General features: G+C 71.5%; 53 protein-coding genes and 1 pseudogene (1 of these 54 running past the window's edge). 26 read left to right on the top strand and 28 right to left on the bottom strand.

Features of this window, described 5'->3' with window-relative positions:
• Together FPZ41_RS10590 and FPZ41_RS10585 are read left to right on the top strand one after the other, a co-directional pair.
• A protein-coding gene (locus FPZ41_RS10590; protein ID WP_152861359.1) for a SpoIIE family protein phosphatase crosses the window boundary here: on the top strand, positions 1-986 show its end. It extends 1,519 nt beyond the left edge of the window; the window shows 986 of its 2,505 coding nt (coding positions 1,520-2,505); its start codon lies off the left edge, out of view; it ends in the stop codon at positions 984-986.
• A 130-nt stretch (positions 987-1,116) separates the two neighbouring features.
• A complete protein-coding gene (locus tag FPZ41_RS10585; RefSeq protein ID WP_228022656.1) occupies positions 1,117-2,397 on the top strand; it encodes a DUF4032 domain-containing protein in 1,281 nt (426 codons plus the stop codon).
• On the opposite strand, the gene FPZ41_RS10580 is transcribed toward FPZ41_RS10585, so the two are convergent.
• Positions 2,358-3,230 (bottom strand): universal stress protein, encoded by an 873-nt coding sequence (locus FPZ41_RS10580; protein WP_152861357.1) that lies wholly within the window; start codon positions 3,228-3,230, stop codon positions 2,358-2,360. The two genes, FPZ41_RS10585 and FPZ41_RS10580, sit on opposite strands and share 40 nt — an antisense overlap.
• Before the next feature lie 156 nt (positions 3,231-3,386).
• On the opposite strand from FPZ41_RS10580, the gene FPZ41_RS10575 reads away from it, so the two are divergent.
• Genes FPZ41_RS10575 through FPZ41_RS10565 form a run of 3 tightly spaced genes read left to right on the top strand, consistent with a single transcriptional unit; the run spans position 3,387 to position 6,906 of the window.
• Positions 3,387-5,063, top strand: a complete 1,677-nt coding sequence (locus tag FPZ41_RS10575) for an FAD-dependent oxidoreductase (RefSeq protein ID WP_152861355.1) — start codon at positions 3,387-3,389, stop codon at positions 5,061-5,063.
• Positions 5,060-6,556 carry an ATP-binding protein gene (locus FPZ41_RS10570; RefSeq protein ID WP_152861353.1) on the top strand — a complete coding sequence of 499 codons (1,497 nt, stop codon included), beginning with the start codon at positions 5,060-5,062 and terminating at the stop codon, positions 6,554-6,556. The genes FPZ41_RS10575 and FPZ41_RS10570 overlap by 4 nt, the downstream gene beginning before the upstream one ends.
• Positions 6,553-6,906, top strand: coding sequence for a UBP-type zinc finger domain-containing protein (locus FPZ41_RS10565; RefSeq protein WP_131567818.1), 354 nt, complete (start codon positions 6,553-6,555; stop codon positions 6,904-6,906). The genes FPZ41_RS10570 and FPZ41_RS10565 overlap by 4 nt, the downstream gene beginning before the upstream one ends.
• A gap of 16 nt (positions 6,907-6,922) precedes the next feature.
• Here FPZ41_RS10565 and FPZ41_RS10560 read toward each other — a convergent pair whose 3' ends face one another.
• From FPZ41_RS10560 to FPZ41_RS10550, 3 genes are all read right to left on the bottom strand, one after another.
• Complete coding sequence (locus FPZ41_RS10560) at positions 6,923-7,759, bottom strand: ribonuclease BN (protein WP_152861350.1); 837 nt, start codon at positions 7,757-7,759, stop codon at positions 6,923-6,925.
• Positions 7,760-7,823: 64 nt separating this feature from the next.
• Positions 7,824-8,600, bottom strand: coding sequence for an aminoglycoside adenylyltransferase family protein (locus tag FPZ41_RS10555; protein WP_407698770.1), 777 nt, complete (start codon positions 8,598-8,600; stop codon positions 7,824-7,826).
• 87 nt (positions 8,601-8,687) lie between these two features.
• Positions 8,688-9,179: a VOC family protein gene (locus FPZ41_RS10550; RefSeq protein ID WP_131567825.1), complete on the bottom strand. Its 492-nt coding sequence runs from the start codon at positions 9,177-9,179 to the stop codon at positions 8,688-8,690.
• A gap of 200 nt (positions 9,180-9,379) precedes the next feature.
• Here FPZ41_RS10550 and FPZ41_RS10545 point away from each other — a divergent pair, with 200 nt between their 5' ends.
• Entirely contained in the window at positions 9,380-10,591 is a 1,212-nt protein-coding gene (locus FPZ41_RS10545; RefSeq protein ID WP_322620063.1) for a 4-hydroxybenzoate 3-monooxygenase, read from the top strand.
• Here the strand turns inward: FPZ41_RS10545 and FPZ41_RS10540 are convergent.
• On the bottom strand, positions 10,588-11,250 hold the full coding sequence (locus FPZ41_RS10540; RefSeq protein ID WP_152861346.1) for a maltokinase N-terminal cap-like domain-containing protein: 663 nt from the start codon (positions 11,248-11,250) through the stop codon (positions 10,588-10,590). The two genes, FPZ41_RS10545 and FPZ41_RS10540, sit on opposite strands and share 4 nt — an antisense overlap.
• Before the next feature lie 220 nt (positions 11,251-11,470).
• Between FPZ41_RS10540 and FPZ41_RS10535 the strand changes: the two genes are divergently transcribed.
• Positions 11,471-12,574 carry a TRM11 family SAM-dependent methyltransferase gene (locus tag FPZ41_RS10535; RefSeq protein WP_322620062.1) on the top strand — a complete coding sequence of 368 codons (1,104 nt, stop codon included), beginning with the start codon at positions 11,471-11,473 and terminating at the stop codon, positions 12,572-12,574.
• Between the two features lie 7 nt (positions 12,575-12,581).
• Here the strand turns inward: FPZ41_RS10535 and FPZ41_RS10530 are convergent, their stop codons facing one another.
• The gene (locus FPZ41_RS10530) at positions 12,582-15,767 is read right to left on the bottom strand and encodes an amidohydrolase family protein (RefSeq protein WP_152861342.1); all 3,186 of its coding nucleotides are present in this window, start codon (positions 15,765-15,767) and stop codon (positions 12,582-12,584) included.
• 67 nt (positions 15,768-15,834) lie between these two features.
• Entirely contained in the window at positions 15,835-16,344 is a 510-nt protein-coding gene (locus FPZ41_RS10525) for a DUF6328 family protein (RefSeq protein WP_152861375.1), read from the bottom strand.
• 160 nt (positions 16,345-16,504) lie between these two features.
• On the opposite strand from FPZ41_RS10525, the gene FPZ41_RS10520 reads away from it, so the two are divergent.
• Complete coding sequence (locus FPZ41_RS10520; RefSeq protein WP_152861340.1) at positions 16,505-16,768, top strand: cholesterol oxidase substrate-binding domain-containing protein; 264 nt, start codon at positions 16,505-16,507, stop codon at positions 16,766-16,768.
• On the opposite strand, the gene FPZ41_RS10515 is transcribed toward FPZ41_RS10520, so the two are convergent.
• Positions 16,749-17,171, bottom strand: a complete 423-nt coding sequence (locus FPZ41_RS10515; protein WP_322620061.1) for a hypothetical protein — start codon at positions 17,169-17,171, stop codon at positions 16,749-16,751. The genes FPZ41_RS10520 and FPZ41_RS10515 overlap by 20 nt on opposite strands.
• A gap of 188 nt (positions 17,172-17,359) precedes the next feature.
• Between FPZ41_RS10515 and FPZ41_RS10510 the strand changes: the two genes are divergently transcribed.
• From FPZ41_RS10510 to FPZ41_RS10495, 4 genes are all read left to right on the top strand, one after another.
• Entirely contained in the window at positions 17,360-18,286 is a 927-nt protein-coding gene (locus tag FPZ41_RS10510) for a MurR/RpiR family transcriptional regulator (protein WP_322620060.1), read from the top strand.
• Between the two features lie 292 nt (positions 18,287-18,578).
• Complete coding sequence (locus FPZ41_RS10505) at positions 18,579-18,962, top strand: hypothetical protein (RefSeq protein ID WP_152861338.1); 384 nt, start codon at positions 18,579-18,581, stop codon at positions 18,960-18,962.
• 175 nt (positions 18,963-19,137) lie between these two features.
• On the top strand, positions 19,138-19,440 hold the full coding sequence (locus FPZ41_RS10500) for a DUF1232 domain-containing protein (protein WP_152861336.1): 303 nt from the start codon (positions 19,138-19,140) through the stop codon (positions 19,438-19,440).
• 40 nt (positions 19,441-19,480) lie between these two features.
• Positions 19,481-20,971: a CAP domain-containing protein gene (locus FPZ41_RS10495; protein ID WP_152861334.1), complete on the top strand. Its 1,491-nt coding sequence runs from the start codon at positions 19,481-19,483 to the stop codon at positions 20,969-20,971.
• Between the two features lie 6 nt (positions 20,972-20,977).
• Here the strand turns inward: FPZ41_RS10495 and FPZ41_RS10490 are convergent, their stop codons facing one another.
• The 11 genes from FPZ41_RS10490 to FPZ41_RS10440 form a co-directional block, all read right to left on the bottom strand.
• A complete protein-coding gene (locus FPZ41_RS10490) occupies positions 20,978-21,640 on the bottom strand; it encodes a M15 family metallopeptidase (RefSeq protein ID WP_152861332.1) in 663 nt (220 codons plus the stop codon).
• Between the two features lie 192 nt (positions 21,641-21,832).
• Positions 21,833-23,281 carry an Nramp family divalent metal transporter gene (locus tag FPZ41_RS10485; protein WP_152861330.1) on the bottom strand — a complete coding sequence of 483 codons (1,449 nt, stop codon included), beginning with the start codon at positions 23,279-23,281 and terminating at the stop codon, positions 21,833-21,835.
• 87 nt (positions 23,282-23,368) lie between these two features.
• Positions 23,369-24,343: a phosphoglycerate dehydrogenase gene (locus FPZ41_RS10480; protein ID WP_228022655.1), complete on the bottom strand. Its 975-nt coding sequence runs from the start codon at positions 24,341-24,343 to the stop codon at positions 23,369-23,371.
• Entirely contained in the window at positions 24,340-25,608 is a 1,269-nt protein-coding gene (locus FPZ41_RS10475) for a sialidase family protein (protein WP_152861328.1), read from the bottom strand. Before FPZ41_RS10475 ends, FPZ41_RS10480 begins: the two co-directional genes overlap by 4 nt.
• Positions 25,605-26,414: an HpcH/HpaI aldolase family protein gene (locus FPZ41_RS10470; RefSeq protein ID WP_152861326.1), complete on the bottom strand. Its 810-nt coding sequence runs from the start codon at positions 26,412-26,414 to the stop codon at positions 25,605-25,607. Before FPZ41_RS10470 ends, FPZ41_RS10475 begins: the two co-directional genes overlap by 4 nt.
• 135 nt (positions 26,415-26,549) lie before the next feature.
• A complete protein-coding gene (locus FPZ41_RS10465; protein ID WP_322620059.1) occupies positions 26,550-27,542 on the bottom strand; it encodes an aldo/keto reductase in 993 nt (330 codons plus the stop codon).
• Positions 27,539-28,357, bottom strand: a complete 819-nt coding sequence (locus FPZ41_RS10460; RefSeq protein ID WP_152861324.1) for an ATP-binding cassette domain-containing protein — start codon at positions 28,355-28,357, stop codon at positions 27,539-27,541. Before FPZ41_RS10460 ends, FPZ41_RS10465 begins: the two co-directional genes overlap by 4 nt.
• Entirely contained in the window at positions 28,354-29,214 is an 861-nt protein-coding gene (locus FPZ41_RS10455; protein ID WP_152861322.1) for an ABC transporter ATP-binding protein, read from the bottom strand. Before FPZ41_RS10455 ends, FPZ41_RS10460 begins: the two co-directional genes overlap by 4 nt.
• The gene (locus FPZ41_RS10450; RefSeq protein ID WP_152861320.1) at positions 29,211-30,113 is read right to left on the bottom strand and encodes an ABC transporter permease; all 903 of its coding nucleotides are present in this window, start codon (positions 30,111-30,113) and stop codon (positions 29,211-29,213) included. The genes FPZ41_RS10455 and FPZ41_RS10450 overlap by 4 nt, the downstream gene beginning before the upstream one ends.
• A gap of 3 nt (positions 30,114-30,116) precedes the next feature.
• Positions 30,117-31,046, bottom strand: a complete 930-nt coding sequence (locus FPZ41_RS10445) for an ABC transporter permease (protein ID WP_322620058.1) — start codon at positions 31,044-31,046, stop codon at positions 30,117-30,119.
• 3 nt (positions 31,047-31,049) lie between these two features.
• Positions 31,050-32,639, bottom strand: a complete 1,590-nt coding sequence (locus tag FPZ41_RS10440; RefSeq protein WP_152861318.1) for an ABC transporter substrate-binding protein — start codon at positions 32,637-32,639, stop codon at positions 31,050-31,052.
• A 230-nt stretch (positions 32,640-32,869) separates the two neighbouring features.
• Here FPZ41_RS10440 and FPZ41_RS10435 point away from each other — a divergent pair, with 230 nt between their 5' ends.
• Genes FPZ41_RS10435 through FPZ41_RS10425 form a run of 3 tightly spaced genes read left to right on the top strand, consistent with a single transcriptional unit; the run spans position 32,870 to position 36,019 of the window.
• On the top strand, positions 32,870-34,114 hold the full coding sequence (locus tag FPZ41_RS10435; protein ID WP_322620057.1) for a four-carbon acid sugar kinase family protein: 1,245 nt from the start codon (positions 32,870-32,872) through the stop codon (positions 34,112-34,114).
• Complete coding sequence (gene pdxA / locus FPZ41_RS10430; RefSeq protein ID WP_322620056.1) at positions 34,111-35,163, top strand: 4-hydroxythreonine-4-phosphate dehydrogenase PdxA; 1,053 nt, start codon at positions 34,111-34,113, stop codon at positions 35,161-35,163. Before FPZ41_RS10435 ends, pdxA begins: the two co-directional genes overlap by 4 nt.
• A gap of 58 nt (positions 35,164-35,221) precedes the next feature.
• Positions 35,222-36,019 carry a DeoR/GlpR family DNA-binding transcription regulator gene (locus FPZ41_RS10425; protein WP_152861314.1) on the top strand — a complete coding sequence of 266 codons (798 nt, stop codon included), beginning with the start codon at positions 35,222-35,224 and terminating at the stop codon, positions 36,017-36,019.
• A gap of 291 nt (positions 36,020-36,310) precedes the next feature.
• On the opposite strand, the gene FPZ41_RS10420 is transcribed toward FPZ41_RS10425, so the two are convergent.
• The 7 genes from FPZ41_RS10420 to FPZ41_RS10390 form a co-directional block, all read right to left on the bottom strand.
• On the bottom strand, positions 36,311-37,585 hold the full coding sequence (locus tag FPZ41_RS10420) for a sulfite oxidase (protein WP_152861312.1): 1,275 nt from the start codon (positions 37,583-37,585) through the stop codon (positions 36,311-36,313).
• 147 nt (positions 37,586-37,732) lie between these two features.
• Positions 37,733-38,500: an ABC transporter ATP-binding protein gene (locus tag FPZ41_RS10415; RefSeq protein ID WP_407698769.1), complete on the bottom strand. Its 768-nt coding sequence runs from the start codon at positions 38,498-38,500 to the stop codon at positions 37,733-37,735.
• A gap of 41 nt (positions 38,501-38,541) precedes the next feature.
• On the bottom strand, positions 38,542-39,342 hold the full coding sequence (locus FPZ41_RS10410; protein ID WP_152861308.1) for an ATP-binding cassette domain-containing protein: 801 nt from the start codon (positions 39,340-39,342) through the stop codon (positions 38,542-38,544).
• The gene (locus FPZ41_RS10405) at positions 39,339-40,214 is read right to left on the bottom strand and encodes an ABC transporter permease (RefSeq protein ID WP_152861306.1); all 876 of its coding nucleotides are present in this window, start codon (positions 40,212-40,214) and stop codon (positions 39,339-39,341) included. Before FPZ41_RS10405 ends, FPZ41_RS10410 begins: the two co-directional genes overlap by 4 nt.
• Complete coding sequence (locus tag FPZ41_RS10400) at positions 40,211-41,176, bottom strand: ABC transporter permease (RefSeq protein ID WP_152861304.1); 966 nt, start codon at positions 41,174-41,176, stop codon at positions 40,211-40,213. The genes FPZ41_RS10405 and FPZ41_RS10400 overlap by 4 nt, the downstream gene beginning before the upstream one ends.
• Positions 41,176-42,696: an ABC transporter substrate-binding protein gene (locus tag FPZ41_RS10395; protein ID WP_152861302.1), complete on the bottom strand. Its 1,521-nt coding sequence runs from the start codon at positions 42,694-42,696 to the stop codon at positions 41,176-41,178. Before FPZ41_RS10395 ends, FPZ41_RS10400 begins: the two co-directional genes overlap by 1 nt.
• Before the next feature lie 106 nt (positions 42,697-42,802).
• Complete coding sequence (locus FPZ41_RS10390; RefSeq protein WP_152861300.1) at positions 42,803-43,549, bottom strand: DUF1684 domain-containing protein; 747 nt, start codon at positions 43,547-43,549, stop codon at positions 42,803-42,805.
• Between the two features lie 262 nt (positions 43,550-43,811).
• On the opposite strand from FPZ41_RS10390, the gene FPZ41_RS10385 reads away from it, so the two are divergent.
• The 9 genes and pseudogenes from FPZ41_RS10385 (at position 43,812) to FPZ41_RS10345 (ending at position 53,253) form a co-directional block, all read left to right on the top strand.
• A complete protein-coding gene (locus FPZ41_RS10385) occupies positions 43,812-44,714 on the top strand; it encodes an ABC transporter ATP-binding protein (RefSeq protein WP_152861298.1) in 903 nt (300 codons plus the stop codon).
• Positions 44,711-45,493, top strand: a complete 783-nt coding sequence (locus FPZ41_RS10380) for an ABC transporter permease (protein WP_152861295.1) — start codon at positions 44,711-44,713, stop codon at positions 45,491-45,493. The genes FPZ41_RS10385 and FPZ41_RS10380 overlap by 4 nt, the downstream gene beginning before the upstream one ends.
• Before the next feature lie 7 nt (positions 45,494-45,500).
• The gene (locus FPZ41_RS10375; RefSeq protein WP_152861293.1) at positions 45,501-46,811 is read left to right on the top strand and encodes a sensor histidine kinase; all 1,311 of its coding nucleotides are present in this window, start codon (positions 45,501-45,503) and stop codon (positions 46,809-46,811) included.
• Positions 46,804-47,445 carry a response regulator gene (locus FPZ41_RS10370; RefSeq protein WP_152861291.1) on the top strand — a complete coding sequence of 214 codons (642 nt, stop codon included), beginning with the start codon at positions 46,804-46,806 and terminating at the stop codon, positions 47,443-47,445. Before FPZ41_RS10375 ends, FPZ41_RS10370 begins: the two co-directional genes overlap by 8 nt.
• 264 nt (positions 47,446-47,709) lie before the next feature.
• Positions 47,710-48,828 carry a GNAT family N-acetyltransferase gene (locus FPZ41_RS10365; protein ID WP_322620054.1) on the top strand — a complete coding sequence of 373 codons (1,119 nt, stop codon included), beginning with the start codon at positions 47,710-47,712 and terminating at the stop codon, positions 48,826-48,828.
• A 139-nt stretch (positions 48,829-48,967) separates the two neighbouring features.
• Positions 48,968-49,543, top strand: a complete 576-nt coding sequence (locus FPZ41_RS10360) for an IS607 family transposase (protein ID WP_152861289.1) — start codon at positions 48,968-48,970, stop codon at positions 49,541-49,543.
• Positions 49,536-51,114, top strand: a pseudogene (locus FPZ41_RS10355) (IS200/IS605 family accessory protein TnpB-related protein). Before FPZ41_RS10360 ends, FPZ41_RS10355 begins: the two are co-directional and overlap by 8 nt.
• A gap of 30 nt (positions 51,115-51,144) precedes the next feature.
• On the top strand, positions 51,145-52,200 hold the full coding sequence (locus tag FPZ41_RS10350; protein WP_322620053.1) for a serine hydrolase domain-containing protein: 1,056 nt from the start codon (positions 51,145-51,147) through the stop codon (positions 52,198-52,200).
• A gap of 156 nt (positions 52,201-52,356) precedes the next feature.
• Positions 52,357-53,253 carry a DUF5134 domain-containing protein gene (locus tag FPZ41_RS10345; protein WP_228022654.1) on the top strand — a complete coding sequence of 299 codons (897 nt, stop codon included), beginning with the start codon at positions 52,357-52,359 and terminating at the stop codon, positions 53,251-53,253.
• Positions 53,254-53,436: 183 nt separating this feature from the next.
• Here FPZ41_RS10345 and FPZ41_RS10340 read toward each other — a convergent pair whose 3' ends face one another.
• Positions 53,437-54,345: a M56 family metallopeptidase gene (locus tag FPZ41_RS10340; protein ID WP_152861287.1), complete on the bottom strand. Its 909-nt coding sequence runs from the start codon at positions 54,343-54,345 to the stop codon at positions 53,437-53,439.
• Positions 54,342-54,710 (bottom strand): BlaI/MecI/CopY family transcriptional regulator, encoded by a 369-nt coding sequence (locus FPZ41_RS10335; protein WP_131557446.1) that lies wholly within the window; start codon positions 54,708-54,710, stop codon positions 54,342-54,344. The genes FPZ41_RS10340 and FPZ41_RS10335 overlap by 4 nt, the downstream gene beginning before the upstream one ends.
• A 155-nt stretch (positions 54,711-54,865) precedes the next feature.
• Here FPZ41_RS10335 and FPZ41_RS10330 point away from each other — a divergent pair, with 155 nt between their 5' ends.
• Both FPZ41_RS10330 and FPZ41_RS10325 read left to right on the top strand, forming a co-directional pair.
• Positions 54,866-55,363, top strand: coding sequence for a hypothetical protein (locus FPZ41_RS10330; protein ID WP_322620052.1), 498 nt, complete (start codon positions 54,866-54,868; stop codon positions 55,361-55,363).
• A gap of 96 nt (positions 55,364-55,459) precedes the next feature.
• Positions 55,460-56,107: a DUF305 domain-containing protein gene (locus tag FPZ41_RS10325; RefSeq protein ID WP_152861281.1), complete on the top strand. Its 648-nt coding sequence runs from the start codon at positions 55,460-55,462 to the stop codon at positions 56,105-56,107.
• Positions 56,108-56,324: the final 217 nt, after the last annotated feature.

Below are 56,324 nucleotides of genomic sequence, written 5' to 3'. Positions count from 1 at the left end.
AGCCCCTGTTCTTCGAGTCGCTGGGGCAGCTGGAGGCCGTCTATCCGGGCATCCCGCTGGACGGCACCGAGGGCGCCCGGGCGTTCCTGCCGCTGATCGCGTCCGGGCGGCCGGTGGGCTCCTGCATCCTCGGCTTCGACCGGCCGCGTGGCTTCAGCGGGCAGGAGCGCACGGTGCTCACGGCGCTGGCCGGGCTGATCGCCCAGGCGCTGGAGAGGGCGCGGCGCTACGACACCGAGGCCACGATCGCGCGAGCGCTGCAGGAGGCGCTGCTGCCGCGCCGGCTGTCGGCGCATCCGCGGTTGGAGACGGCCGGGTGCTATCTGCCGGGTACGCAGGGCATCGATGTCGGTGGTGACTGGTACGACGTGGTGGAGACCGGCAACGGGCTGGCCCTGGTCATCGGCGATGTGCAGGGCCGCGGGGTGCAGGCCGCGGCCACGATGGGCCAGCTGCGCAGTGCGGTAAGGGCCTTCGCAGTCGGAGACCATCCGCCGGACGAGGTGATGAGCGGGACGAACCGGCTGCTCATCGATCTCGATCCGGGTCAGTTCGCCAGCTGTTGCTACATCCGGCTCGATCCGGTCACCGGAGTCGTCCGGGCCGCGCGCGCCGGACACCCGCAGCCCCTCCTGCGGCACCCCGGTGGCCGTACCGACGTGCTGGACCTGCCCGGCGGTGTGGTGCTCGGCGTGGACCCGGAGGCCCGTTACCCGGTGACGGAGCTGTGTCTGGAACCGGGCGCCGTCCTGGCGCTGTACACCGACGGCCTCGTCGAGCGGCCGGGCGGGGACATCGACGAGGGCATCGAGGCGCTCCGTACGGCGCTGTCGCTCGCGGCCGTGCCCGCCGAGAAACCGGACGGTGCCTCCCTGGGCGGAGTCGCCGACGAGCTCACCGACGAGGCGCGCCACACCACCGACCGCCCCGACGACATCGCGCTCCTGCTCGCGACGCTCCATCAGGACGACGAGCGGCACCCCTAGGGGGCTTCTACGGCGGGTGAAGTCCACCCCCAGGTTGACGGGACGGCCGTCGAAGTGCGGAGATGCTCTGGGACACGGCACCGCGCCGTGCCCGGCCGGCACACGACCGTGAGGCGAGGGCAGGACACCGATGGCATTGCAGATCAGCGCCACGAACCCGGAGCACCCCGCGCTGCTGCTGGACCTGCCGTGGCACCTGCCCCTGGAGGAGTGGCCCGAGAACCGTCTCGTGCCGTTGCCGCGCGGTATCTCGCGGCACGTGGTGCGCTACGCCCGCGCCGGCTCGGAGGTCGTCGCCGTGAAGGAGCTCGCCGAGCGGCCCGCGGTGCGGGAGTTCGAGCTGCTGCGGGACCTGGACCGGCTGGGCATCCCCGCGGTGGACGCGCTGGCCGTCGTCACGGGCCGCACCGACGCGGACGGTGACTACCTGGAGCCCGTACTGATCACGCGTCACCTGCGCGGCTCGATGCCGTACCGGTCGCTGTTCGAGACGACGATGCGGCCCGCGACCATGCACCGCCTCATGGACGCGCTGGCCGTGCTGCTGGTGCGGCTGCACCTGGCCGGGTTCGCCTGGGGGGACTGTTCGCTGTCCAACACCCTGTTCCGGCGGGACGCCGGTGCCTACGCCGCGTACCTGGTCGACGCCGAGACCGGCGAGCTGCATCCGAGGCTGAGCGACGGGCAGCGCGACTACGACCTCGACCTGGCGCGGGTGAACATCAGCGGGGAACTGCTCGACCTGGAGGCGTCGGGGGCGCTGCACCCGTCCGTCGACCCCATCGAGTTCGGTACGGAGATCTGCGCGCGGTACCAGGGCCTGTGGGGTGAGCTGACCCGCACGACGGTGTACCCGGCGGGCAAGCACCACTACATCGAGCACCGCATACGCCGTCTCAACGAGCTCGGTTTCGACGTGGCCGAGATGCAGATCACCCACTCGTCCAACGGGGACAGCGTCACGTTCGTGCCGAAGGTCGTCGACGCCGGTCACCACCAGCGGCAGCTGCTGCGGCTGACCGGCCTCGACACCGAGGAGAACCAGGCGCGCAGACTGCTCACGGACCTGGAGAGCTGGATGGCCACCCAGGACGACTATGCGCCCGGCGATCCCCTCGCGGCCCGCCCGGAGGTGCTGGCCCACCGCTGGGTCCGCGACGTGTTCCGGCCGACCGTGCGGGTGATACCGCTGGAGCTGCGCGGTTCCATGGACCCGGCCGAGCTGTACCACGAGTTGCTGGAACACCGCTGGTACCTGTCGGAGCGGGCCCAGCACGACATAGGTCTGGACACGGCCGTGAAGGACTACATCGAGAACGTCCTCCCCAAGGTCCGTGCGACGCTCCCCGAGGCCGCCGTGGCCGGGGCGGTTCAGGAGGGCGGTACGACGGCCACCGGGCAGGGCGCGTGATGGACGAGGGCGTGGGCGACCGAACCGATGCGCGAGCCGACCGCGCGGCGGTGGGCACGCCGTCCGGCCACCATCAGCTGGGCCCGCCCGGCCACCGACAGCAGGACCTGGGCCGCGCTGCCGATCTCCACGTGCTCGGTCACGGGCACATCGGGGAACCGTTCACGCCAGGGCCGCAGTGCCTCGCCGAGCGCCTCCTTCTCGTACGGTTCCAGGCCCCCGGCCTGGTCCGCGAGTCTCAGCGAGCCGGGGCTGTAGGCGAACACCGGGGGCAGGTTCCAGGCCCGTACGGCGCGTAGTCCGGCGCCGCGGGCGGCGGCCGTCTCGAAGGCGAAGCCGAGGGCGGCGGAGCTGTCGTCGGGGCCGCCGTGCTGACCGACGACGATCTCCCGGCCGCCCGCCTCGGCCTCGGGGTGGTCGTCGGAGCGGACGAGGACGACGGGCCGCTCGGCCTCGGCGAGGACCTGCTGGCCGACGGACCCGAGCAGGAAGCCGACGATCGCGCCGTGCCCGCGCGTGCCCAGCACCAGCTTCTCGGCCTCCGCCGCCGCGGCCACGAGTGACTCGACCGCTCCCCCGTCGAGTATCTCGGCGGTCACGGTCAGGCCCGGGTGCCGTTCGGTGACGGTCCGCCCGGCCTCCCGCACCAGGTCGCGGGCCCAGCCCGCCTGGGTGTCCTGGTCCGCGGCGATGGCGACGTCGGTCGGCTGCCACTGCCAGGCGTGCACGATCCTCAGGGGCAGGCCGCGGCGGACGGCCTCCCGTCCCGCCCAGGCCGCGGCGGCCCTGCTCTCGGGTGTTCCGTCCACTCCCACGGTGATCGGGCGGATCATTCGGCTGTCTCTCCCTCGACGGGTCGCTTGTCGTGCGCCTTCCTACGGGGCGTTCCTTCCCCGGCACCCTGGGCGCATCCCCCTTCCGAAGCGAAAACGGGACGACCGACCTTACGATGGCGGAAGGGGAGCTTCAGCGCTCAGGGTGGGAGACAGATGGCACAGGCCGCAGGTCCGGCACGGAACGTCATTCTGACCGTGGACGACGATCCGGGGGTCTCGCGCGCCGTGGCCCGCGATCTGCGCCGCCGGTACGGCGAGTCGTACCGGGTCGTGCGGGCCGAGTCCGGCGAGAGTGCCCTGGAGGCGCTGCGGGAGCTGAAGCTGCGCGGTGACCAGGTGGCGGTGCTGCTGGCCGACTACCGGATGCCGGAGATGAACGGGATCGAGTTCCTTGAGCAGGCGCTCGACATCTATCCCCGGGCCCGGCGGGTGCTGCTGACGGCGTACGCCGACACGAGCGCGGCGATCGATGCGATCAATGTGATCGACCTCGACCACTATCTGCTCAAGCCGTGGGACCCGCCCGAGGAGAAGCTGTACCCGGTCCTGGACGACCTGCTGGAGGCCTGGCGGGCCGCCGACCGGGCGTGCGTGGGCGTGACGAAGGTGGTCGGGCACCGCTGGTCGGCGAGATCGTCGGGCGTACGCGAGTTCCTCGCCCGCAACCAGGTGCCGTACCGCTGGTTCTCGTCCGACGAGCCGGAGGGACGCCGGCTGCTGGCGGCGGCCGGAGCCGACGGTGAGCGGCTGCCGCTGGTGGTCACGCCGGACGGTACGCCGCTGGTGGCGCCCGAGGACGCGGAGCTCGCGGACCGGGTCGGGCTCGCGACGACGCCGGAGGCCGAGTTCTACGACCTGGTCGTCATCGGCGGTGGGCCGGCCGGGCTCGGGGCCGCTGTGTACGGGGCCTCGGAGGGGCTGAGGACCGTGCTCGTGGAGCGGTCCGCGACCGGTGGGCAGGCCGGGCAGAGCTCACGGATCGAGAACTACCTGGGGTTCCCCGACGGCGTGTCCGGCTCGCAGCTCACCGGGCGGGCGCGGCGGCAGGCCGCGAAGTTCGGTGCCGAGATCCTCACCGCGCGCGAGGTGACCGGTCTTGAGGTGGGCGGGGCGTCGCGCACGGTCCGGTTCTCCGACGGTTCCTCGATCGCCGCGCACAGCGTGATCCTGGCGACCGGCGTGTCGTACCGGCAGCTCGAGGCGCCGGGCTGTGGGGACCTGACGGGGTGCGGGGTGTTCTACGGGTCGGCGCTGACCGAGGCCGCCGCCTGCCAGGGGCACGACGTGTACATCGTGGGCGGAGCGAACTCGGCAGGTCAGGCCGCGGTGTATCTGGCGCGCCACGCCAAGTCGGTGACGCTGCTGGTGCGCGGGGAGTCGCTGGAGGCGTCCATGTCGCACTATCTGATCCAGCAGATCGAATCGATACCCAACATCTCCGTGCGCACGGGCACCGTCGTGGACTCCGCCCACGGCACGGAGCACCTGGAGCAGCTCACCCTGCGGGACCTGGCGAGCGGGCGCAGCGAACTCGCCGACGCGCAGTGGCTGTTCGTGTTCATCGGCGCCGCGCCGCTGACGGACTGGCTGGAGGGCACCCTGCTGCGGGACGAGCGCGGGTTCGTCCTGGCCGGGCCCGATCTGACCGATGACGGCGGGCCGCCCCCGGGCTGGGAGCTGGACCGGCCGCCGTACCACCTGGAGACCAATGTGCCCGGCGTGTTCGTCGCCGGGGACGCGCGGGCGGAGTCCGCCAAGCGGGTCGCGTCCGCGGTCGGAGAGGGAGCGATGGCCGTGATGCTCGTGCACCGGTATCTGGAGCAGTCATGACCGGGCAGCCGCTGCCGTGTGACGCGGCGGAGCTCGGCACACTCTTCCTGTTCGAGAAGCTGGACGAGGAGCAGCTCGCGCGGCTGTGCCGGGAGGGCCGCGTGGAGAGGTTCGCCCCCGGCTATGTCTATCGGGAGGGTGAGCCTGCCACCTGTTTCTACGTCCTCCTCGAAGGCACCCTCGTGATGTCGCGGCGCGTCGGGAACGACGACGTGGAGACCAACCGCACCTCTCAGCGCGGGGTGTACGCAGGTGCCATGCAGGCGTATGTGACCGGTCCGGGCAAGAGCACCCGCTACAAGGGGTCCGTGCGCGTCACCGAACCCTCACGGTTCTTCGTGCTGCCGGCCGAGACGTTCTCCGCGGTCCTGCGCGAGTGGTTCCCCATGGCCGTGCACCTGCTGGAAGGCCTCTTCTTCGGCACCCAGACCACGCAGCGGACGATCGGGGAGCGTGAACGGCTGCTGGCGCTCGGTTCGCTGTCGGCGGGACTCACGCACGAGCTGAACAACCCGGCCGCGGCGGCGGTCCGGGCCACCTCGGCGCTGCGGGAACGCGTGGCGGGGATGCGGAACAAGCTCGGGGTCATCGCCTCGGGGTCGTACCGGCGCGAGACGCTGGCGACGCTCGTCGAGATCCAGGAGCGTACGGCCGAGCAGGTGTCCAAGGCGACGCCGCTCAGCCCGCTGGAGGCGTCCGACCGGGAGGACGCGCTGGAGGAGTGGTTCGACGACCACGGCATCGCGGGCGGCTGGCAGCTCGCGCCGACGTTCGTGCAGGCCGGCCTCGACACCGACTGGCTGGACCGGGTCGCGGCGGCCGTGGACGAGCAGACCCTCGAAGGCGCCGTGCGGTGGCTCAACTACACGGTGGAGACCGAACTCCTGATGAACGAGATCGAGGACTCCACCACCCGGGTCTCCACCCTCGTCGACGCGGCCAAGCAGTACTCGCAGCTCGACCGGGCTCCGTACCAGGTCGCGGACGTGCACGAACTCCTCGACAGCACGCTGCTGATGCTGTCGGGGAAGATCGGCTCGCGGATCGAGGTGGTCAAGGACTACGACCGCTCCCTGCCGCGCGTCCCGGCCTACCCGGGCGAGCTGAACCAGGTGTGGACCAACCTGATCGACAACGCCGTCGGGGCCATCAACAACGCGGGCGGGGAGGGCAAGCTGACTGTGCGCACGGCGCTCGACCGGGACCAGTTGCTGGTCGAGTTCCGCGACACGGGGCCCGGGATTCCGCCGGACATCCGCGGTCGCATCTTCGACCCGTTCTTCACCACCAAGCCGGTCGGACAGGGGACGGGGCTCGGGCTGGACATCTCGTGGCGCATCGTCGTCAACAAGCACCACGGGAGCCTCGAGGTGCAGTCCGTGCCGGGCGACACGCGGTTCCAGGTGCGGCTTCCGCTGACGGCGACGGAGTCCGACACGCCCGGGACACCCGGAACACCCGAGCCATCCACGGCCCCCGAGGAGGCGTCATGACCCTGCCCGCCGGAATCGACCCGAGCGTCCCGCCGAGCGGACCGGGCTGTACGGAGTGCGACGCAGCAGGCGGATGGTGGTTCCATCTGCGGCGCTGTGCCCAGTGCGGGCACGTCGGCTGCTGCGACAGCTCGCCCGCCCAGCACGCGAGCGCCCATGCCCGCGACGCCCACCATCCGTTCATCCGCAGCTACGAGCCCGGCGAGGCCTGGTTCTGGAACTACGACACCTCACAGATGTACGAGTCCGGCCCCGACCTCGCTCCCCCGCTGGCCCACCCCGCCGACCAGCCGGTACCGGGACCGGAGGGGCGCGTGCCGCCGAACTGGCTGGAGTCGCTGAATCGGTGACCGGGGCGCCGGGAGGTCACCGCTCCCGCCGTTCCCAGGCATCGTGGACATGGCGCCCCAGCAAGGCGCCGCCGAACACCACGAACCCGACGCCGATGAGCCAGGACTGCACGACCAGAACGGTGCCGACGGCGCCGTAGGTGACCGCGTTGTTCACGATCAGCGGCGAGAACACCAGGTACGAGAACCAGCGCAAACCCACCAGGCCCACCACGGTCGCCAGGGCGCCCGGCAGCAGCGCCCACCACGACTTCCGCTCACCGAGAAGGAAATGCTGCCCCCACCAGAAGAACAGCAGGCCGAAGAACAAGGTGAGCGTGATACGGAGAGCGGACCCCACCAGTCCCGCTCGCAGCAACGCGCCGCTCTGCGCCTCGGCGAACAGGTATCCCGTCAGCGCGGCGAGCCACACCACCTGGCGCCACACGGCGTGCCACGGGCCGGCGGCGACTTCCCAGATCCTCTCGTAGCCGTTCTGGACGCTGGCCGCGAAGGCCACGCCGAACAGCGCCAGGACCAGCACACTGAACGCGCTGGTGGCGCTCAGGACGATCCGCGGAGCGGAGAACACCTCCCGCACGGCCTCCGCCGGGCGCCCCGACAGGCTCATGCCGTCGATCACCCACAGGGCGAATCCCCGTTCCTGGAAGGGGGCGGCCGCCGCGACGACGATCAGCAGCGGAGCCAGGGTGACCAGGCCGAGCGCCGCGAAACCCATGGACCGGTGCAGGAGTTCCAGGTCGCTGCCGTGCTGCCAGAGCCGTCCGGCGGCCGAGTCGTGCCAGCGGGCCCGCCGGCTTCGATGAGCCACCACACACGCACGGTAAGCAGACCCGGCGCCCGCCCCGGGCATGCCCGCACACCCGCCGCGACAGGCCACCCGACCGGAGTACCGCGGTACCGGGCCACTGGAACGTTCAGGGCATGGCCCCGTCAGCGCTGTCGCGGATCTCGGCGGCCAGGTGAGCGGCGAGCGCGTGGGCCCGGGGCATGAGGGCGTGCCAGTCGTCCGGCTGCTCACCGCGGTAGGCCGCCTGGGCGAGGATCAGAGCCGGGCGGTGTTCGGGCGGGAGGAGGCCGAGCGCCCAAGCGGCCGCCGCGTCCTTGGACTTGATGGTGCCGGTCTCGAGGGTCGTCCAGATTCGGGCGAGGGTCAGGAGGACGTTGCGGGTGTCGGACTCCAGGTCGGCCAGGAGGTCCGGGACGCCCGCGACGATCGCACGGCGCAGGTCCTCGTGCGGGACGGGCGCGAGGACCTCGGCCGCCGGCGGGCCGAGGAGTGCCGTGTCGCCGTTCAGCGTCATCGTGATGAGCGGCGCGAGATCGGGGGTGGCGGCGGGACCCGGCACCACGCCCCGCTCGAAGTCCTCGCGCAGCCATTCCCCGTACAGGAACTCACAGCGCGGTGGGTAGCGCCACGGGCTGATGTCGTCCCGGGCGACGACGCTCAGCTCCACGGGACGGGCCGGGCCGTTCACCGCCTGGGAGCCGGAGAGGCGCATGAGTCCGGCGGTCAGGGCCCGTCGCTCGTCCTCCGTCGTCCGGCGGCGCGCCACGACCAGCACGTCCAGGTCGCTGCTCGGGCGCAGACCGTCCAGCACGGCGGAACCGTGCAGATAGGCGCCGGTGAGGTCGTCGCCGAGTACGCGGCGCACCAGGTGCAGGACGTCGTCGAGCTGTGTCACGGGCGGGATGGTAGGCGGGCGGGGAGCGGACGGGCCACCGGATTTCCGCCGTGCCCGTACCGCCCTTCGGCCCTCCCGTGACCGCGACGTACGGGATCAGACCACCGACGTGCCGTACATCTCGCCGAGCGGGTCGGCGATCAGTTCGAGGCGGGCGCCGTCGGGGTCGCGGAAGTAGATCGACGTACCGCTCTCCTCCTGGTGGTCCACGCCCGCCGCGACGATCTTGTCGCGCAGGCGGTGCCAGGTGGCGGGTTCGACGGAGATGGCGACGTGGTGGAGTCCGCCGAGGACCTCCGCGTAGGGGCCGAGGTCGAGGCCGGGGAAGTCGAAGAAGGCGAGCAGGTTGCCGTTGCCGAGGTCGAAGAAGAAGTGCGTGGAGCCCTTGTAGTCGCGGTTCTCGATCATCTCGGTGAGGGGGAACTCCAGCAGGTCCTGGTAGAACCGCACCGTCCGCTCCACGTCGGAGGAGAGCAGCGCCACGTGGTGCACTCCGCGGGCGCTGCTCGCCGGCCGGTCCGCCGTCAGGTGGCGGTCCCGGATGCGGGCGCGTTCCGCCTCGATCGCCGCGAGGTCCGCAGGTTCCACGTGAAACTCCTCAACACAGGCAGTTTGGTTTTCAATCAGTCGGCACTCGTTCACTCTAGGACCGCACGGCGCGCGGTCAACCAGGCGCGCGGAGGCACGCCGGGCACTACGGGGGTCGCATTCCGGCCTGTTTGGCGCAACGGCCCTGATAGTCACGGGACTTGAGGTCGTGGTCCGAGGGACGCCCGCATAATGGCCGGGTGACGACCCCCTCCTCCGTGCCGGTGCAGCATGTTCCGGTCGTGATCGTCGGTGCCGGGCCTGCCGGGCTGACCGTCGCCAACCTCCTGCGGGCCGCCTCCGTCGACTGTGTCGTCCTGGAGATCGAGAGCCGGGAGTTCATCGAGCAGCGACCACGCGCGGGCTTCCTGGAGGAGTGGGCGGTGCGCGCCCTGGAACAGCGCGGCCTGGCCGACCGGATCGTGGAACGGGCGCCCACACACACCGAGTTCGAGTTCCGCTTCGAGCGCACGCGGCAGCGCTTCCCGTACACGGAGCTCACCGGCCACCGCCACTACGTCTATCCGCAGCCGCTGCTGGTGACCGATCTGGTCCGCGAGTACGCCGACGTGCGGGGCGGCGACATCAGGTTCGGCGTACGCGACGTCGAGCTCCACGGCATCGACGGCGACGAGCCCGCCGTGTCGTACACCGACCCCGATACCGGTGAACGGCTGCTGCTGCGCTGCGAGTTCGTCGCGGGCTGCGACGGTGCGCGCGGGGTGACACGCACCGCGATGCCGGACGCGTCCACGACCGTCGCCCGGCACGACCACGGCGTGGGCTGGCTGGCGCTGCTCGCCGAGGCACCGCCGTCCTCCAACTGCGTGATCCTCGGCATGCATCCGCGGGGCTTCGCCGGCCACATGGCACGCAGCCCCGAGATCACCCGCTACTACCTGGAGTGCCCGCCCGGCGACGTCCCGGAGAACTGGTCGGACGACACGGTGTGGTCCGAGCTGCACACCCGCCTGGCGGTGGACGGCGCGCCGCCGCTCACCGAGGGCCGGCTCATCGAGAAGCGCGTGCTCGACATGCACGGCTACGTCACCGAACCCATGGCGTACGGACGGCTGTACCTCGCGGGTGACGCCGCCCACCTGGTGGCGCCGATCGCGGCGAAGGGCATGAACCTCGCACTGCACGACGCGCTGCTCCTGGCCTACGCGCTCGCCGCGTACTGCGGCAAGGGGGACGACAGCGGGCTGCGCGACTACTCGGCGGCCTGCCTGCGCCGGGTGTGGCACTACCAGGAGTTCTCGCAGTGGCTGTCCGAGCTGCTGCACGGGCCGTCCTCGGGCGACCCCTTCCGCGCGGGCGCGGCAACCGCACGCATGCGCCGGATCCTCGGCTCCCCCGCCGCCGCGACCAGCTTCGCGGAGCTGTACCTGGGCAAGGGCACGGATCACTAGCTGCGTGAACTGGTGTGCAGGACGGCGAACAGCCCGCGGGCGCGGGTGCCGTCCGGCAGCTGCCAGGTGCCGCCGACGTGACCCGTGGCTCCTTCGGGAAGGAGCGGTGAGCCGTCCGGAGCGGGCCGCAGGACCCGGTGCAGGCGCAGGGTCGTGCCCTGCGGTGCGGGCAGCTCGGTGCCCTCCTGGTCGTCGATGGCGGTGGTCGTGACATCCGGGGAGGTGAGGCCCGCACCGGCGTAGGAACGGGTGACCTCCAGGTCGGGGGTGTCGCTGGTGCTCTGTGCCTGGGCCTGGACCCGCCCGTCGATCAGGGCAAGCAACTGGGCGACCAGCACCGGGTCGTGACAGCCGTCGTAGACCCAGCGCAGCCCCAGTACCCCGTGCTCCGCGGTGCCGATGAGGGCGTGCTCCGCCCCGTCGAGCGGGGCACCGCGATAGGTCAGCGGCACCAGATAGCCGGCCGGCCGGGGGACGGCGGCGTCGGTGACCACCATGAACTCGATCCCGACCTCTCCGTCCGGGTCGTCCAGCCGGAAGCCGCCGGCCCTGGCCGGTTCGGGTGCGCCGGCGCCGCCGTACCACGGGCGGGAGGGCAGCCAGGCGGTGAGCAGTTCCAGCTTGGTCGGCTTGAGTGTGGTGCGGTGAATGACGGCCATGCCGAAGGCTCTCACGGAAGCTGACGCGCTGGTACGGTTTCCCGATCATGACGTTCTGCTTCCTCCGCTAGCCGCTCCGTCGGCACGACGCGGATCCACCCGGCGCCGACGATGCGGGACGGTCGTTCACCGTCCCGGGCTGCGACGTGGGAGAAGACAGCATCATGCGCGTACGGCGCGTGTTCGTTCAGCATCCGCGTCCCGGCACGCCGGCCGTCTCGTGACGGCGGCGCGCCTGGTGGCGCGATGTGTACGCGGGCTGGAGCCCGCACTCGGCGCGGAGATTCCGCGAAGCGGTTCCGCGACCATCGACTGGGTCGGCCACCGTGAGGTGGGCTTCCGGGCAGAGCCGGGCACCGACGACGAGGGGCGGCTGCGGACCGCCGACGACGTCTTCCTGCTGGCCCTGCGCCAGGACGATGCCGGACCGCACAAGAGCGACCTGGCCGCCCTGGCGGACCTGGCCCGTGCGGTCGATCTGGCGGGTCTGGCCCGGGAACGCCGGGCACGCGGCGGCCCGGCCGGGTTCGGCGGGATCGAGATCTCGGCGTCCTTCCTCGGGCGCAGGACCTACAACCGGTACGACATCGAGGACGCCGTCGGCCGGGTGCCGGCCGAGCGCGCCGGTGTGCCGTACCACGCGCGCCGGCAGGGGGAGCCTCCGCCGCCCGGCCACAGCGGGTGGCGGCTCACACTGGACGGCACCCATGCCACCCTGCTGCTCCGCCTGGGGCGGCGCCCGGCACACCGTCGCGCCTACAAGAACGCGACCGTTCCGGGCACGCTGCACCCGCCGGTCGCCGCAGCCATGGCCCAGGCGGCCGAGCTGCGTCCGGGCCTGCGGGTGCTGGATCCGTGCTGTGGGGCGGGGACGCTGCTCATCGAGGCCCACCACACGGTGCCGGGGACCACACTGCTCGGGTTCGATCTCGATCGGGACGCGCGCCGTGCGGCACGACGGAACGCCGGGCCGCTCCCGGTCACCGTCCAGCGCGGCGACGCCGGGGCGCTTCCCCTTCCCGATCGCAGCGTCGACCGCGTCCTGTGCAACCCGCCCTGGGGAGACCAGGTCGACGCGGGCGGACGCCTCGCCGGGCACCCGGAGCGGTGGTGGCGCGAACTCGCCCGTGTCCTCACCGACGAGGGGCGCGCGGTCGTGCTGCTGCCCGAGGCACGCGGACTGGGCCAGGCCCTGGCGCTCGGCCTGGCACCCGTCCACGTGCAGCAACTGAGCCTGTTCGGCAGCCGTCCGCTGCTGGTCCGCCTCGAACGCCCACGCACCCGCAGACGCTCCCCGGGCCGACGGGAGGCGGAGGCCGGCTAGACGCCCGTCAGTACCCGTGGGGGTCGCAGCAGCCGTCCCTGCGCATCCGCTGCCCCACCCTGAGCCAGTCGTCCTCAGCGGCCGTGGTCCGCCGGGCCGACGGTTCGAAGGCGGTGACCAACTCGTCGGTGGTGTACGGCACTCCGCCCCGCAGGACCGAGACGGTGCGGACGAGGGTGGCGAAGTCCGTGAACGGGTCGCCGTCGACGACGGTCAGGTCGGCGAGCCGGCCCTCCTCGACGGTGCCCAGGTCACGGTCGACGCCGAAGAGGCGGGCGGGCAGCACGGTCGCGGTGCGCAGGGCCTCGGCCGGGGACATGCCGCCCCGGTGGAGGGCGCGCAGGCCCAGGTGGAGGGCCAGGCCGACGGGGACGAGCGGCTGGTCCGTGCCGAGGGCGACAAGACCGCCGGCGGCGAGGATCCGCCGGTAGATGTCGGTCTCCGTGCGCAGCGTGGCGAGTTGGGCGTCGGTTGGCGGGACGCCGGCCCCCTGCTGGACGGCGGCGGCGTCCCAGGGAGGCATCACGACGGTGACGCGGGGGTCGTCGGCGAGGGCGGGGTCCGCGCCGAGCAGCGGCGAGGACGTGAAGGGGGTGGCGATCAGGGAGAATCCGATCCCGCGTGCGCTGTAGACCTCGACGACGTCCTGGTAGGCGCGGCCCGTGGCAGTGATGGCTCGGCCGAACTCGCCACGCTGGGTGGCCTGCAGATGGGTCGTCACATCCTGGCCGACCTGGACGCCCGGCGAGAGCATATGGCCTCCGCTCCGCACGCCGAGGCGCTCGTGTGCGAAGCGGGCGGCCTCCTCCATGACCCACGTGGGCGCCCGCACATAAGTCTTGACGAAGTCCCAGTCCAGCGCGGCGGCCCGCTCCAGTGAGCGGCGCAGTCCCTCCCGGGTCCGGTGGGCGCGGCCCATGCTGTAGGCGACGCGTGCCCCGTCGAGGAGTTCGCCCGTGGTCAGCAGCCGGGGTCCGGCGAGCTGTCCGGCGGCCACGGCCTCGCGGATGCGGGCCTGTTCGTGGGCGAAGCCGCCGAGGGAGACGGCGGTGGTGATGCCGTAGGTGAGCTGGCCGGCGCTCTGGCGTCCGCCGTAGGTCGTCTGCCAGGGGTGGGTGTGCGTGTCCCACAGTCCGGGGACGACGGTGCGTGTCGAGGCGTCGATCCGCCGGAGGGCGGCGCGCCGGCTCGCGCGATGGGGCTCCACCGCGGCGATGCGTCCACCGCGTACGACGATGTCGACGTCGTCCCGGACGTCCTCGCCCGTGCCGTCCCACAGGCGTCCTGCGTGCACCACCGTGTCGGCGGGAGTGGGCCGGGAGCCGTCCAGGGGCACGCGGACGGTGCGGGCGGGGCCGCCGTCGACGTCGACGAGCCGCAGTCGGGTGCCGGACAGGTACAGCAGGGTGCGGGAGTCGCCGGACCAGGAGGGGTGGTCGGCCGGTTCGGTGGTGAGGGTGCGCAGGTCGCCTCGTGGGGTGCCGTCGGGTCCGACGGGCAGCAGGCACAGCGCGGACTCCACGATCACCGCCATCCAGCGGCCGTCCGGCGACCAGACGGGCCCGGAGTCGTACCGGTCGGCGATGGACGTGTGGGGCGCGACCGCGTGGAGGCGGTCGGTGCCGGTGGTGCTGTCGACGAGCCGGATGACGTTGTAGCCCTCCCGGAAGCGGGCGTTGAGCCGGTTGCGGTCGCACAGGGCGAGGTGGCGGCCGTCGGGCGACCAACTGGGGCGGCCGGGCACTCCCCCGCCGCCGAGGGGTGCGGCCAGGACGCGTTCCTCGCCGGACGCCAGGTCGCGGACGACGAGTTGCCCGGTGAGGTCGAGGCAGGCGAGGCGCTGCCCGTCGGGTGACAGCGCCGGAAACACCCGACCGCCGGTCGCGAGGGCCGTCTCCTCGCCGGTGGCGAGATCGTGCCGGTACACGCCGAGGAGCCCGTCACGGTCGTCGGCATAGACGAGCGACTGCCCGTCGGGTGCCCAGGACGGGGCGAGCAGATACCGTGTGGGCGCCGACCGCCGCAGCCGCCGGGGCGAACGACCGCCCGAACTGCCCGCGAGCCACAGCGAGTTGAGGGCCGCGAAGGCGATCTGCCGGCCGTCGGGCGACAACGCGGGCAGGTGGACGCCCCGCACGGGACGGACCCGGCCCTCCCCCAGGTCGTACTCCTTGGTGCGGTACCGCGGCCGATGCACGGGGAGCACGCCCTCGAAGGGCACGGTCTCCGGCTCCCGGGGTCTGTCGGGTCGTACGAGGGTGAAGGTGCCGTCGACCGTGAGGAGCAGTTCGCCCTTCGGTGTCCAGCGCGGGGGCACCGGAGCGATGTCCCCGTCGACCGGGACGGGGCGGCCGTCGACGACGAGGGTGCAGGAGCCGTCCGGGGACGCCGTGGTGCGCAGGTGGGCGAGACGGCCGTCGGAGGCGAGGGCGGGCGTCATGACCTGGGCGGCCTCGGTCTCGGTGTGCCGGACGGTGACCGGGCCGGTGCCGTCGGCGGGGACGGCGGCGATCGTACGGGCCTGAAGGCTCACGCCCTGGGCGGTGGTGAGCGTCTTCGCGCGGACGAACAGGATGCGGGTGCCGTCGGGCGACCAGGTGGGATCGAAGTCCTCCCACGGGCCGTCCTGCAGGGGCCCGTCCTGGCCGGGCAGTCCGGTGACGCGGGTGATCCGGCCGGTGCGCAGGTCGAGGACGTGGACGCGGTACGGGCTGCCGTCCACCGGGTCGCCGCCGCGCTCGGAGGCGAAGGCGATCCGGGTGCCGTCGGGTGACCAGGCCGGGCCGCGGTCGTCCCAGGGGCCGTCCGTGCGCTGCCGCAAGGCGGAGCCGTCGGGGCGGACCGTCCAGATGTGGAATCCGCCGTCCCGGTAGGCGCAGAACGCGATGAGCGTGCCGTCCGGGGCGTGCGTGGGCCGGTTGGGTTCGAGGTCCGAGGGGGTCAGGGGGCGGGCCGTGCCGCCGGAGCGCGGCAGGGACCACAGGGCGCTCTGGGCCTCGGCGACCAGGTGGTCGCCGGCGGGTGAGAGGGTCGCCGAGCCGTTGGTGGCGCGGGTGAAGGTCAGGGAGAGGCCGGTGCGCGGTCGTGCCGCCGCCGGGGCGGGGGCCGCGCCCACGAGGGGGACGGCACCTGCGGCGGCGAGGAGTTGACGGCGCGTCGGACGGAAGGCGGCGGTGCTCCGATCACGGTCCATGACAGTGCACGCTGGCGCATCACCCGGCCCACGAGCAACCGCGCTATTCACGCCATCCGACGAGGCGTCAGTCGATGGTGGTGTGCCGCAGGCGCACCCACAGGGGCAGGACGAACCAGCACAGCAGATACCAGGCGACAACCCCCACCACCACCCACGGTGTGTAGTCGCCGTGGGTGGCCACGCGCAGGATCAGCAGCAGCGCCGAAGTCATCGTGGCCAGCAGGAGCAGAAGGCCGGCCAGGGTCAGCCGGGAGGCCCAGGTCACCGCCTGGGGCTTGATCCGCCGTCCGGAGACGAGCCGGTGGAAGGAGACCGGGCCGATCAGGGCACCGGTGGCGGAGGCCCCGAGAACCACCGTCACGATGTAGATGGTCCGGTCCGTCTGCGACAGCTGCGGGTAGCGGGCCGTGAAGACGACGGTGAGCAGGAAGCCGAAGAGGATCTGCACGCCCGTCTGGGCCACGCGGACCTCCTGGATGAGCTCGCTCCACATGCGGTCGGCCCGCTCGTCCTGCGTCTCATCGCGGCCCCGGGCCCGGCCCCTACCCCTGCCCTTGGCCCTGCCCGTGGCCATGTCGTCTGCGCTGTCGGACACCGTGTCCCTCCCGGCTGCGTCGGTCTCCCTGTGTTGGATGGCGACGGGGTGTGCGTTGTGAAGCGCGTGTAGGGATCAGTTCACTCACACGAGTGAGGCCTTTTGACGGTACGGCTGGGCCTGCCCCTCCGCGCCGGAGCTGGAGCGGTTCGCGCTCGACACGTACGACGGCGGGCACGCCCTCGCACGTGTCGAGTGGTCCAAGGGCTGGGGGTACACGGACGCGGCCGCCTGGAGCGACGAGGACGTTCTGGCCAGGTCCGTGCCCGCCTCCTTCGACGAAGGCGACGGTGGCGGTGGCGGTGAGGGGCGGTCGGCCGGGGACGAGGCGGCGTCCATCCTGGAGCGGCTGGATCCGCATCAGCTGTACGCGAATGCCTCGCTCAGCCGGTTGTTCTCGTGAAGGGCGTACGGGCGGCCCGGCCTTCCAGCACGAGCTGCACCTGGACCTCCTGGTCACCGGGGATGGCGCCGACCTCCTGGACGGTGAACGACTCCTCCAGGGCCTCCCGCAGATGCCGCACCGCGAGCGGGCTGCCCTGGACGTCGGCGAGCACGGGGCCGGACAGCGGCACGGGGTGCGGCTCGTGCGGGTGGCCGGTCGGGTGCGCGGGGTCGTCGAGCAGATCGAAGGTGCCCGTCCACACGGTCGGGCGGTCGCGGTCCGCCTCGTGCGGTTCCTCGCCGACGCAGCGGTCCGAGGAGAAACAGGTGCACAGGGTGTCGAACAGGAGGCCGGCGTCGTGCGCGGAGCAGTCGCTGAGCACCACCTGGACCTGTGACACGGGCATGGGGGTCAGGTTCACGAGGGTCCTCCCTGGCGTGGGCGGGGCACCGAGCGAGTACCCCCAGCGTGCGACCGAAACGGGATCCCCTCATGTCACACGGCCCGGCGGTCCCCGTACCTCCGGTCGTCGGACCCTGGCCGGGACATCCGGTGGGCCATTTCGCTGGGTTATGTTGAGTGTTCGTGGGAGACGAAGGAGGCACACGGGTGCCATCGCCGCAGCAGGCACGGGCTCAGGCATCGGCGATCACCTCGGGCCGGGCGGCTCCCGAGGCGGAGACGGCCGCCCCCACGGTCCGGCTCCGGGAGCTCTTCGACGGGCCCCGTCTGTCGCCCGGGCAGCGGCGCATCGCCCAGTACCTGATCGAGCACATCACCGAGGCCGCGTTCCTGTCGATCACGGACCTCGCGGAACGCGTCGGCGTCAGCCAGCCCTCGGTGACCCGGTTCGCGGCGGCCGTGGGCTTCAGCGGGTACCCGGCGCTGCGTGAGAAGCTCCAGGCCATCGCGCTCAGCGCGCTCGGCAGCACTCCCGCCACCACCGCCGAGAAGCGCAGCAACGAACTCCAGGCCGCCGTGGACGCCGAGATCGCGAACCTGGAGAACATGCGGCGCGACTTCGCCGACCCGGACCAGGTGATCGCGGTCGGCAGGGCCCTGTCCCGGTCGACGCCGCTCACGGTCCTCGGCCTCAGGATCTCCGGGTCGCTCGCCGAGTACTTCGCGTACGCGGCCCGCCGGATCCACCCCGACGTACGGCTGGTGACCCGGGGCGGCAGCGTCGCGTACGACGCGCTGCTGCAGTCGCGCGAGGCCGGCGGGTCCTGGCTGCTGGCGTTCTCGATGCCGCGGCACGGGCAGGAGACGCTCACCGCCCTGCGGGTCGCGCACAGCGCCGGTCTGAAGGTTGCCCTGATCACCGACCTGGCGCTGGGGCCGGTGGCCGACGAGGCCGACGCCGTGTTCACCACGGGGACGGGATCACGCCTGGTCTTCGACTCGTACGCGGCCCCCGTGCTGATGTCCGCGGCACTGCTGCAGGCCATGACCGACGCGGATCCCGAGCGGACGCAGGCCCGGCTGGAGGAGTACGAACAGATCGCGGAACAGCACCAGTTCTTCCTCAAGGACTGAGCGTGCCCAGGCCCACAGGGGGCCGTTCCGCACATCTCCCGCCACTTTCACCACATGGGACTATTCAGCCACATCCTGGTATGAATTTTTTCATGCCCTTGCAAACTCATCGGTATATATAAATACTGCTCGCGGATCGTGATCCGGCCGGGACGCCGGGCCACGTCCTCCGCCCGGGACCGTCCGCTCGTACCCGCCACGGTGCCCGGGTGCGGCGGCCCCGGTCATCCCCTAGCCGGGGCCGCCGAGCGTTCCCAACTTCTGGCGTCGACGTAAGACCGGAGCGATGATCATGGCCCTCGCCTACTCGCCGATCAGCTCGGACTGGCCGTGTCAGGTGAAGACACCGGGCAGTTACGACTGGGAGCGCTCGGCCGCCAGGTGGCTGCGCGAGCTGGTGCCGGCCCGCTACGGCAGCTACCCGACGATGCTCCGCCACCCGGTCCTGCTGGCCCGCCACGCCCAGATCCAGGTGCAGCACGAGATACGGGTCGCGCGCACCGCCCTGCAGACCGCGCGGACCGAACTGCCCCGCCTCGGGCTCACCGAGTCGGTCATCGAGCACACGATCAAGATGTACGCCGCCGAGGTCACACAGCTGAACCACATGGCCCGCAGCATCCGTGCCGTCAGCCAGGCCCTCGCGGACAGCAGCCTGGCGCGCGCCTCCCACTGACCGGTCCTCTCCGGCCCTCTCCCGGTCCGCCTCCTGTTGCCCTCTGTGCCTCCCATGTGCCTCCCATGTGCTTCCCTGGTGATTCCTCCTCGCGGGCGCAACGGCGATACGACCCGCCGTTGCGGGAAGAGGAACAGCAGGAGCAGACCGGCATGGCGAGCGAGGGGCAGGGCTCATGGATACCTGGACGTGGGTGATCGTGGTCGCCGCGGTGCTCGCGGTCGCCGTACTAGCGGCGGCGGTGGCGCTGTTGGTCCGGCTCGTGCGGGCACGGCGTGACCTCACTCGTGCCGGACTGCCGACCGGGCCGCGCTGGGTCTTCTGGGGTGCGGTGCTGTATCTCGTCCTGCCGGCCGATCTGCTGCCCGATCCTGTCTACCTGGACGACGTCGGGGTCCTGCTGCTGGCGCTCAGGTCCCTGCGGACGGCGGGCGCGCAGGCACCGGAGAGCGAGACGGGAACTCCCCTGCGCAAGTGAGACGTTGCCCCGCTGAAGGTCACTCCGACAGGCGGCGGCAATGAGCGAGCTGGTTCCCGGGGGCAACGTGCCCCTCCCCGGCGGCACCCTGGTTCTCCGGGTGCCGGGCCCCTTCGACGTGTCCGCGCTCGTCACCGACGACGGCGGGAAGGTGCGCGGGGACGCCGACTTCGTGTTCTACAACCAGCGGACGGCGCCCGGAGTCCGCCTCACGGGCGAGGAGCTCACCGTCGATCCGGCGACACTGCGGGCAGGGGCGAGCCGCGTCACGGTGGTCATCAGCCCCACCGATCCCGGAACATCCCTCGGGCAGCTGCCCGCGCCCTCCCTGCACGTCACCGGTCCCGGCGGACGCGTCATCGCCCGCTTCACCCCGCCGCGCCCGCAGCGCGAGACGGTGCTCCTGCTCGCCGAGATCTACCGGCGTGGCCCCGTGTGGAAGCTGCGGGCCCTGGGGCAGGGGTACGCGGAGGGACTGGCCGGTGTCGCACGGGACTTCGGGGTCGATGTCGCCGAGGACGCGACTCCGGCGGCGGGAGTCGTGGCCAGTGCCGGGAGCGGTAGCAGGAGCGGTAGCGGTGGCACTGCCGGTGCACCGCCGCGCCCGGGCGCCGGCCCGCAGCCTGGAGGCCTCCGGACACCGGGGATCGGCAGCGGCCGGGACGGTGGGTTCCGGATGCCGGGATCCGGGATCGGCCGGAGTGATGGATTCCTGATGCCGGGCGTATCGTCCGCCTCGCACGGAAGTGCCCCCGACCCGGACGGTTTCCTGCCTCTGGTGAACTCGGCGCGGGCGAGGGTGGGTTCGCCCGCCGTGGTGCTGGACGCGCGACTCGTGGCGGCGGCTCGGGAGCACGCTGCGGGGATGGCGGCGCAGGGGCGCCTCGCCTCCGAGGGGCCGGACGGACGGTCCGTGTTCCAGCGGGTCACGGCGAGCGGCTACACGTATCTCACGGTCGGCGAGCATCTGGTGTCCGGCCCGCGCACACCGGCCGAGTTCGTGGAGTACTGCCTGTCCGGCGAGCGGACCCGTGACACGCTGTGCGAGCCGTCGTTCAGCGAGGCCGGTCTGGCCTGCGTCTCCGACGGGCGCTCCGGCGACGTGTACTGGACGGCACTGTGGGCGCGGCCCTTCACTCCGGCCGGGCTCACGCAGACGGCGGCCGAGGTCATCGCGCTCACCAACGCCGAGCGGGCGTCGGCCGGGCTGCAGCCACTGGCCGACGATCCGCTGCTCGCCACCGCCGCCCAGGGGCACAGCGCCGACATGGTGGCGCGCGCCTTCTACTCGCACACCTCCCCCGACGGCGGCGAGCCCTGGCACCGGGCCGCCGCCGCAGGCTCCACACGACGCACGATCGGCGAGAACATCGCCTGCGGGCAGCGCTCACCCGCCGAGGTCGTCCGCGGCTGGATGGACAGCCCGGGCCATCGCGCCAACATCCTCAAGCCGGGCTTCACCCACATAGGCATCGGTTTCGCCGGGGGTGGCACGGCGGGCACGTACTGGACGCAGTTGTTCGGCGGCTGACGGCGTTCACGCCTGGTCGAGTTCCCGTGGTCCGTACAGCGCGCTGTCGGCTCCGGTGGCGAGGGCCCAGTAGCGGTCGCCGTAGGACCAGTGCCACCACTCCGTGGGGTAGTTGACGAGGCCTGCGGCGGTGAGGGCCTCACTGAGGACGCGGCGGTTGACGCGGGCGTCCTCGCCGATGTTGGCGGCGTGCGTGTAGCAGGCGCCGTCGCTCTCCTCGGGGCTCGCGTTCACGGGGGTGCCCATGTCGAGTTCCCGCCCGTCGGCGGAGACGAGGGTGAGGTCGACGGCGGCGCCGGCGCTGTGCGGGGCGATCTCCGGCGGTGATACGTAACGGCTCGTGGCGTGGTGCACCCGTGTCGGGGTCCAGTCCGGGTTGGCGGCACGCAGTTCGCCGGCGTAGTCCTCGAAGTAGCGGCGCTGGAGTGCCGGCGGGCGATATCCCTCGACGAACAGCAGCCGCATGCCGTCCGGGACCATGTCCTGGGCTTTGAGCAGACGCGTCAGGACCTGCTCCCGCAGGTGTGCGAAGGCGCCCGAGGGTTCCTCTCTCCGGGTGTCGACGGCGAGGGACTCCTGGAGCCGGAGGTCGACGAGTGGTTCTCCGCAGTCGGCCACAGGTATCGCCGCGACCCTGGGGTCCGACATCAGCACGATCTCGTTCGTCATACCTGTGATCCTCGCCCAGGACCGGTCCGGCGGTGCTCGTTCCGCCGATCCTGGCCGGAAGCCTTCACGACGGCACCCGCCGCGGAAGTGGTCGACGAAGGACGGCGAGCGCGGCGTCACCGCGCTCGCCACAACGTCCGACGAAGAACGCCGTGCTCACCACCACGGCGAGCACGCTGGAACCGGCGTGACTCAGTCGCTCGTCAGGCTGATCCCCAGCACGTCCAGGACGCCGTAGACGCCGAGGAACACGATGGCCGCGCTGCTGAGGACGAGGGCCGCGGTGAGCCAGGCGTTGGCGCGGAAGCGGCGTTCGACACCCGTGGCGCGCAGCCGCCAGACGGCGACGACCACGGCCAGCAGGAAGATACCGCCGCCGATGCCACCGATCTGGACCATGAGGACGGGTGACTGGACGTACAGGAAGGAGGCGGCCCACACGGGCGGCAGGCAGTAGGTGAGGATCTGGATGGTGCGGCGGCGGACCTGGACGTTCTGCCAGTCGATGACGCGGAGCAGGCCCAGCGTGTTGGTCCACAGCCGGGGAACGCTGGCGGTCGAGCCGATGAGGGTGGAGAAGAGGACGGCGATGGCGCCCGCCAGGAACAGGTACTCGGCCCAGGGGCCCATCGTGTCGGTGTAGATGCGGGACAGGGTGGTGATCATCGAGTTGCCCTCGGGCACCAGGTTCTGCGGGTGCAGCACTGCGGCGCCGATGACGTAGAACGAGAGCGTGCACAGGGTGCAGATCAGCCAGCCGGCGGCGACGTCCAGACGCATCACCTTGAGCCAGCCCTCGGCACGCCGCGCCCGCGCCTCGGTGCCGTCGTCGGGGCCGGTCCAGCGGGCGTAGCCCTTCTCGATGCACCAGTAGGTGTACGTCGTCATCTCGTCGGCACCCACGCCGGTGATACCGAACATGGCGAGCGCGATACCGACGGTGCCGGCCGGGATGAGGAAGCTGAGGCCCTCACCCAACTCGCTTCCCCCGTAGCCGAATTCGGTGGCCGGCAGGCCGAGGGCGAGGCCGACCGTGGCGATGGTGAAGACGATGACGCAGGCGACGCAGATCTTCTCGACCACGCCGTACTTGCCGGTGCGCAGCATGAGGACGGCCGAGGCCGTGACGATGACGGTCCATACGGCGAGGGAGCGGAAGCTCAGTGCCTCACCGGTGATCGGCCACAGGATGGAGCAGGCTGCCGCGGTGCCGCCGATGATGCCGCCGCGCTGGAACATCTTGGCGAAGTCCATGCCGATCCAGAGCCAGTTGATCCAGCCGATGCGGCCGATGCGGGGAGATACCTCGCTGTAACCCTCCAGTGCGGTACGGCCGTTGAGGATGGTCCAGCGGGCCAGCTCCATCTGCACCCAGACCTTCACGGCGGTGCTGACGATCACCAGCCAGAGGAGGGCGAATCCCGCTCGGGCGCCGAGCGAAGTGGTGACGATGAGCTCGCCGGAGCCCACCACCGCCGCCGACAGCACGAAGCCGGGGCCCAGGTGGCGCAGCCGCCCGGTGAAGGTGGTGGGTGCCTCGCGGACGTCCTCGGCGCGCAGGGCGTACGGGTCGTCGGGGACGCCGGGAGGTGCCGTGGAGCCGGGTGTCGTCCGGGACGTCGACGGCGTTGTCTTAGACATGACTGGTCCTCGGGATCGGCCCGGCGTCATCGCCGGGCACAGGGGAACGCTTCCGTAGTGGGGGGTGGCTGCGTTCGGGCCGGTCGGTCAGGTGGCTGGGCGGAGCGGGGGTTCGCCCGCGAGGACGCGTACGACGTCCTCGGCGACCAGGACGCCCATGGCGCGGTTGGCCTCGGGGGTGCAGGCCGCCATGTGCGAGGTCAGCAGGACGCCCGGCGCGGTGCGCAACGGGCTGTCCGCGGGCAGCGGTTCATGGGCGAAGGCGTCGAGTGCGGCGCCGCCCAGGTGCCCGTCGTTCAGCAGCGCGGCGAGCGCCTCCTCGTCGACGAGTCCGCCGCGCGCCGCGTTGACGAGCAGGGCGCCCGGCTTCATGGCGGCGAGGCGCTCACGGGAGAGCAGGGGGCCTGCCTCGGGGTCGGCGGGCAGGTGGAGGCTCACCACGTCGGCGCGGGCGAGCAGCTCGTCCAGACCGACGCTCTCCGCGCCCGGGGTCTCCGTCACGAACGGGTCGTGCGCGAGGACGGTCATGCCGAACGCGGCTCCGTAACCGGCGAGAAGCCGTCCGATGCGGCCGAAGCCGACGACGCCCAGGGTGCGCCCGGCGAGTTCGGGGCCGAACAGCTTGGGCCACTCCCCCGCCACGACCCCGTCGTGGGAGGCCGTGATGCCACGGGACGCGGACAGGAGGAGTCCGAAGGTGTACTCGGCCACCGCGCGGGAGTTGCTGCCGGGCGCGCACACCACGCGGATGCCCCGGGCCCGGGCCGCGGCGAGGTCGATGGTGTCGACGCCGACACCGTGCTTGGCGATGACCTTGAGGCGGTCGGCCGCCTCGATGACCTCCGCCGTGATGGAGTCCATGCCGACGATGAGGGCGTCCACCGTGCCGATGTGCGCGAGGAGTTCGACATGAGGCAGTGCGCTGTCCTCGTACGGGCGAAGCGGTCCCGCGCCCGCCGACGCGAGGATCTCCCAGGGGTCGGGCGAGTGGCGGGCGAAGGTGGGGGTGGTGATGAGGGTGGTCGAGGAGCCGGTGGAGGCCATGGAGGCCGTGTCGGTCATGCGGGGAACTCCCTGTCCGTCCACTGCGGGCTCAGTCGGACGTACTGGATGGTGCGGCGGTGGTGTGTGTACGCGATGTGCAGGGTGCCGTCCGGTGTCTGGGTGATCGACGGGTACGACAGCTCGCGGTTCAGGCCGTCGCGGGAGTTGTTGGTGAGGCAGTGGCCGTCGCCGGTCTCCAGATCGTGGCGCTGGGGCCAGGTCCGGCCGCCGTCGGAGGAGACGGCGAGGCTGAGCGGGGCGCGCGGGGCGCCCCAGAAGGCGTCACCGGAAGGCTCGGCCGCCGCCTTCTGCTCGCCCTTCTGCTCGCCCTGCTGCTCATCCGTTCCCTCGTCCTCGATGTCGTCGTACAGCGACACCCTGCGCGCCACTGCGTCCGCCGCGCTGCTGTGGTTGTACGTGAGGGCGAGGCGGCCGTCGGAGAGGACGGCGTACTGGATCGAGGAGTTGTTGTTCGGCAGGGCCAGCGGCTCGGGCTCGCTCCAGGTCTCCCCGTCGTCGTACGACACGCTGCGGTGCACCGCGTCGGCGCGGCGGCTGCGGAAGAGGGCGAGGAGTGAACCGTCGGGCAGGGGGCGGATGTTCATGTGGACGAGTCCGGTGGAACCGGGCACCGGGTGCTCCTGCCAGGTGGTGCCGCCGTCGTCGCTGATCATCACCGAGCTGGTGTCGCGATCGCCCGTCCAGGGGGCGTCGGGTGGTGCGACACAGCGGAAGACGGGCAGCAACAGCCTTCCGGTCTCAGGGAGTTCGGTGACGGGTTGACGGACGAAGACGCCTCCCTCGATGAGGGTGCGCGTGGGTCCCCAGGTGACGCCCCCGTCGGCGCTGACACGCAGCCGTACCTCCGCGGTCTCCTGCCGGCCGCCGAGCTGGGCGGTGTGCAGGAGCCACAGGTCGCCGGAGGGGGCGGGGAAGAGGAGCGGGTTCTGTTCCGAGCGGCCCGGGTCCTCGGAGAGCTGGACCGGGTCGGACCAGGCGTCCGCGCCCGGGGCCAGCCGGGAGAACCACACCGAGATGTCGGAGACCCCCTCCAGGGTCCCCGCGAACCAGACGCACCCCAGAGCGCCGCCGGGCAGCACGGTGAGGTTGGCGGCGTGGTTCTGCACGGCGGGGGCGGCGAGGTGGGCTTCGGCGCGGCCGGGCCGGCCGGGGTGGGGGCGGAGGACTCCGTCGGCGACGACGGGTGCGGGCGCGTCCGTCTCCGTGCTCGCCTCCTTGCCGGACCCCGTGCCCGCCCCGGTGACCGCTTCCGTGCCCGTCATCGTGCTTCCCCCTTCGCGCGCGCCGCCTCCAGATGCCCGGCGGCCACCTGCTCCAGATGCACCAGGTCGCAGGCGACCGTGGCGAAGGTGAAGCCCTCGGCGAGTCGCTTGGCCGCGGCGGCGCCGTCCGGGTTGTGGATGCCCGCCGCGATACCGGCCGCGGCCGCCGCCGTCCGCACCCTGACGAGTGCGGCCTCGAACTCGGCGGCGACCGCGGGGTCTGTGGAGGTCGCCCCGCCGAGCGCGATGCGCAGGTCGGAGGGGCCGACGTAGACGCCGTCGAGGCCGTCGGTGGCGCAGATCTCCTCGACGTTGGCGAGCCCTTCCGCCGTCTCGATCATCGCGAGGACGACGGTCTCCCGGTGGGCGTCGGCCGGATTGGGGCCGATACGGAGCCCCGAGCGCATCGGCCCGTACGAACGGATTCCCAGCGGGGGGTAGCGCACGGCGGCCACTGCCGCGAAGGCGTCCTGGGCGTTGTCGATCAGCGGAACGATCACACCGGCGGCGCCGGCGTCGAGGGCCTTGCCGATCGGCATGGGGTCGTTGGCCTCGACGCGGACCAGGCCGACGGCGCTGGAGCCCTTGGTGTCGATCGCCGTCAGCGAGGCCAGCACGCCCGAGTACTCGATAAGGCCGTGCTGGGCGTCGAGGGCGACGTAGTCGTAGCCGAGGCGGGCGATGCGTTCGGTCGAGACCGGGGAGTCGAGCACGCACCAGTAGCCGACGAGCGGTTCACGGGCCCGCAGGAGGGCGGCGAAGGCGGCGGCGGTGCCCGGGGCGGGGGTGCCGGGGACGGCGTTCATGAAGTGCAGGCTCCTTGGAACGAAGAGGCGACAGGGCGGTGGGACGGTGGAAGGTCGGGGTGCTCGCGACGCCGACCGGCTGACGAACCGGTCGGCGGGCCGCTCGGCGAACCGGTCGGCGAACCCGGCGAGGTGTCAGCGGTTGTAGGCCGGCATCGGGCCTCTCAGCCGCGCGCCGACCTCGTCGCAGGCGGCCGTCACATCGGCCGGCAGGGGGCCGGCCTGGGCGGCGGCGACGTTGGCGAGGAGGTGTTCGGTCCGGGAGCCGCCGAGGAGCAGCGCGTCCGTGGAGGGGCGGTCGAGGAGCCAGCGCAGGGCGAGCTCGGTGAGCGGGATGCCGGCCCCCTCGGCGATCTCGGTGAGCTGCGCGACGGCGGTGAAGAGGCGCTCGTCCCAGTACCGTTCCCGGTACATCCCGGCGAGCCGGGAGTCGCCGAAGCGGCCCGCCCCGGGCGCGCTGTCGAACTGGTGACGCCCCGTCAGCAGGCCGCCACCGAGCGGGTTGTAGACCATGGTGGCGAGGCCGGTGACGGCCGCGTACTCCACGTACTCCTCCTCGATGCGGCGCGCGAGGAGGTTGTGCAGCTGCTGGGCGACGACGGGGCGCGGGGCGCCGACCTCGTCGGCGGTGCGCACCAGCAGGGAGATCTGCCAGGCCGCGTAGTTGGAGACGCCGAGCGCGCGGATCTTGCCCTCGGCGGCGAACTCGGCGACGGTGGCGAGGGTGTCGGAGATCGGGGTCCTGCGGTCCGGCTGGTGGAGGTAGAAGAGGTCGACGTGGTCGGTGCCGAGGCGCTTGAGGCTGCCTTCCAGGGCGGCACGCAGTCCGGCGGGCGACAGCGGGGCGTGGTCGCCCTGGTCGGGGTGCGGGATGCCCGCCTTGGTGGCGAGGACGATCCGGTCGCGGCGGCCCGGCAGCAGCTCGCCGAGGAGGCGCTCGCTCTCGCCGCCCGCGTAGCCGTTGGCGGTGTCGACGCCGTTGATGCCCGCGTCGAGGGCCGCGTCCAGCATGGCGGCGGCGCCCGCGCGGTCGACCGTGTCGCCGAAGGTCATGGTGCCGAGGACCAGGCGGGAGAGCGGGACGGGTCGGTCCGGCAGAGAGATGGCGATGGGGACGCCGGTGGTCACGTGCGGTTTCCTTCCAGTACGCGGCGCGGTTTCACGCCGTGGATCGCGGTCGGGTCGAGAGCGGCGCGCCGCAGGGCCCGGGTGTAGGGGTCGGTGGGCGAGGCGAGGACGTCCGCGGTGGGGCCGGTCTCGACGACGCGGCCGGAGCGCATCACCACCACGTCGGTGCTGATCTCGCGCACGACGCCCAGGTTGTGCGCGATGACGAGGTAGGCGATGCCGGTCTCCTCCTGCAGTTCCTGCAGCAGACCGAGGACCTGGGCCTGTACGGAGACGTCGAGCGCGGAGGTCGCCTCGTCGCACACGAGCAGGTCGGGGCGGGAGGCCAGGGCGCGGGCGATGCCGATGCGCTGGCGCTGTCCGCCGGAGAAGTCGGCGGGCCGGCGGTCGAGCGCGGACTTCGGCAGGCCGACCTGGTCGAGCAGCTCGGCGGCGCGCCGGGCCCGTTCGGTCCGGTCGGACACGCCCGCCAGGCGCAGCGGCTCGGCGACGATCTGCTGGGCGGTGAGGTGCGGGTCGAGGGAGCCGTACGGGTCCTGGAACACCATCTGGACGCGTCGGCGCAGCGGGCGCAGCCGCCGTTCGGGCAGGGTCGCGATGTCCGTGCCGTCGAGCACGATGCGGCCGGCCGTCGGCTTCAGCAGCCGGACCAGCGCCCGTGCGAGCGTCGACTTGCCGCAGCCGGACTCGCCGACGACGGCGAGGGAACCGCCGCGCGCCAGCCGGAACCCGACCTGGTCCACGGCGCGGAAGGGGCCTTGCCGGGTCGGATACTCGATGACGAGATCCTCCACGGCGAGCAGGGTGTCGGTCATGAGGCTGCTCCCTCCACGAGGGGTTCGTCCTCGTCCCAGGCGCCCAGGCGGGGCACGGCGGCGAGGAGGTCGCGGGTATAGGGGGCGGCGGGCCGTGCCACGATCTGCTCGGCCGGGCCGGACTCGACGAAGCGACCGTCCTTCATGACGTGGATGCGGTCGGAGACGAGCCGGGCCACGCCCAGGTCGTGGGTGATCATCAGCATGCCGATGCCGGTGCGCTCCTGCAGTTCCATCAGCAGGTCGAGGACCCCTGCCTGCACGGTGGCGTCCAGCGCGGACGTCGGCTCGTCGGCGACCAGCAGGTCGGGCTCCCCGGCCAGTGCGATCGCGATGAGGATGCGCTGGAGCATGCCGCCGGAGAACTGGTGCGGGTACGCCTTCCAGCGGGTCTCCGGCTTGGTGATGTGCACCCGGCCGAGCAGTTCAGTGCCCTTGTCGCGGACCTGGGCGCGGGTGAGCTCGGGGTGGCGCAGCCGGATCGCGTCGCCGAGCTGGCGGCCGACGGTGTGCACCGGGCTGAGCGCCGTCATCGGGTCCTGCGGGATCAGCGACACCGTGCGCCCGCGTACGGCACGGGCGGCGTCCGGGTCGGCGAGGACGTCCCGCCCTGCGATCCGCACGCTGCCCGACAGTACAGCGAGCCCTTCGGGCAGCAGCCGCAGGACACCCATCGCGGTGGTGGACTTCCCCGACCCCGACTCTCCGATGAGGGTGACGGTCTCACCGTGGCCGACGGTGAAGCTCACGCCGTCGACGGCTCGGACGACCCCGTTCGCGGTGACGAGCTCGATCTGAAGGTCGGTGACGTCCAGCAGCGGCTGGTCGTCGTGCCGAACGGTCGTTGTCTGTGTCATGCTCCGGCTCCCTTCCTCCGTCGTGTGCGGTCGCGCAGCCCGTCGCCCAGCAGGTTCACCCCGACGACCAGCAGTGCGATCACCAGTCCTGGCAGTGTGACGAGCCACCACGAGGTGGTGATGTACGCCTGGCCGTCGGAGATGATCCGCCCCCAGGTCGCGAAGGGCCGCTGCGGTCCCGCGCCGAGGAAACTGAGCGCGCTCTCCAGCAGCACGGCCTGCGCCAGCAGGAGCAGTACGACGAGGCTGGCGGGCCGCACGACGTTGGGGATGACGTGGCGCAGCAGTACCTGCCAGGCGCGCAGGCCGAGGACGCGGGCGGCGGCGACGTACGGTTTCTCCCGCTCGACCAGGACGAGCGACCGGGTCAGACGGGCGACCTCCGGCCACTGGGCCACGGCGATCACACACGTGATGACGGTGACGGACGGCCCGAACAGCGCGACGACCAGGAGCAGCATCATCAGCAGCGGCAGTGCGAGCTGGGCCTCCAGGAAGCGGGAGACGAGCGCGTCGACCCAGCCGCCGAAGAACCCGGCCGCCGCCCCGGCCGCGATGCCGATGAGCCCGGAGACGAGCACGGCGAGCACGCCGACCGTCAGGGACACCTGGCCACCGTGCAGGATGCGGGACAGCAGGTCGCGGCCGAGCTGGTCCGTGCCGAACAGATGGCCCTCGCTCAGCGGAGGCAGCCGGCGCCGGGACAGGTCCTGGGCGTTGGCGCCCGGCAGGGGCAGCACGTTCGCCAGCGCCACGGGCACCACGACGAGTGCGGTGCAGACCGCTCCGGCCCACAGCTTCACATGAGCGCTGCGCCGGGTGCGCGTGGCGGTGGCGCGGGCGAGGTCGCGTGCGGTGACGGCGCTCGGCCGTTCGGTTCCTATGGCCGTACTGCTCATGGCTCAGGCCGCCTTTCCGAGGCGTACCCGCGGGTCGAGCAGCGGGTAGGCGAGGTCGACGAGGAGTTGGACGAGGATCGCGAGGGTGGCCGTGACCAGCACGGTCGCCTGGATCAGCGGGTAGTCGCGGGTCTCCAGGGCGCGCACCACGAGGGAGCCGACGCCGGGCCAGCCGAAGACGACCTCGACGACCACGACACCGTTGAGGAGCGCCGCGAAGCGCGTACCGAGCGCGGTGAGCAGGGGCACCCCGGAGTTCCCGAGGGCGTAGCGCCAGGTCAGTGCGCGCTCGGAAACTCCGCGCGAGCGGGCGACGGTGACGTACGGGGAGGTCAGTGCGGAGACCATCTCGCGCCGCACCAGCCGTGAGACCAGGGCGAGCTGGAGCACGGCGACGGTGATGGTGGGCAGGACGAGTCCGCTCCAGGTGGTGAAGCCGGAGGCGGGCAGCACCGGGAACAGTACGGCGAACACCGTCAGCAGCATCACTCCGGTCCAGAAGTCCGGCATCGACTGCCCCGCGATCGTCATCACGTTGGCGCCCAGCTCCCGCTTCGTGTCGGCGCGGCGCGCCATCCACACACCCAGCGGGACGGCGACAAGGGTCGTGACCGCGAGGGCCGCGACGGCGAGGGTGACCGTGTAGGGCATGCGGTCCATGACCACGTCGAAGGCGGGGGCGTGGAAGGAGTAGCTCGTACCCAGGTTCCCGGTGAACAGGTCGCGCAGGAAGATCCCGTACTGGGTGAACAGCGGGTCGTCCAGGCCGAACTCCGCCCGGATACGGGCCAGATCGGCGCTCGACGCGAAGGGGGGCGCGTACGCGGCGGCCGGGTCGCCGGGGGCGAGCCGCACCAGCAGGAACACGGTGGTCAGGGTGAGGAAGACGGTCAGCAGGCTCTGGCCGAGGCGTCTGGCGAGGTAGATCGGCACGGGTCAGCCCTCCAGCCGTACGGCGGACAGGTCGTACGAGTTGAGCGTCAGCAGGCTCAGGTCGCGCACGCGGTCGCGGCGTGCGAGGAGGGTCTTCGGCGCGAACGCCCACAGGCAGGGCCAGGTGTCCCAGATGGCCTGCTGCACGGCGGCAAGCTTCTTGTTCCGCTCCGGGGCGTCGACCTCGGTGGCCGCGTCGGAGAGCTGCTGCTCGATGCGCGGGACGACGTAGCCCATGTAGGTGTCGCGAGTGCGTTCCTTCTCGGCCGTGCCGGCGTACATGCCCTGGAGGGTGGTGAGGGCCTGGCCGGTGGGGCTGCCGAAGCCGTTGCCGATGACGTCCCAGTCGCCGGCGCGTCCCTGACGCCACTTCAGGATGTCGCCGCCCGGCTGGAACTGCTGGAGCCGGGCACGGACGCCGATGTCCTGGAACATATTGACCACGGCCTCCATAACGGAGGTGTCGGCGGCGAACTCACCCGATTCCCAGATGATTGTGATCCGTATGTCGTCCGCGCCCAGCGACTTCAGCAAGGACTTCGCCTTCGCGGGGTCGTAGGCGTACGAGCCGGTACGGGCCGCGCCTACGAGGGCGAGGGGGACCACGCCGTCGACCTGTTCGACGGAGTCGGTGAGGACGTCGCGGATGAGGGACTCGCCGTCGATGGCGTATGTCAGGGCGCGGCGGACGCGGGGGTCGGCGAGCGGATGCCCCTTGGGTTTGCGGAAGTTGAAGAAGAGCTGGCAGATGCGGACGCCGGAGGTCTCCTGGACGGTGACGCCGGGCAGGCCGGTGAGCTGTTCGGCCGAGTCGGGCGTGAGGGTGTCGACGACGTCCAGCTCGCCGCTGCGCAGGGCGATGACCCGGCTGGCCTCCTCGGGTACGAAGCGGACGCGGACGGTGTCGATGTGCGGCCGGGGTCCCCAGTACTTGGTGTTGCGAGCGAGGGTGTACTCGCCCGCGCCGCTGTTGGCCTTCACCACCCGGTACGGGCCGGAGCCGAGGCCGCTCTGGAGTTCCTCGGGGCGGTTGGCGGCGGCCGGGGTGATGTGGATGTTGGCCATCAGGCGGTCGAGGATGGGCACAGGGCGTTCGGTGCGCAGCCGGAAGGTGCGCTCGCCGGTCGGCTCGACGGTGGGCAGTTCAGGGAACAGCCCGAGGAGGAAGGAGCCGTTGACCTTGGCGTACATGCGCAGGGCTGTCGCGACGTCCTCGACGGTGACGGGGCTGCCGTCGGAGTAGCGGACGCCCTCGCGCAGACGGACCGTCCACGCGGTGGGCTCCGTCATCTCGAAGCGGTCGGCGAGGACGTGCTGGACCTTCATGCGGGGGCCGATGCGGGTGAGGGCCTGGCGGACGGCGCGCTGCACGGTGACGGCCGCGTCGAACTGGTTGAGCTTGTTGTCCAGGCTCACCAGTGAGCGGTTCAGGCCGAGGGTGAGGGTGCCGGGGCCGGGGGCTCCGGTGGGTCCGGCGCACGCGGTGAGGGGGCCTAGGGCGAGCCCGGTTCCGCCGAGGGCGCCCCAGCGCAACAGGGTGCGGCGGCTCGGCGGCTCGTGCTCGGGGGGTGCGCTCTGGGGAGATGGGGTCATCGTCGACCTTCTTGCTTTCCGTGGGCGACCGGCTCCGGCTGTTCCCACCCGGCCCGGCACGTGGTGTGCCGGGCCGGCCGGGCTGCTCCGGTCCGGCGGGCGACCAACAGGTGTCGCGCCGGAAAAGGTGGCACGGCTGCGCGAAGTGCGCAAGGGGTCTCGCGCGAATCACGCAACTCATGTCATCATCGGTGCCCGAGAGGCCGTCCCGGTCGTCCGAGGAGGTTCCCGTGTCCCTTCATCGTGTGCTCGCGCTCGCCGACGATCTGTCGGGTGCCGCGGAGACCGCGATGGCGCTGCGTCTGCCGAGCCGGATCGTGCTGGGGGCGCCCGCCGGTGGCCCCCGTGCCGAGGACGGGTCCGCCGTACTCCCCACCGCGGGTGAGTGCGTCGTGCTCGACCTCGACAGCCGGCAGCTGCCCGCCGACCGTGCCGCGCGCTCGGTGCAGGCCGCCGTCGCCGCGGGCGCCTCCCCTGACGGAGTGCTGTTCAAGAAGGTGGACTCGCTGCTGCGCGGCAATCTCGCCGCCGAGACCGCCGCGTACGCGGCCGGGGCCCGGGGTGTGGTGATCGCGCCCGCGCTGCCGGTCGCGGGCCGTACCGTGCGCGCGGGGGTCGTGCACCTGCGGGGAGTCCCGCTGCACACCACGGACGCCTGGCGGGCCGAGGGCCGTCCCCCGCCCCGGTCCGTCTCCCACGCGCTGGACGGCGTACCGACGGCACTCGTCCCGCTGTCCGTCGTACGCGGTGGTGCGCTCGCCGATCATCTGCGTGCGTGTTTCGCGCAGGGACAGCACCCGGTGTGCGACGCGGAGACGGACGAGGACCTGAACCTGATCGCCGGGGCGGCCCACGAACTCGGGCCGGACGTAAGAATGTTGGGCACAGGCGGGCTCGCCGCCGCGCTGGGCCGACAGCTCGCGCCGACCGCGGAGACAACGACGCCCCACCCCAACGGCACAGCGGAGCGGCCGCTTTTGGTCGTGGTCGGTACCGCCGAGCCCACCGCCGCCGAGCAGATCGCACGGCTCACCGCCGTGGGTGCCCGGCACGTGCCCCTCTCCCCCGGCGAGCTCACGGGCTCCCCGACCCGCCGTCCGGACATCACACCGAATGGCATCACCGTCGTCAGCCTCACCGGACCCGTTTCCCCCGCCTCCTCCCGCGAGCTCGTCACCGCGCTCGCCTCGGCCGTCGCCGGCGTGGCGGGCGACAGCGACCTCGTTCTCACCGGGGGCGAGACCGCCCGCCGCGTCCTGGACGCCCTGCGCATCACACAGCTGCGACCCGTCGCCCAGATCCACCACGGCGCCGTCCACTCCCACGCCCCGGACGGCCGTTCCGTCGTCACCCGCCCCGGCAGCTTCGGCGAGGCCGACTCGCTGTCACGCATCGCTCGGGCCCTGCGCCCCGAACCCCCGCACCCCGCCCCCGTGCACCTCGTACCATCCAGCCTTCAAGGAGAAGCCCCGTGAACGCAGCTCCCACCGCCGCCACCACCGACCGGACCGGCGCCACCCCACGTGCGCTCCCGGTCATCGCGGTGACCATGGGCGACGGCGCCGGTATCGGACCGGAGGTCGTGGTCCCGGCGCTGCTGCACCCCAACACGCTCCGCGACTGCCGTCCGGTGGTCGTCGGCGACGCCGAACGGCTGCGCCAGGCCGCCCGCCTCGTCGGCGTCGACTGCACGATCGTGCCCGTGGAGAGCCCGGCACAGGCCGAGTTCACACCGGGCCGCGTCAATGTCATCGACCTCGCCCTGCTCCCGGCCGACCTGCCGTGGGGAAAGCTGTCCCCGAAGGCCGGCGACGCCGCGTACCACTATGTGCGAGTCGCCGCCGAGTTGGCGATGCGCGGTGACGTGCAGGGCATCTGCACGGCGCCCCTCAACAAGGAGGCGCTGCACGCGGCGGGCCACCTCTACCCCGGGCACACCGAACTCCTCGCCCACCTCACCGGCGTGGAGGAGGTGTCGATGATGCTGTCCACCCCGAAGGTGAAGGTCATCCACGTCACCACCCACATCGGTCTGATCGACGCCGTCAACCGCATCGAGCCCGGACTCGTCGAGCGCACGGTGCGGCGGGGCCACGAGGCGATGGTGCGCGCAGGAGTTCCGCAGCCCCGGATCGGTGTCTGCGGTATCAACCCGCACGCGGGCGAGAACGGGCTGTTCGGGTACGGCGAGGAGGACGAGAAGATCGTCCCGGCGCTGGAGGTACTGCGCGCCGACGGCATCGACGCCCGGGGGCCGCTCCCGGCCGACACCGCGTTCTTCCTCGCCTCCCGCGGGGACTACGACCTGATCGTGGCGATGTACCACGACCAGGGCCACGGTCCGGTCAAGGTGCTCGGCATCGAGGCCGGGGTCAACCTGACGGTCGGACTGCCCGTGATCCGGACGTCCGTTGACCACGGCACGGCGTTCGACATCGCGGGGACGGGGCGTGCCGACGCCGGTAGCATGGTCGAGGCCCTGCGCCAGGCCGCCGAGATGTCGACCGCTCCGGCTGCCCGCTGACCACCCGGTCGTCCACTCAATCCGTGGCACCACGAGGCACCAGAGGACGTAAGGACTGATGTCTGCGATCGGATCGAAGGCGCGGCGCGACCAGATCGTCCACCTCGCCACCACCACCGGTCTGGCGAGCGTCGACGAGCTCTCGCAGCTGTTCGGGGTGACGGCCTCCACCATCCGCCGTGACCTGGCGAAACTCACCACCGACGGGCGGCTCGCCCGGACCTACGGAGGTGCGATGGCGCTGTCCGCCCACCCCGAGGCGTCGCTGCGGCAGCGGACCGGTGAGGCGTTCGAGGCGAAGCAGGCCATCGCACGGTGGGCCGCCGAGCAGGTGCGGCCCGGTGAGACGCTGCTGCTGGACGCGGGCTCGACGGTCGGTGCGCTCGCGCACGAGTTGCGCACCGCGGAGGACGTCACGGTGGCGACGACCGGGCTGACCGCGCTGCAGGCGCTCGCCGATGTGGAGACCGTCCACGTCGAGTGCCTTGGCGGTACACTCCGCCCACTCAGCCAGGGCTTCGTGGGTCCGCTGACGGAGGCGGCCCTGGAGCGGATGACGTTCGACCGGGTGTTCCTCGGCACGGACGGCATCTCACCCGAACTCGGCATCTGCGAGGCGGATCTGCGGCAGACACGCCTCAAGGAGCTGATGGCCGCGCGTGCCGACCATGTGTATGTCCTCGCGCATTCGGCGAAGTTGGGGCGCCGGCCCTTCCACACCTGGACGCCGTTGGGCGAGGGCTGGACCCTGGTGACCGACGTGGACGCCGAACCGGGCGTTCTGGAGGCGTTGCGTGCCCGGGGTGTGATCACGGTCGTGACCGAACCGCAGTGGCACTCCGTCACTCCGGTGTGACCGACCACTCCGGTGTGACCGACCCGCCCTCGCCGGGCACGGCGCACACGGCGCGACGGCGTCAGGGCCTGTGTGGGGTTGTGATCTGGATCAGGGAGCGGGGCGTGGTGCGTGCGATCGCAAGGCGCCGGAGCGCCCTCGATGGGGGTGCCCCCGCGTGAGCGAAGCCGAGCGTGGGGGAGGAGCCACGTGGGCGTTTCGGCAACGCGGCTGGGGGTCCCCCCACGCCCTTTGGCAGTGGGGGAGTGTGTGCCACGCCCCGCGAGCCCAGATCACAACCTCACACAGGCCCTATGTCACCGTCACCGGATGCCGCACCACCGCGTCGAACAGATAGCCCTGTGTGTTGGGCGCCGCGGTGACCGGCTGGGTGCGGCCCGCCGTGTCGGTGGCGCGGGCCAGCAGGTGCGTCGCGCCGGGCGTTTCGGGCGTCCACGGGAGGGACCAGCGCGTCCAGGTGCCGGCACGCGGCCGGTCGTGGAGGCGGGCGGGCCGCCAGCTCGCCCCGTCGTCGGTGCTGACGTCGACGCGCGCGACGGCTCCCGTGCCCGACCAGGACCGGCCGTGCAGCACCTGCCCGTCGCCCACCGTGAACCGCGCGCCGCTCGCCAGCTCGAAGGCGCTCTTGGGGGTCTGCCGGGTGAGCGGTGCGCTGCCCTCCTCCGGGTACGCGGAGCCGAACAGCCGGTAGAACGTGGTGTTCCACGGCGAGTACAGCGGCTGGGCGGACACCTCGATGTCGCCGACCCACTTGATCGACGCGATCCCCACCCACGACGGCACCAGCACCCGCACCGGATACCCGTGGTCGTACGGCAGCGGCTCGCCGTTCATCTCGTACGCGAGCAGCACGTCGTCCAACGCCTTGGCCAGCGGCAGCGGCCGCCGCACCCGGCCGAGGTTCTCGCCCTCGCTGACGAACTCGGCGTCCAGGCCGCGCGGCTGCACGTCCACGGCGTGCGGGGACAGCCCGGCCTTGCGCAGCACGTCGGCCAGGCGCACCCCGCGCCAGCGGGCCACGCCGACCGCCCCCAGCGTCCAGGCGGTGCCGGTGACCGCCTCGCCCTGCTGCGTCGTGTAGAAGCTGCGTCCGTTTCCGGCGCACTCGACGAACACGGTACGGGTGACGGAGGGCAGGGCTCGCAGGTCGTCGTACCCGAACTCGACCGGTGTGTCCTCGCCGGGCGCGCCGCGCAGTCCGTCACCCCAGAGCCTCAGCCGCCAGTCGTCGGCGTCCAGGACGGGCGTCGCCGTGTGGTTGCGGACGAAGAACAGCTCGTTGGGAGTGCGGTGGCCGGTTCCGCGCAGCGCCTCCCAGCGGGTCTCGGCGTTGGTGCCGCGCCGAATGAACCACTCGGGAGGCAACGGCTTGACGATCGGTGAGTCGGCGGCGCCGGCCGCAGGTGTCGTACAGAGCGTGGTGGCGGTGGCAGCGGTCGCGGCGAGCAGGGTGAGCAACCCGCGGCGCGTGACCCCGTCCGCTCTGGCCTCCCCGGCGAGCCACTGACGCAGCCTGCGGCGGTCGTAGACGGTTTCGTGGTGGGCGGCGGAGCCGGCAGCAGACATGGCAGGTCCTCCTCGCCTACAGCCTAGGGATACCTGGCTGTGGAAGGGGGCATCCCTGGCCGTCTGCCCGCGACGCGACCAACAGGACCCGGGCGGGGAGGCGGACCGGAGGCCGTGGGGCGGGGCGCATCACTGCCCCACGCCGCTTCAGGCGGGCAGCCGCGGCACGCTGTCGATCAGGCGGCGCGTGTAAGGGTGCGCGGGGTCGCCCAGCACCCGGGCGGTGTCGCCCTGTTCGACGACGACACCGCGTTCGAGGACGGCGGTCCGTTCGCACAGGGAGGCGACGACCGACAGGTCGTGGGAGACCATGACGAGGGTGAGGCCGCGCTCCTGCTTCAGCTCGGCCAGCAGGTCGACCACCTTGATCCGGGTGGTGACGTCGAGCGCGCTGACGGGCTCGTCGGCGAGCAGCACCCTCGGGTGGCACACGGTGGCGCGGGCGATCGCGATGCGCTGGCGCTGACCGCCGGAGAACTCGTGCGGATAGCGTTCGGCGGCATCGGCCGGCAACCCGACCCGCTCGAGCGCCTCGGCCACCTTGGGCGCCGCTGTACGCCGTGTGTCGAGACCGAGCGAGCGAAGCGGCTCGGCGACGATGCCGCCCACGCGCCGGCGCGGGTCGAGCGAGGAGTACGGGTCCTGGAAGACACACTGCACGCTGCGCCGGAAGCGACGCATCTGCTCGCGGTCCCGCAGGCTCAGCGCGTCACCGTCGAAGCGCACGGTGCCGGAGGTGGGCCGGGCCAGGCCGAGCAGCAGCCGCAGCAGCGTCGTCTTGCCCGCGCCCGACTCGCCGACGAGGGCGAGGCTCCGGCCGGACTCGACGGCGAGCGAGACGTCCTGGACGACCGGGGCGCCACTCCCCCGGTACCGCAGCGAGGTGTCGCTCAGCTCCAGCACGGGCGTCTGCACTTCGGGCGTCACCGCGGGCTCCTCAGGTCCTGCTACGGATGTCATCGGGCGCGCCTCGCGTCCAGGGCGGACTCCAGCCGCCGGGCGCTTCCCACCAGTGCTCTGGTGTACTCCTCGCGCGGTCGCCGCACGATCTCGCGGACGTCGCCCTCCTCGACCGCCCGGCCGTCCTTCATGACCAGGACGCGGTCGGTGACCCGGGCGACGACCGCGAGGTCATGGCTGACGAAGAGGACGGCCATGTCCCGTTCGCGTACGAGCGTGTCGATCAGGTCGAGCATCTCCGCCTGCACGGACACGTCGAGCGCGGTGGTCGGCTCGTCGGCGATGAGCAGCTTCGGCTCGCAGGCCAGCGCCATGGCGAGCGCGACGCGCTGGCGCTGACCGCCGGAGATCTCGTGCGGGTAGGCGCGGGCGATGCGGTCGGGCTCGGGCAGCCGTACCTGCTCCAGTGCCCGGGTGACCGCCCGCTGGAGCTCGGTGCCCTTCAGGCCCTGCCGCCGGGCGAGGGGTTCCGCGATCTGCCGGCCCACGCGCATCAGCGGGTCGAGCGCGGTCAGCGGCTCCTGGAAGACGATGGCGGCATCCCGGCCACGCACCCGCGTGAGGTGTTTCTCGCGGGCGCCCACGATCTGGGTGCCCGCGAGTCCGATGCTGCCGGTGACGGTCATGCCGTCGGGGAGCAGTCCGAGCACGGCGAGGGTGGTCAGCGACTTGCCGGAGCCCGACTCGCCGATCAGTCCGAGCCGTTCGCCGCCCGCGACGGTCAGCGAGAGGTCGTCGACGAGGGTGTGCCCGTCCGCCGTGCGGATGGTCAGGCCGTGTATGTCGAGGAGGGTCATGACCGCCTCCGCCTGGTCGCCGGGTCGAGGGTGTCGCGCAGGCCGTCGGCGACGAGGTTCACGCCGATCACGAGCAGGACGAGCAGCACGCCGGGGGCGAGTGCGCCCGCGGGAGCCGTGGTGAAGGTGGCCTGGGCCTCCTGGAGCATGCGGCCCCACGAGGCGTTGGGCGGCGGTGCGCCCAGACCCAGATAGGACAGACCCGCCTCGGCGAGCACCGCGAGCCCGAACTGGAGCGCGAGGTTCACCACGAGGGTGGGCCAGATGTTGGGCAGGACGTGACCGGCCACGATCCACGGCCAGGAGGTGCCCGACGTACGGGCGGCCGTGATGTAGTCCTGCGCCAGCACACGCTTGACGAGGATGCGGACGACCCGTGCCACCACGGCGCTCTGGGCGAGGCCGATGGCGAGCACCGCGGATCCCAGGGTGGCCGAGCGTGCGGCGACGATCAGCATCGCGAGCAGCAGCGTCGGAAAGGCGATCAGGATGTCGAGGAACGCGGAGAGCGTGTCGTCGAGCCAGCCCTGTGCGAACGCGGCGAGCACGCCCAGCGTGACCCCGGCGACGGCCGCGATGAGTACCGACCCCAGGCCGGCCTCGACGGCGATCCGGGAGCCGGTCATCAGCTGTGTGAACAGGTCGCGGCCCAGCTTGTCCGTGCCGAGGAGATGGCCCGCGCCGGGCCCGGTGAGCCGACCGCCGGAGGTGTCGTCGGAGGCGTACGGGGTCCAGACGAGCGAGACCAGCGCCAACAGGAAGATCAGGCCCGACAGGACGCACCCGGTGATCAGCGTGGCCGACCGTCGGCCCCGCCGCTTGGCGGGCGCTGCCTGCGGTGCTTCGGACGAGGTCCTAAGGGTCTGCGTCATGGGGCGCCTCCCGAGAGCCTGCCGCGCAGCCGCGGGTCGATGATCCGCTGCACCAGGTCGGCGGCGAAGCCGATCAGCAGGACGGCGAGCGTGGACACGAACAACACGCCCTGGATGACGGGGTAGTCGTGCTGGGCGATGCCGGTCGCGAGCATCGAGCCGAGACCCGGCAGCGCGTACACCGACTCCACGACGACGGCACCGAGCAGCGTCGAGGCGAGCTCGATACCGAGGACGGACACCACCGGCACGGAGGCGTTGCGCAGTCCGTGCCGCCACATGGCCCGCCCGAACGACGAGCCCAGGGCCCGCGCCGTGCGCAGATAGTCGCTGCCCAGGACGTCGAGCGTCGCGGACCGGACGTACCGGATCAGCGATGCGCTCATGACCAGCGCGATCGTCACGACCGGCAGGACCAGGGAGCGGACGGCCTCACCCGGCTGGTCCCATCCGTCCGGCGGGAAACCGCCGGCAGGGAGCCAGCCCGCGTTCAGTGCGAACACGGCGACGAGGATCATCCCCAGCCAGAACACCGGTACGGCGATGCCCAGCTGGGACGCCCCGCTGAGCAGCGCGCCGTACCAGGTGTGCCGCTTGTACGCGGCGACGAACCCGGCTGGCACGGCGATGAGGACCGCCAGCAGGAACGCGGCGAGCGTGAGGGGGACCGTCACGTTCAGCCGCGAGCCGACCTCGGGCCCGACCGGCAGCGAGCTGACGAACGAGGTGCCGAGGTCGCCGGTCGCCAACTGGCCGATCCAGTGCGTGAACTGCTCGGGCAGCGGCCTGTCGGAGCCGATGGAGTGCCGTGCCGCCGCGATCTGCTCGGGACTCGCGCCCACCGAGGTGAGCGCGTTGGCGGGGTCGCCGGGCAGCATGCGCAGCAGCACGAACAGCACCACGCTCGCGAGCACCAGCGACACCAGCAGGAAGGCGAAGCGGCGCAGGAGGTAGGGCGCCATCAGCCCTCCTTCTTGATGTCGTAGGCGAAGAACTGCGAGTTCAGGCCGTTGAGCGGGTAGCCGGACAGCTTGCTGTTCGCGACGACGATCTGCGGGTACAGGTACAGCCAGTCACTGGCCGCGTCCTCCGCCGTCTTCCGGTTGACCTTCTTCAGCAGTTCGGTCTGCTCGGCCGTGCTGGATGCCTGCTCGGCCTGCTCGACCCACTTCGTGACCTGCTTGTTGTCGTAGCCCCAGTAGAAGTCGGGGTTGCCGTACCAGACCAGGTCGCGGTCGTTGACGTGCTCCTGGAGCGTGGCCGTGAAGTCGCGGTTCTTGTAGACCTTCGTGTACCACTCGTCCGCCGTGATCGTGTTGATCTTGACGGTGATGCCGACCTTCGCGAGCTGCGACTTGATGAAGGTCGCCGCGGTCGGGTGCGGGTCGTAGTTCGGGGTGTCGAGGGTGAAGGTGAAGCCGTCCTCGTAACCGGCCTCCTTCAGCAGCTTCTTGGCGCGCGCGACGTCGTACGCGTTGACGCCCGTGAGGTCCTCGTACCAGGGGTCGGTGGGCGGCACCATGGAGCCGATGAGCTTGCCGTAGCCGCCCCAGACGGACTCGAGGAGCTTCTTGTCGTCGATGGCGGAGGACACGGCCTGGCGGACCTTGACGTCCGTGAAGGGCTTGGCCCTGTCGTTGAAGGCGAGCAGCAGCTTGGTCGTCGAGTTGCCGTCGTTGACCTTGTAGTTCTGGTTGTTCTTGAACTGGTCGAGGGCGTCGGGCGACTGCTCGCTGGTGACGACGTCGACGGCGTTGGTCAGCAGCGCGTTGTTCAGCGCCGTGGCGTCCTTGTAGTAGTGGAAGACGACCTGCTTGTTGGCCGCCGCGTCGCCCCAGTAACCGGAGAACCGGTCGAGGCTGAGGGCGGAGCCGCGGGTCCACTTGTTCAGTTCGTACGGGCCGGTGCCGTCCTCGGTCGTCTTCAGGTTCTTCGCCTCGGAGTTGATGATCCAGACGTAGGAGAGGTTGTAGACGAACGAGATCGACTTCTGCGACAGCGTGACCTTCACGGTCCTGGCGTCGGGGGTGGCGATGTCCTTGACGACCTCGAGGTTGCTCTTACGCGCGGACTGCGAGTCCTCGGCCAGCACCTTCTCCAGGCTGTACTTGACGTCCTCGCTGGTCAGCGTCTTACCGCTGTGGAACTTCACGCCGTCGCGCAGGGTGAAGGTGTACGTGAGGCCGTCGCCGCTGACCTTGTAGTCCTGGGCGAGCAGCTTCTCGATCTTGCCGTCGTCCGTGAGCCTGAACAGCCCTTCGTAGACATTGCCGTTGAGGGCCTCGGTGACGCCCTGGCCGCCCCCCGCGGTGTTGTCGAGGTTCTGGGGCTCGTAGAGCGAGCCGATGTTGACCGTGGCGTCCTTGTCGTACGAGCCCCCGGAGGCGCCGGTGCCGCCCGAGCCCCCGCCGCAGGCGGTGAGGGTCACGGCCAGGACGGCCGTCGTGGCGGTACCGAACAGGGAAGTCTTCTTGATGCTCATGGGGATACACGCTTTCGTGCTGCCGTGCCGGAAGGCTGCGGGAGGCCCAGGGGGAGGTGAAGAGCGGGGGGTGAGCGCGTGATCGGTCGGGGCCTAGCCCGATGGATCAGTGCTGCGCGGGGAAGCCGTCGCGGAAGACGGGGCGCGTCTCGCCTGCCTCGACGGGCAGGTGGAAACGGTTCTGCCGCGGCGGCATGGGACAGTTGTACTGGTCGGAGAAGCCGCAGGGCGGAACGAAGGCGCGGTTGAAGTCGAGGACGACGCGGCCCTCGTCGGCGGTCCGCTCGACGAAGAGGAAGCGCCCGGCGCCGTAGGTGGACTCGCCATTGGTGGGGTCACCGAAGACGAGCAGCAGGGTTCCGTCGTCGTCGAAGGCACTCAGCGTGTAGGCGCGGCCGTCCACGGTGAGCGCGATGTCGCCGGGCACGACGAGGTCGCGGGTGCCGCCGTTGTCCCTGATGTGCTCGAAGGCGACGCGTCGGGCGTCCGTCACCGGGGTGTACGCGGCCTGAAGGACCCACGCCGGGTCGTACGGGAAGGCATCCGTACGTTCGAAGTGCCGGATCGCCGGCGACCGGGCGTCCCAGAACCGCAGGCCGTACTCGGGCTCGCCGGTGACGAGGTCCGTGCGCTCGACCCTGGTGACGCTCACGGTCTCCGGTTGTCCGGCACGGGCCGCGGCGAGGTCGGGGCGCTCACCGGCGGGAAGCCAGCGGGTTTCGACGAGGGCGAGGTTCCCGGTGGGTGAGGTGACCGACCTGTGCCGCTCGGCTCGCCACGCCTGCCAGGCGTCTGCGGGGTCCGGAGCCTGCTGGTCCGGGACGGCGATGTGGGACACGCTGCACTCACTCAGGTAGGACGTTCATCGGCTGTCACGCCACGAAGGTCACGCTGCGTGAATTAATGCCCAAAGCACATTCTTTATCGCCCATAAGTCGAGCTAATGTCAAGTCACGCTGTATCGGTGAAAACGTGGCCTCGCTCACGCCGACACGGCACGACATCACCTCACGCGCTGTCGCCGGGTCGTACCAGGCCATCAACCGATCGGATGATGCTCCTTCGAGCGCGATGGCCGATGTCCGCTCCTGCCCCGCCCCGGCACGCTGGTCCGCATGGCAGTCATCGAAGTCAGCGGCCTGCACAAGGCCTATGGGGACAGGAAGGCCGTCGACGGTGTGTCCTTCGCCGTCGAGGAGGGCGAGATCTTCGGGATCCTCGGCCCCAACGGCGCAGGCAAGACCACCACCGTCGAGTGCGTGGAGGGGCTGCGGCGCCCCGACGCCGGCCGCGTCCGCGTCGCCGGACACGACCCGGTCGCCGACCGCGGCCCCGTCACCCGCGTCCTCGGCGCACAGCTCCAGGAGAGCGAACTCCAGCCCAAGATCACGGTCCGTGAGGCGCTGGAGCTGTACGCCGCCTGCTATCCGGACCCCGCCGACTGGCGTGCCCTCGCCGAACGCCTCGGGCTCACCGCGCAGCTCGGCAAACGGTTCGCGAAGCTGTCCGGCGGCCAGAAGCAGCGCCTGTTCATCGCCCTCGCCCTGGTCGGCAACCCCCGCGTCGTCGTCCTGGACGAACTGACCACCGGGCTCGATCCACGCGCCCGTCGCGATGCCTGGCGGATCGTCGAGGACATACGCGCGAGCGGTGTCACCGTGCTGCTGGTCACACACTTCATGGAGGAGGCACAGCGCCTGTGCGACCGGATCGCCCTGATCGACCGGGGACGGATCACCGCACTGGACACCCCGTCCGGACTGATCGAGCGCACGGCGAGCGGTACGGAGATCTCGTTCCGGCCATCCGCCGAGCCGGACATGGAGCAGTTGGCGGCCCTGCCGTCGGTCGAGTCGGTGGTGCGCAAGGACGGCCGGGTCGTCGTCAACGGCACCGACGAGACCACGGGCGCCCTGCTCTCGCTGCTCGCCTCCCAGGGCATCACCGCGCACCAACTCCGCGTCACCGAGGCCACCTTGGACGACGCGTACCTCGACCTGACGGGAACGGACACATGACCGCCATCGCCCACACCCGCCCCTCCTCCTCCGCCGTCAAGGGCAGCGCCACTGCCGTCCTCAGGGCCGAGGCACGTCTCTTCCTGCGTGAACCCGGCGCCCTCTTCTGGATCCTCGCCTTCCCCACGGTCCTGCTGTGCGTCCTGGGCTCCATTCCCTCCTTCCGGGAGCCCTCGGCCGACCTGGGCGGCCTGCGCGTGGTGGACCTTTACGTCCCCGTCGTCGTCCTGCTCGCCGTGATCATGTCCGGCCTCCAGGCCATGCCGCCCGTCCTCACCGGCTACCGGGAGCGCGGCATCCTGCGCCGTATGTCCGCCACCCCGATGCGGCCGGGCGCCCTCATCGGTGCGCAGATCGCGCTGCACGGCGCCGCCGTCGCGGTCTCGGCGACGCTCGCCCTCGCCGTGGGCCGGATCGTGTTCAACGTGGCCCTGCCGCGCCACTTGCCCGGGTACCTGGTGGCCTTCGCGCTCGCCGCCCTCGCCGCTCTGGCGCTCGGCAGCACCATCTCCGCCGTCAGCCGTACGACGAAGATCACCCAGGCGGTAGGGTCGGTGGTGTTCTTCCCGGCGATGTTCACGGCCGGTGTCTATCTGCCGGTCTCGACCATGCCCGACGTCCTCCAGCGCACCGTGGACCTCACGCCCTTCGGCGCCGCCGCGCAGGCCCTCGACGCGGCCGCCGCGGGAGACTGGCCGAGTTGGACTCATCTCGGGGTCACGGCGCTGTGGTCGGGACTGCTGGTTGCCGCAGCCCGACGCTGGTTCAGGTGGGAGTAGCGCGTATATGGCGACGACGCTCGAAGAGCGCTGGGCGCAGTTCCTGCGGTACGGCCCGTACGCCATGCTGGGCCTCGCCACGCTCATCGGGGCCGTGACCGCCCACCTGTTCATGTCCCGGCGGGAGATGTACGCGGCTGGGGTCCTGTTCCTCGCCTCGCTGGCTCTCCAGGTGTGGTGGACCCGGGCGGTTCCCCGGCTGCTGGCGAAGGAGTCGGCCGACGGCCGCTCCGAGGCCGGGAGTTGCGTCGATGCGGCCGGCGCCGGTAGCGCCGTCGGCGACCGGGTGCTGCCCGAGGGGACCACCGCGGGGCGTGTGTACTTCGTGGTGCGTACCGCCCTCGCCTTCGCCCTCACCTGGCTGAACCCCTTCTTCTCGATCTACGCGTCCATCGGCTACTTCGAAGCCGGGCGGCTGCTGCCGCCGCGCGCCGCGCGGGCCGGGCTCCTGGTCACCGCGGTCACACTGGCCGGCTCGCAGTCCGGCGGACTGCCGCCCACCTCACTGATTCAATGGGTCGCCTTCGGCGTGCTGCTCGCCGTGAATGTGGCCTGTGTGATCTCCATGGTGCACCTGGAGGAGAAGGAGGCCGAGAGGACAGCCGAGAAGGCCGAGAAGACCGCCGCTCTGGAAAGGGCCCTCGCCGAGAACGCCGCTCTGCACACCCAACTCCTGGTCCAGGCACGGGAGGCCGGCGTCGCCGACGAGCGCCGCCGGCTCGCCGCGGAGATCCACGACACCATCGCCCAGGGCCTGACCGGCATCATCGCCCAGCTCCAGGTCGTCGTCTCCACCACCGACCCGGACCTTGCCCGCCAGCACCTGGACCGCGCCCAGGCGCTGGCCCGCCAGTCCCTGGGCGAGGCCCGGCGTTCCGTGCACAACCTCTCCCCCGCCGCCCTGGAGGAGGACACGCTCCCCGAGGCGCTGAAGGCGACGGTCGCCGAGTGGTCCGAACGTACCGGTGTCGCCGTGCAGTTCACCGTGACCGGCACCGAGGAGCCCCTGCACGAAGAGGTCGCCGCGACGCTCCTGCGGATCGCCCAGGAAGCCCTCGCCAACACGGGCAAGCACGCCCGCGCCACCCGTGCGGGCGTCACCCTCTCCTTCATGGGCGATGAAGTCACCTTGGACGTACGGGACGACGGGCACGGCTTCGACCCGCTGGCCCTGGCGCCGCGCAACGGCACCGGCGGCTTCGGCCTCGACGGGATGCGGGCCCGCGCCGAACGCGTCGCGGGCGCCGTCGCCGTCGAGTCGGAGCCCGGCCAGGGCACCGCGATCAGTGCCCGCGTACCGTTGGTGCGCCATGACTGAGCGGATCATCACCCTGCTGATCGTCGACGACCATCCCGTCGTACGGGACGGTCTGCGCGGCATGTTCGCCTCCGATCCCGGCTTCGACGTCCTCGGCGAGGCCGGCGGCGGGGTCGAGGGGGTCGAACTCGTCCTGCGTCTCGACCCGGACGTCGTCCTCATGGACCTGCGCATGCCCGCCGGCGGCGGGGTCGAGGCCATTGCCGCACTCACCCGGCGCGGTGCCCGCGCGAAGGTCCTCGTCCTCACCACGTACGACACGGACTCCGACACGATCCCCGCGATCGAGGCGGGCGCCACCGGCTATCTGCTCAAGGACGCGCCCCGCGAGGAGTTGTTCACGGCGGTCCGGGCCGCCGCCGAAGGACGCACCGTCCTCTCCCCCGCCATCGCCTCCCGCCTGGTCTCCGCCGTCCGCAAGCCCGCCGTGCCCGCGGACGGGGTGCTGTCGGCCCGCGAGCGGGAGGTGCTCGAACTGGTCGCCAAAGGCACGTCGAACCGTGAGATCGCCCGGGAACTCTTCATCAGTGAGGCGACGGTCAAGACCCATCTGACCCATCTGTACGCCAAGTTGGGGGTGAAGGACCGGGCGGCCGCGGTGGCTGCGGCCTACGATCGCGGCATTCTGGGCTGAGCCCTCGATCCGTCCTCTTTCCTCTCTTTCACTCTCTTTCATTGCCACGGACACCTTGACAGCGTGCGTACTGTTTCGCGAAGTTTGAGGCCGCCGGACAGTTCGGCAGTCCAGGCAAGGCAGGGGTGGGACGCGGGACGTCGCGTCGCGGGGGAGACCGGGGGGTCGCCATGTGTTCTGTGAGCAATGATCCAAGCGCCTTAAGAGCCCGCGCCGCGACCGACAGGTCCCGCGCGGAGCGCAGGGAAGGGCGGTTGGCCTGACGTGGAGTTCACCATCCACCGGCCCGAGGAGCTGAACGCCTCGCTGCGCCGGGCCTGGCACCGGTTGATGGACGAGTCGCCCGACTACGGCAACCCCTTCCTGGGACCGGAGTTCGCGGCCGGGATCGGCACGTACCGCAGTGGGGCGCACGTGACGGTCCTGCACGAGGGCGGGGAGCCCGTGGGCTTCTTCCCGTACGAGCGCAACGCCTTCGGCGTGGGCCGGGCCATCGGCCTCGGCCTCTCCGACTGCCAGGCCCTCGTACACCGCCCGGGCGTCACCTGGGACACCGAGGAACTGCTGCGGGCCTGCGGTCTGTCCGTCTTCGAGTTCGACCACCTCGTCGAGGAGCAGAAACCGTTCGGCAGACACGTGACCGGAACATTCGCCTCACCGGTGGTCGACCTGAAGGACAGCGGCGACGGCAGTTACGCGGAGTGGCTGCGCGGCACGTACCCGGGACTGGCCAAGACGACGCTGAAGAAGGAGCGCCGCCTGGGGCGGGACCTGGGCGAGATGCGCTTCGTGTTCGACGAGCGCGACCCGCGGGTGCTCCACACGCTCATGCGGTGGAAGTCCGCCCAGTACCGCAGGACGGGACGGATGGACCGCTTCGCGCGTCCGTGGATCGTAGACCTGGTGGACCATCTGTTCCAGGTGCGCGAGGAGCACTTCAGCGGAGTGCTGTCCGTGGTGTACGCAGGCGACCGCCCGGTGGCCGCGCACTTCGGGCCGAGATCGCGCACCGTCCTCGCGGCCTGGTTCACGGCGTACGACCCCGGGCTCCGCTACTACTCGCCCGGGCTGATCATGCACCTCCGGATGGCCGAGGCCGCGGGCCGGGACGGGGTGCGGGTCATGGACCTGGGGCGCGGCGAAAAGGAGTACAAGGACTGGCTCAAGACCCGCGAACTACGCGTGGGTGAGGGGTTCGCGACCCGCCCCCACCCGGTGGCGGCGGCACTGCGGATGTGGCGCAGACCGGTACGCGGCCTGCGGAACACGGTCCTGGCCCACCCCGCGCTGAGAGAACCGGCCGACCGCCTGCTGAAGACGATCGGCACGCTCCGCACATCGGGCCGGGCGGAGGCCGGCGGAGCGGGGGCTTGCACACGCTGAACACCACAAGTCGCCGGACGAGGCGCACACCTGGGACGGAGGAAGCGGGCACGATGAATGTCGAGGGGTCTTCAACTGCTGCTCTTCAAAGTCGAGTGAGTGAGCGTAACCATGTGTGAGTGAGTGTCGTTGTCAGAGCATGAATCTCACGGAATGGGCGAAGACGCAGGGTGTGCATCCGCAGACCGCGTATCGCTGGTTCCGTGAGGGGACGCTGCCGGTACCGGCTCAGCGGGTCGGCCCGCGCACGATCCTGGTGAACGTTGGGGTCAACGCCGCGCCCGGGGCGATCGGCGGGCTGGGCCTTTATGCCCGTGTCTCCTCCCATGACCAGGAGACCGACCTGGAGCGGCAGGTCACCAGGCTCTCCCAGTGGGCGGCGCAGGCCGGCCACCGGGTGGTGCGTGTGGAGGCGGAGATCGCATCCGGTACGAACGGTGCCCGCCCCAAAGCCAAGCGGCTGCTGGCCGATCCGGATGTGACCATGGTGGTGGTCGAGCATAAGGATCGGCTGGGCCGGATGAACACCGAACTTGTCGAAGCCACCCTGTCCGCGCATGGGCGCCGCCTCGTGGTCCTTGATGACGGTGAGGTCGAAGACGACCTGGTGCGCGACATGGTGGAGGTGCTGACCTCGTTCTGTGCTCGCCTGTATGGTCGCCGGTCGGCGAAGAACCGTGCCCGCAAGGCTTTGGAGGCCGCCGAGCATGGCTGACTCCACACTGCGCACGATCGAGGCGCCGTTCGTTGTGCTGGGGCCGTCCGGGGTGGCGATCCGCACCAGCATCAAGGGCATGTCCCAGCGGGACCGTGAGGTGCTGCCGCTGGTGGGCGCACACCTGGGTTCGCTGGCCTCCGCCGACCTCAAGGCCCGTTGCCGGGCGGGTACCGATCACGACAGCGACCAGTGGGCGGAGCGCAAGCGGGCCCTGACCGAGGAGTCGTCCTCCCGCTGGGCCGGGAGTATCACGAAGGCCGCCCATGACCAGTGGGGCCTCTCGCGCCGTGCCCAGCTCGCCCACATCCACAACCTTGAGGCCGGGGTGCGCACGATCGCGCACCGCCTGTCCCAGCCGGTCGGGGAAAAGGGCACGAAGCGGGCGCCGGGCGGGTACCGCACAAAGCAGGAGTGGTTCCAAAAGACCCGGCGCCTGCATGTGCTGGAAGACCGGCTGGAACTGGCTCGAGGCCGGCACAATCTGGAAGCTGCCCAGCTCACCGAGTACGAGTGGCGCAGGCGCTGGGATGCCGAACGCTGGTTCCTCCAGGCAGACGGGGAGTCGGGGAAGCGTTTTGGGAACGAAACTATCCGCGTCAGCTCCGACGGCGAGATCGGCATCAAGCTCCCGGCTCCGCTGGCTCATCTGGCCAACGCCCCGCGCGGCCGGTACGTGCTCGACGGCCGGATCAACTTCCGGCACCGCGGCGAAGAGTGGGCGGACCGCGTATCGGCGAACCGTGCTGTCGCCTACCGCATCCACCTGGACGTGGACCGGGGCCGCTGGTACCTCACAGCGTCGTGGACGATCCCCCCGGTCCAGACCGTTGCCCTGGCCGTAGCCAGGGCGAACGGGCTGATCGGTGTGGACACCAACGCCGACCACTTCGCAGCGTGGCGTCTGGATGAGCACGGCAACCCGATGGGTGAGCCCCGCCGATTCTTCTACGACCTCGACGGGCCGGCCGGCCACCTACCGGGACGCCCAGGTGAGACACGCCCTCACCCGCCTCCTTCACTGGGCACGGCGCGAAGACGTCGCCATCGCGATCGAGGACCTGGACTTCGGCGCGGAGAAGACGCGGGAGAAGCACGGCCGCAGGAAGCTGTTCCGCAAGGTGATCTCCGGCATGCCCGTCGCCAAACTGCGGGCACGGCTCGTGTCCATGGCCGCCGAACTCGGCATCAGCATCGTCGTCGTCGATCCCGCCTACACCTCCCGCTGGGGCGCCGAGCACTGGCAGAAGCCCCTCAACAGCAAGAACCGCAAGGCCACCCGCCACGACGCCGCTGGCGTCGCGATCGGACGACGCGCTCTCGGGCACCGCGTCCGGCGACGGACGGCACCGCCCCCACACGACCAGAGCGATCGTGTGGGGCATCGGACCGCCCAGGCCGGACACGGCACCCGCGGGTGTGAGGAAACCCGCCCCCGCATCCCCGGACCACGGACACGATCCGTGTCGCCGGACGCGGCGCGAACGCAGGTGACCAGTGCATCCACAACCGTTCGGGATGCGCCAGTTGATCAGGTTTGGGTCCAAGACTCACTCCTGCTCACTGATTAGGAACGGTTCACCGCGGGCGGGTACGAGGAGGTGCGCCGGGTCTTCCAGCAGCTGGTGGACGAGGGAAGTGAAACCGGCGCGGGGCTGTCGGTCTGGCGTGAGGGGCGTGAAGTCGTCCGGCTGGGCGCCGGGTGGGCCGATGCCGGGCGGAGCCGTCCGTGGCGGGCCGACACCCTGGTCATGCCGCACTCCCTGTCGAAGACGTTCGTCACACTCGCGGCCCTGGTCGCGGTGCACGATGGGGCACTGACGCTGGACGAGCCGATCGCCGAGCACTGGAGGGAGTACGGAGTCCGGGGCAAGGAGCGGACGACCCTCCGCCACGTGCTCACCCACCAGGCCGGTCAGCCGCGTTTCCCAGCCGAAGCCGCGGGCCTCGATCTGCTGGAGGACGCGGGGCTGCGGGACAGCCTGGCGCGGGCGGCGCCGGAGTACGCGCCGGGAACGGCCCTCGGAGAGCACGCCCTGACGTACGGTCACCTGGTCGACGGCATCCTGCGCTCGGCCGCGGGAACGACACTGGGAGCGATGTTCAACGACGTCGTACGCCCCGCGCTGGATCTCGATGCCTGGTTCGGGTTACCGGACCCCGCGCTGGACCGCGTCGCCGACCTCGAACACGCGCGCTCCGACTGGCCGCGACAACCCCATGCCGCGCCCTGGCTCGGCATACCCCACGGCGCCCTGGAAACGGAGCGGACGAACTCCCGGACCTGGCGGCAGTCGGTGTTCGGCGCGGTCAATCTGCACACCACGGCCACCGCGATGGCGGCCTTCTTCTCCCGCCTCACCAGCGAGGACGGACCCGTGTGCCGACTGTTGGGGCCGGAGCTGCACAGTGAGCTGCTGGCCTCCCAGATCACGGGCCACGACGAGGTGTTCGGCACCCGGATCACATGGACTCTCGGCTTGGTCCGCGACAAGGGAGAGATCGCCAAGGGGGGCATCGGCGGCTCCGCGGCGTGGTGGTCGCTGCGGCACCACCACGCCTGCGCCTACCTCACCCGCCGCCTGGACGACCACTCCCGCGCCGCCCGGATCGCCACGGCTCTGGGTGACGACCTGACCGTGGTGGGCGAGGACTGAGCAGAGCGCTCGTTTCCCGCGATGCCCTCCTCCATTGCCAAGTCCTGGGCGTACTCCGCACGTTCGCTGAGCGATCCCTCGACCCGCCACGTACTAAGAGTCCTAGCAGTCAAGGAACTCCCGAGTGCCCAGCGGGACGAACGAGGAAGGGCGGAGATGGGAACTCTGGCTCTGAGCTGGTCCATTGCGACGGTCGCCGCTCTGGTCGCGGCCGTCAGCGCGGTCCGGGTGATGACGACGAGCGGCGACACCCGGTTCGCGGCGGGCGGTGACCTGCTGATGGGGCTGTGCATGGCAGCGATGGCCCTGCCCGCGACGGCGGCCTGGTACGGAGGATCCGGCATGTGGTGGGCGGTCGCGTTCGCTCTCCTCGGGCTCGGCGCCGTCGCGATGGCCGTCAAGCACACCCGGGAACGCGGCTGGAAGCAGGGCCGCCACTGGGTGCACCTCATCGTCGGCAGCGCCGGCATGGTGATCATGACGTTGGCGATGACCACCACGTCGTCCGGTCCGGTGCTCGCACTGGGCCACGGCGCCATGGCGGGCATGCCGGGGATGGCGGGCATGCCGGGGATGGCGGAGACGGCCGGCACGGGGCACGCTGCCGGAACGGGCGGCATGGCCGGTATGGAGTCCATGCCTGGGATGGACATGGCCGGTATGGGCGCCCATGGCTCGGCCGTCGGGGCCGAGGCATCGTCGTCGTCCTCCGTCTGGCGCTTCCTGATTGCCGCCCTGGCCGCCTACTTCCTGCTGTCGATCGTCGCGTCCGTATGGGCACGCGTCCGCGGCACCTCCGGGAACGGTCTCCCCGGAGGCCGCGAGAGCGGTCGGCGCCGCGGCTGGGGCCGTTGGCTGCTCGCCATGCCGGACACGGTCGTCGTGTTCCTGGTGTCGCTGACGGTCTCCGTGTGGGACAAGGCCCGCACGGCGGAACGAGGCCGCCACGGGGGCCGTCGCCGCAGGGCCGGCGCCGCACCGGAGGCGGCCCTCGCCGCGCACATCGGCATGGGCGGAACCATGTCCGCCATGCTGCTGATGATGGTGATGTAGCGGCCGCACCCGGCCACCGTGGTGTCATTCCGTCAACTCCGCTAATTCATTTAGCGTTACGCTGATCCTGGCACCTCGCCGACCGGGAGCCCTCCGCTCGTTGCGGCGGCCCCCCGGCGCACAGGAAGAACGAGCCGGGGCTCCCGGGAGGAGAGGTGCAGCCTGCGGGGGCCTTTCGCGGGATCAGAGCCCGCAGGCCACCAGCAGGGGAAGAAACGGCGCGGTGGCAGTGGCCGCCAGGATGCCCAGCCGGGTCGCGCGGTGCGGGCGAGGCTGCGGGGTGAGAACTCGCCGGAGCCGGATCAGCGCGCCGGTCCCTCCGGCCCCCAGAGCCGCCTGCGGCACCCGGCCGGCCGCCACCTCGCACATCGCGGCGGCCAGCACCTCCCGCCGATGGAGGCGCAGGGCGCGGTCGTCCGCGATCATCTCCACCAGCAGCGCCGTCTGCTCCTTGGCGTGGCGGGCGAGCGGCAGACCGGGGAAGGCGCGGGAGAACGCGTCCGTCACCAGGTGGAGCAGATAGTGCCTGCCCTGGATGTGCGCGCGCTCGTGTTCCAGAACGGCCTGCAACTGGTCCTCGGACAGGGCGTCCATGGCGCCCCGGGTGACGACGACCCGACGGAAGCGGCCGGGCAGGCAGTAGACGGCCGGGACTTCGTGGTCGATGACGGTGGCGCCGTACTCGGGTGCCGGCTCGCCGACGAGAGTGAGCAGGTCGAGGTGACGCTGCCGTGCTTGGTGTGCCCGCCAGGCACAGCGCACGAGCCAGCCGGCAGGCAGCAGCACGACTGCGGCGGGGGCGGCGAGTGCCAGGACGTCGGCCAGGGTGGGCGCGGACCCGCTCGCCGGGGCGCCGGTGACCAGGCCGCAGACGGTGAGCAACCCGACGATGCCGTTGTGCGCGTGCTGCTCGGCAATGGCCAGGTGGTACACCGCGAGAGTGGTGGCGACGACGAACGTCGCCATCAGGCCCTGCCAGGCGGCGACCGCGAGGGCCGGGGCGCGGTGGGCCCAGCGCGCCCGGGACAGCAGGGCCGGCACCGCGACGCCGACCAGCACGACGTATCCGACCAGCAGGACGACTGTGGTCATGCCTCGCTCCGCCTCCTGACCGTTCGCAGGGCCGAGCGCAGGGCGTCCGTCTCCTCCGGAGTCATCTGTTCCAGGAAACTGACGAGGGTCCCGGCCGGGTCCGGGTTACTGCCGAGGGCCTCCTGCATCAGGGCCGCCGTGTACTGCTGGCGCGTGCACGTGGGCTCGTACACCCACGCTCTGCCCTCCTTGTGCCGCTTGAGCATGCCCTTGCCGTGGAGGATGTCGGCCACGGTCTTGACGGTGCTGTAGGCGAGGGGCCGCTGCTTGTTGATGTCCGTCAGCACGTCGCGTGCGGTGGCCGGACGTCCCCACGCCCACAGGCGGTGCATGATCTCCGCCTCCAGCTCCCCCAGCCGACGCACGGTCGCTCCTCTCGTCTGCGGAGAACGACAAACCCTCCGGCACCAGTGAGGGTTCATCGTAGGTCGCCGGGTGCGCCCGTCCATCCCCTGCACCGGCAATGCCAAACGGCTTAGTAGTATGGCGGAGTCAGAGAACGACCAGTGACGGGATTCCGGTGAACGCGAGCAGGTACGTACGCGCAGGAGGCGCCCTCGGGCACCTGCTGCTCGTCGTGGTGCTCGCCCTGGGCGTCTTCGCGATGCACAGCATGGGGCATCCTCAGGACTCGTCCGGCTCCGCGACGAGCACCGCGTCCCACGCGTCGACGATGGATCCGGCCGCCGAGGCCCACGCCCCCAGGAGTGCTCCCCCGGCTCCGGGCACGGGCGCGGACCGGCACGTGACAGATCCGGCGGATCCGTCACATTCGCCAACCATTCAGACCACGCAGACCACGCAGACCACGCACCAGCCGGCCATGGCGATGGACATGCTCTCGCTGTGTGTGGCGGTCCTGTTCGGCGCGTGGGTGCTCGCCGCGCTCCTCAGGTCGGCGTTCGCCCGCGACCAGGACCGGCCGGCGGAGCTGCTCGCCCAGGTCGCCGTCGCCATCCGGCCCAATCCTCCGCCACGCAGACCCGATCTCGCCCGTTTGTCAGTTCTGCGGCTGTAGGCCGAACCGCTCTCGCGGGCGCGCACCAGGCGCGGCCCCGCGGATGCGCGTACGCCTGCACAGCCCACCAGAACCGACACTTGAGGTGAATCGACCATGACTTCCTTCATTCGCGCCCTGCGCCACAGCTCCTCCCGCCGTATCGCCGCTGTGGGCGCCGTCACCGCCGGCGCCCTGCTTCTCACCGCCTGCGGGGGTGACGACATGAGCGACATGGACCACGGCAGCGGCAGCAGCTCGGCGTCGGAGTCGGCGCCCGCCGGCAACGGCGCCGGTGCCTCGAGCTTCAACGACACCGACGTCGCCTTCGCGCAGATGATGATCCCGCACCACGAGCAGGCCCTGGAGATGGCCCGGCTCGCCGACGGACGCGCCTCCGACACGGAGATCAAGGACATCGTCGGGAAGATCGAGAAGGCCCAGGATCCCGAGATCACGACGATGAAGGGCTGGCTCGGCTCCTGGAAGCAGCCGACCGCGGTCGACTCGATGCCCGGCATGGACCACGGCGGCGACGGCATGATGTCCGACACGGACATGAAGGACCTCAAGGCCATGAAGGGCACCGAGTTCGACAAGATGTTCGCCCAGATGATGATCGACCACCACAACGGCGCGATCACCATGGCCAAGGACGAGCAGAAGAAGGGCAAGAACTCGGACGCCGTGAAGATGGCCGGTGACATCGTCAAGGGCCAGTCCGCCGAGGTCAAGCAGCTCCAGAGCATCCTCGACCGACTCTGAGTCTCCCGGCGCGCCCATGCTCGGGCGCGCCGCCACACCGTTCGTCCGGGCTCCGCCACGCACGCGCCCGCGGAGCCCGGGCGACCCCCTCCCCCGTTATGTTTTCCGCGGCCCTGCAAGAGGGCCGCTGGCCTCCGGGCCCGGCATGGCTGTTCCCCCCTGTCGAACCGATGACCTGGGGGGTGGTGCCACCGGGCCCGAGAGGCGCCGTTGGAGA

This window comes from Streptomyces acidicola, assembly GCF_009377235.1.
GTDB lineage: Bacteria > Actinomycetota > Actinomycetes > Streptomycetales > Streptomycetaceae > Streptomyces > Streptomyces acidicola.
Note: the sequence above shows the minus strand (reverse complement) of the source record. Positions and strands in the feature narration are given on the sequence as shown.

Coding starts and splice junctions, on each gene's coding strand:
- FPZ41_RS10570 (WP_152861353.1), top strand. CDS start 5,060: ATGACCGGGCAGCCGCTGCCGTGTGACGCGGCGGAGCTCGGCACACTC.
- FPZ41_RS10505 (WP_152861338.1), top strand. CDS start 18,579: ATGGCCCTCGCCTACTCGCCGATCAGCTCGGACTGGCCGTGTCAGGTG.
- FPZ41_RS10440 (WP_152861318.1), bottom strand. CDS start 32,639: ATGACCCCATCTCCCCAGAGCGCACCCCCCGAGCACGAGCCGCCGAGC.
- FPZ41_RS10460 (WP_152861324.1), bottom strand. CDS start 28,357: ATGACCGACACCCTGCTCGCCGTGGAGGATCTCGTCATCGAGTATCCG.
- FPZ41_RS10495 (WP_152861334.1), top strand. CDS start 19,481: ATGAGCGAGCTGGTTCCCGGGGGCAACGTGCCCCTCCCCGGCGGCACC.
- FPZ41_RS10410 (WP_152861308.1), bottom strand. CDS start 39,342: ATGACCCTCCTCGACATACACGGCCTGACCATCCGCACGGCGGACGGG.
- FPZ41_RS10450 (WP_152861320.1), bottom strand. CDS start 30,113: ATGAGCAGTACGGCCATAGGAACCGAACGGCCGAGCGCCGTCACCGCA.
- FPZ41_RS10585 (WP_228022656.1), top strand. CDS start 1,117: ATGGCATTGCAGATCAGCGCCACGAACCCGGAGCACCCCGCGCTGCTG.
- FPZ41_RS10490 (WP_152861332.1), bottom strand. CDS start 21,640: ATGACGAACGAGATCGTGCTGATGTCGGACCCCAGGGTCGCGGCGATA.
- FPZ41_RS10380 (WP_152861295.1), top strand. CDS start 44,711: ATGACCGCCATCGCCCACACCCGCCCCTCCTCCTCCGCCGTCAAGGGC.
- FPZ41_RS10530 (WP_152861342.1), bottom strand. CDS start 15,767: ATGGACCGTGATCGGAGCACCGCCGCCTTCCGTCCGACGCGCCGTCAA.
- FPZ41_RS10425 (WP_152861314.1), top strand. CDS start 35,222: ATGTCTGCGATCGGATCGAAGGCGCGGCGCGACCAGATCGTCCACCTC.
- FPZ41_RS10455 (WP_152861322.1), bottom strand. CDS start 29,214: ATGACACAGACAACGACCGTTCGGCACGACGACCAGCCGCTGCTGGAC.
- FPZ41_RS10385 (WP_152861298.1), top strand. CDS start 43,812: ATGGCAGTCATCGAAGTCAGCGGCCTGCACAAGGCCTATGGGGACAGG.
- FPZ41_RS10360 (WP_152861289.1), top strand. CDS start 48,968: ATGAATCTCACGGAATGGGCGAAGACGCAGGGTGTGCATCCGCAGACC.
- FPZ41_RS10395 (WP_152861302.1), bottom strand. CDS start 42,696: ATGAGCATCAAGAAGACTTCCCTGTTCGGTACCGCCACGACGGCCGTC.
- FPZ41_RS10340 (WP_152861287.1), bottom strand. CDS start 54,345: ATGACCACAGTCGTCCTGCTGGTCGGATACGTCGTGCTGGTCGGCGTC.
- FPZ41_RS10485 (WP_152861330.1), bottom strand. CDS start 23,281: ATGTCTAAGACAACGCCGTCGACGTCCCGGACGACACCCGGCTCCACG.
- FPZ41_RS10480 (WP_228022655.1), bottom strand. CDS start 24,343: ATGACCGACACGGCCTCCATGGCCTCCACCGGCTCCTCGACCACCCTC.
- FPZ41_RS10580 (WP_152861357.1), bottom strand. CDS start 3,230: ATGATCCGCCCGATCACCGTGGGAGTGGACGGAACACCCGAGAGCAGG.
- FPZ41_RS10325 (WP_152861281.1), top strand. CDS start 55,460: ATGACTTCCTTCATTCGCGCCCTGCGCCACAGCTCCTCCCGCCGTATC.
- FPZ41_RS10525 (WP_152861375.1), bottom strand. CDS start 16,344: ATGGCCACGGGCAGGGCCAAGGGCAGGGGTAGGGGCCGGGCCCGGGGC.
- FPZ41_RS10560 (WP_152861350.1), bottom strand. CDS start 7,759: ATGCCCGGGGCGGGCGCCGGGTCTGCTTACCGTGCGTGTGTGGTGGCT.
- FPZ41_RS10470 (WP_152861326.1), bottom strand. CDS start 26,414: ATGAACGCCGTCCCCGGCACCCCCGCCCCGGGCACCGCCGCCGCCTTC.
- FPZ41_RS10420 (WP_152861312.1), bottom strand. CDS start 37,585: ATGTCTGCTGCCGGCTCCGCCGCCCACCACGAAACCGTCTACGACCGC.
- FPZ41_RS10405 (WP_152861306.1), bottom strand. CDS start 40,214: ATGACGCAGACCCTTAGGACCTCGTCCGAAGCACCGCAGGCAGCGCCC.
- FPZ41_RS10345 (WP_228022654.1), top strand. CDS start 52,357: ATGGGAACTCTGGCTCTGAGCTGGTCCATTGCGACGGTCGCCGCTCTG.
- FPZ41_RS10575 (WP_152861355.1), top strand. CDS start 3,387: ATGGCACAGGCCGCAGGTCCGGCACGGAACGTCATTCTGACCGTGGAC.
- FPZ41_RS10375 (WP_152861293.1), top strand. CDS start 45,501: ATGGCGACGACGCTCGAAGAGCGCTGGGCGCAGTTCCTGCGGTACGGC.
- FPZ41_RS10565 (WP_131567818.1), top strand. CDS start 6,553: ATGACCCTGCCCGCCGGAATCGACCCGAGCGTCCCGCCGAGCGGACCG.
- FPZ41_RS10400 (WP_152861304.1), bottom strand. CDS start 41,176: ATGGCGCCCTACCTCCTGCGCCGCTTCGCCTTCCTGCTGGTGTCGCTG.
- FPZ41_RS10475 (WP_152861328.1), bottom strand. CDS start 25,608: ATGACGGGCACGGAAGCGGTCACCGGGGCGGGCACGGGGTCCGGCAAG.
- FPZ41_RS10370 (WP_152861291.1), top strand. CDS start 46,804: ATGACTGAGCGGATCATCACCCTGCTGATCGTCGACGACCATCCCGTC.
- FPZ41_RS10540 (WP_152861346.1), bottom strand. CDS start 11,250: ATGGCCGTCATTCACCGCACCACACTCAAGCCGACCAAGCTGGAACTG.
- FPZ41_RS10500 (WP_152861336.1), top strand. CDS start 19,138: ATGGATACCTGGACGTGGGTGATCGTGGTCGCCGCGGTGCTCGCGGTC.